This is a genomic window from Virgibacillus senegalensis (genome assembly GCF_000821245.2).
Lineage (GTDB): Bacteria > Bacillota > Bacilli > Bacillales > Amphibacillaceae > Sediminibacillus > Sediminibacillus senegalensis.
Window position 1 is genome coordinate 445,736 of record NZ_LN611424.1, and the last position, 57,671, is coordinate 503,406.

54 protein-coding genes (2 of these 54 running past the window's edge) are annotated in these 57,671 nt (G+C 45.8%); 51 read left to right on the plus strand and 3 right to left on the minus strand.

Features of this window, described 5'->3' with window-relative positions:
- On the plus strand, window positions 1-93 hold the 3' end of the coding sequence (locus BN1067_RS06365; RefSeq protein WP_053218056.1) for a YwhD family protein. 426 nt of this gene lie to the left of the window's left edge; 93 of the gene's 519 nt are visible here — the last part of the coding sequence; its start codon lies beyond the left edge, outside the window; its stop codon occupies window positions 91-93.
- A 181-nt stretch (window positions 94-274) separates the two neighbouring features.
- Here the strand turns inward: BN1067_RS06365 and BN1067_RS06370 are convergent, their stop codons facing one another.
- Window positions 275-2,362 carry a transglycosylase domain-containing protein gene (locus BN1067_RS06370; RefSeq protein ID WP_053218057.1) on the minus strand — a complete coding sequence of 696 codons (2,088 nt, stop codon included), beginning with the start codon at window positions 2,360-2,362 and terminating at the stop codon, window positions 275-277.
- 455 nt (window positions 2,363-2,817) lie between these two features.
- Between BN1067_RS06370 and speE the strand changes: the two genes are divergently transcribed.
- The 5 genes from speE to argS all read left to right on the plus strand — a co-directional run bounded on the left by speE (window position 2,818) and on the right by argS (window position 8,252).
- Window positions 2,818-3,645 (plus strand): polyamine aminopropyltransferase, encoded by an 828-nt coding sequence (gene speE, locus BN1067_RS06375; protein WP_053218058.1) that lies wholly within the window; start codon window positions 2,818-2,820, stop codon window positions 3,643-3,645.
- Between the two features lie 13 nt (window positions 3,646-3,658).
- A complete protein-coding gene (gene speB, locus BN1067_RS06380; RefSeq protein ID WP_053218059.1) occupies window positions 3,659-4,534 on the plus strand; it encodes an agmatinase in 876 nt (291 codons plus the stop codon).
- A gap of 138 nt (window positions 4,535-4,672) precedes the next feature.
- A complete protein-coding gene (locus BN1067_RS06385; RefSeq protein ID WP_053218060.1) occupies window positions 4,673-5,746 on the plus strand; it encodes an AimR family lysis-lysogeny pheromone receptor in 1,074 nt (357 codons plus the stop codon).
- A gap of 226 nt (window positions 5,747-5,972) precedes the next feature.
- Window positions 5,973-6,407: a DUF1934 domain-containing protein gene (locus BN1067_RS06390; RefSeq protein ID WP_053218061.1), complete on the plus strand. Its 435-nt coding sequence runs from the start codon at window positions 5,973-5,975 to the stop codon at window positions 6,405-6,407.
- Between the two features lie 174 nt (window positions 6,408-6,581).
- A complete protein-coding gene (argS, locus tag BN1067_RS06395) occupies window positions 6,582-8,252 on the plus strand; it encodes an arginine--tRNA ligase (RefSeq protein WP_053218062.1) in 1,671 nt (556 codons plus the stop codon).
- Between the two features lie 304 nt (window positions 8,253-8,556).
- On the opposite strand, the gene BN1067_RS06400 is transcribed toward argS, so the two are convergent.
- The gene (locus BN1067_RS06400) at window positions 8,557-8,838 is read right to left on the minus strand and encodes a YrhK family protein (protein WP_053218063.1); all 282 of its coding nucleotides are present in this window, start codon (window positions 8,836-8,838) and stop codon (window positions 8,557-8,559) included.
- Window positions 8,839-9,023: 185 nt separating this feature from the next.
- Between BN1067_RS06400 and BN1067_RS06405 the strand changes: the two genes are divergently transcribed.
- A complete protein-coding gene (locus tag BN1067_RS06405; RefSeq protein WP_053218064.1) occupies window positions 9,024-9,425 on the plus strand; it encodes a KGG domain-containing protein in 402 nt (133 codons plus the stop codon).
- Between the two features lie 197 nt (window positions 9,426-9,622).
- Here BN1067_RS06405 and BN1067_RS06410 read toward each other — a convergent pair whose 3' ends face one another.
- Window positions 9,623-9,802, minus strand: coding sequence for a XapX domain-containing protein (locus BN1067_RS06410; RefSeq protein WP_053218065.1), 180 nt, complete (start codon window positions 9,800-9,802; stop codon window positions 9,623-9,625).
- Window positions 9,803-10,071: 269 nt separating this feature from the next.
- On the opposite strand from BN1067_RS06410, the gene BN1067_RS06415 reads away from it, so the two are divergent.
- The 44 genes from BN1067_RS06415 to murA form a co-directional block, all read left to right on the plus strand.
- A complete protein-coding gene (locus BN1067_RS06415) occupies window positions 10,072-12,210 on the plus strand; it encodes a (Fe-S)-binding protein (protein WP_053218066.1) in 2,139 nt (712 codons plus the stop codon).
- Window positions 12,211-12,379: 169 nt separating this feature from the next.
- Window positions 12,380-13,561 carry an acetyl-CoA C-acetyltransferase gene (locus BN1067_RS06420; protein ID WP_053218067.1) on the plus strand — a complete coding sequence of 394 codons (1,182 nt, stop codon included), beginning with the start codon at window positions 12,380-12,382 and terminating at the stop codon, window positions 13,559-13,561.
- Window positions 13,562-13,602: 41 nt separating this feature from the next.
- Window positions 13,603-14,457: a 3-hydroxybutyryl-CoA dehydrogenase gene (locus BN1067_RS06425; protein WP_053218120.1), complete on the plus strand. Its 855-nt coding sequence runs from the start codon at window positions 13,603-13,605 to the stop codon at window positions 14,455-14,457.
- A gap of 25 nt (window positions 14,458-14,482) precedes the next feature.
- Entirely contained in the window at window positions 14,483-15,625 is a 1,143-nt protein-coding gene (locus tag BN1067_RS06430) for an acyl-CoA dehydrogenase (RefSeq protein ID WP_053218068.1), read from the plus strand.
- Window positions 15,626-15,650: 25 nt separating this feature from the next.
- The gene (locus tag BN1067_RS06435) at window positions 15,651-16,793 is read left to right on the plus strand and encodes an acyl-CoA dehydrogenase (RefSeq protein ID WP_053218069.1); all 1,143 of its coding nucleotides are present in this window, start codon (window positions 15,651-15,653) and stop codon (window positions 16,791-16,793) included.
- A gap of 111 nt (window positions 16,794-16,904) precedes the next feature.
- Window positions 16,905-17,858, plus strand: coding sequence for a methylmalonyl Co-A mutase-associated GTPase MeaB (gene meaB, locus BN1067_RS06440; RefSeq protein ID WP_053218070.1), 954 nt, complete (start codon window positions 16,905-16,907; stop codon window positions 17,856-17,858).
- Entirely contained in the window at window positions 17,845-18,510 is a 666-nt protein-coding gene (locus BN1067_RS06445) for a TetR/AcrR family transcriptional regulator (protein WP_053218071.1), read from the plus strand. The genes meaB and BN1067_RS06445 overlap by 14 nt, the downstream gene beginning before the upstream one ends.
- Window positions 18,511-21,750: a fused isobutyryl-CoA mutase/GTPase IcmF gene (gene icmF / locus BN1067_RS06450; RefSeq protein ID WP_053218072.1), complete on the plus strand. Its 3,240-nt coding sequence runs from the start codon at window positions 18,511-18,513 to the stop codon at window positions 21,748-21,750. It abuts the gene before it with no gap.
- Window positions 21,751-22,191: 441 nt separating this feature from the next.
- The gene (gene rpoE / locus BN1067_RS06455) at window positions 22,192-22,818 is read left to right on the plus strand and encodes a DNA-directed RNA polymerase subunit delta (RefSeq protein WP_053218073.1); all 627 of its coding nucleotides are present in this window, start codon (window positions 22,192-22,194) and stop codon (window positions 22,816-22,818) included.
- Window positions 22,819-23,270: 452 nt separating this feature from the next.
- A complete protein-coding gene (locus BN1067_RS06460; protein WP_053218074.1) occupies window positions 23,271-24,881 on the plus strand; it encodes a CTP synthase in 1,611 nt (536 codons plus the stop codon).
- A gap of 327 nt (window positions 24,882-25,208) precedes the next feature.
- Complete coding sequence (locus BN1067_RS06465; protein WP_053218121.1) at window positions 25,209-25,583, plus strand: response regulator; 375 nt, start codon at window positions 25,209-25,211, stop codon at window positions 25,581-25,583.
- Between the two features lie 162 nt (window positions 25,584-25,745).
- Entirely contained in the window at window positions 25,746-26,609 is an 864-nt protein-coding gene (fba, locus tag BN1067_RS06470; protein WP_053218075.1) for a class II fructose-1,6-bisphosphate aldolase, read from the plus strand.
- A 226-nt stretch (window positions 26,610-26,835) separates the two neighbouring features.
- Window positions 26,836-27,477, plus strand: a complete 642-nt coding sequence (gene fsa / locus BN1067_RS06475; RefSeq protein ID WP_053218076.1) for a fructose-6-phosphate aldolase — start codon at window positions 26,836-26,838, stop codon at window positions 27,475-27,477.
- 178 nt (window positions 27,478-27,655) lie between these two features.
- Window positions 27,656-28,942, plus strand: a complete 1,287-nt coding sequence (locus BN1067_RS06480; protein WP_053218077.1) for a UDP-N-acetylglucosamine 1-carboxyvinyltransferase — start codon at window positions 27,656-27,658, stop codon at window positions 28,940-28,942.
- A gap of 907 nt (window positions 28,943-29,849) precedes the next feature.
- On the plus strand, window positions 29,850-31,136 hold the full coding sequence (rho, locus tag BN1067_RS06485; RefSeq protein ID WP_053218078.1) for a transcription termination factor Rho: 1,287 nt from the start codon (window positions 29,850-29,852) through the stop codon (window positions 31,134-31,136).
- A 273-nt stretch (window positions 31,137-31,409) separates the two neighbouring features.
- Window positions 31,410-31,655: a type B 50S ribosomal protein L31 gene (locus BN1067_RS06490; protein ID WP_053218079.1), complete on the plus strand. Its 246-nt coding sequence runs from the start codon at window positions 31,410-31,412 to the stop codon at window positions 31,653-31,655.
- 242 nt (window positions 31,656-31,897) lie between these two features.
- The gene (locus BN1067_RS06495) at window positions 31,898-32,518 is read left to right on the plus strand and encodes a thymidine kinase (protein WP_053218080.1); all 621 of its coding nucleotides are present in this window, start codon (window positions 31,898-31,900) and stop codon (window positions 32,516-32,518) included.
- A gap of 312 nt (window positions 32,519-32,830) precedes the next feature.
- Entirely contained in the window at window positions 32,831-33,235 is a 405-nt protein-coding gene (locus tag BN1067_RS06500; protein WP_053218081.1) for a hypothetical protein, read from the plus strand.
- 249 nt (window positions 33,236-33,484) lie between these two features.
- Window positions 33,485-34,555: a peptide chain release factor 1 gene (gene prfA / locus BN1067_RS06505; protein WP_053218122.1), complete on the plus strand. Its 1,071-nt coding sequence runs from the start codon at window positions 33,485-33,487 to the stop codon at window positions 34,553-34,555.
- A gap of 1 nt (window position 34,556) precedes the next feature.
- Window positions 34,557-35,444, plus strand: coding sequence for a peptide chain release factor N(5)-glutamine methyltransferase (gene prmC / locus BN1067_RS06510; protein ID WP_053218082.1), 888 nt, complete (start codon window positions 34,557-34,559; stop codon window positions 35,442-35,444).
- Window positions 35,445-35,516: 72 nt separating this feature from the next.
- Window positions 35,517-36,125 (plus strand): stage II sporulation protein R, encoded by a 609-nt coding sequence (gene spoIIR, locus BN1067_RS06515; protein ID WP_053218123.1) that lies wholly within the window; start codon window positions 35,517-35,519, stop codon window positions 36,123-36,125.
- Window positions 36,126-36,225: 100 nt separating this feature from the next.
- Window positions 36,226-36,663: a hypothetical protein gene (locus tag BN1067_RS06520; RefSeq protein WP_053218083.1), complete on the plus strand. Its 438-nt coding sequence runs from the start codon at window positions 36,226-36,228 to the stop codon at window positions 36,661-36,663.
- A gap of 407 nt (window positions 36,664-37,070) precedes the next feature.
- Window positions 37,071-38,135 carry an L-threonylcarbamoyladenylate synthase gene (locus BN1067_RS06525; RefSeq protein ID WP_053218084.1) on the plus strand — a complete coding sequence of 355 codons (1,065 nt, stop codon included), beginning with the start codon at window positions 37,071-37,073 and terminating at the stop codon, window positions 38,133-38,135.
- 360 nt (window positions 38,136-38,495) lie between these two features.
- Window positions 38,496-39,050, plus strand: coding sequence for a manganese efflux pump MntP (locus tag BN1067_RS06530; protein WP_053218085.1), 555 nt, complete (start codon window positions 38,496-38,498; stop codon window positions 39,048-39,050).
- 350 nt (window positions 39,051-39,400) lie between these two features.
- Window positions 39,401-40,009, plus strand: coding sequence for a low molecular weight protein arginine phosphatase (locus tag BN1067_RS06535; protein ID WP_053218086.1), 609 nt, complete (start codon window positions 39,401-39,403; stop codon window positions 40,007-40,009).
- Window positions 40,010-40,426: 417 nt separating this feature from the next.
- Window positions 40,427-40,876, plus strand: a complete 450-nt coding sequence (rpiB, locus tag BN1067_RS06540) for a ribose 5-phosphate isomerase B (RefSeq protein WP_053218087.1) — start codon at window positions 40,427-40,429, stop codon at window positions 40,874-40,876.
- A gap of 68 nt (window positions 40,877-40,944) precedes the next feature.
- Window positions 40,945-41,511, plus strand: a complete 567-nt coding sequence (locus tag BN1067_RS06545) for a TIGR01440 family protein (RefSeq protein WP_053218088.1) — start codon at window positions 40,945-40,947, stop codon at window positions 41,509-41,511.
- A 205-nt stretch (window positions 41,512-41,716) separates the two neighbouring features.
- The gene (locus tag BN1067_RS06550) at window positions 41,717-42,952 is read left to right on the plus strand and encodes a serine hydroxymethyltransferase (RefSeq protein WP_053218089.1); all 1,236 of its coding nucleotides are present in this window, start codon (window positions 41,717-41,719) and stop codon (window positions 42,950-42,952) included.
- 227 nt (window positions 42,953-43,179) lie between these two features.
- Window positions 43,180-43,422, plus strand: coding sequence for a hypothetical protein (locus BN1067_RS06555; protein WP_053218090.1), 243 nt, complete (start codon window positions 43,180-43,182; stop codon window positions 43,420-43,422).
- A 209-nt stretch (window positions 43,423-43,631) separates the two neighbouring features.
- Entirely contained in the window at window positions 43,632-44,261 is a 630-nt protein-coding gene (gene upp, locus BN1067_RS06560) for a uracil phosphoribosyltransferase (protein WP_053218091.1), read from the plus strand.
- Window positions 44,262-44,286: 25 nt separating this feature from the next.
- Complete coding sequence (gene wecB / locus BN1067_RS06565) at window positions 44,287-45,432, plus strand: non-hydrolyzing UDP-N-acetylglucosamine 2-epimerase (RefSeq protein WP_053218092.1); 1,146 nt, start codon at window positions 44,287-44,289, stop codon at window positions 45,430-45,432.
- Window positions 45,433-45,660: 228 nt separating this feature from the next.
- On the plus strand, window positions 45,661-47,847 hold the full coding sequence (locus BN1067_RS06570; protein ID WP_053218093.1) for a S8 family serine peptidase: 2,187 nt from the start codon (window positions 45,661-45,663) through the stop codon (window positions 47,845-47,847).
- An 808-nt stretch (window positions 47,848-48,655) separates the two neighbouring features.
- Entirely contained in the window at window positions 48,656-49,024 is a 369-nt protein-coding gene (locus BN1067_RS06575; protein WP_053218094.1) for an ATP synthase subunit I, read from the plus strand.
- 24 nt (window positions 49,025-49,048) lie between these two features.
- Window positions 49,049-49,774 (plus strand): F0F1 ATP synthase subunit A, encoded by a 726-nt coding sequence (gene atpB, locus BN1067_RS06580; protein WP_053218095.1) that lies wholly within the window; start codon window positions 49,049-49,051, stop codon window positions 49,772-49,774.
- 168 nt (window positions 49,775-49,942) lie between these two features.
- The gene (gene atpE / locus BN1067_RS06585) at window positions 49,943-50,149 is read left to right on the plus strand and encodes a F0F1 ATP synthase subunit C (RefSeq protein ID WP_026570770.1); all 207 of its coding nucleotides are present in this window, start codon (window positions 49,943-49,945) and stop codon (window positions 50,147-50,149) included.
- Between the two features lie 193 nt (window positions 50,150-50,342).
- Window positions 50,343-50,807, plus strand: a complete 465-nt coding sequence (atpF, locus tag BN1067_RS06590) for a F0F1 ATP synthase subunit B (RefSeq protein ID WP_407701364.1) — start codon at window positions 50,343-50,345, stop codon at window positions 50,805-50,807.
- Window positions 50,804-51,346 carry a F0F1 ATP synthase subunit delta gene (locus BN1067_RS06595; RefSeq protein WP_053218097.1) on the plus strand — a complete coding sequence of 181 codons (543 nt, stop codon included), beginning with the start codon at window positions 50,804-50,806 and terminating at the stop codon, window positions 51,344-51,346. The genes atpF and BN1067_RS06595 overlap by 4 nt, the downstream gene beginning before the upstream one ends.
- Window positions 51,347-51,368: 22 nt before the next feature.
- On the plus strand, window positions 51,369-52,877 hold the full coding sequence (gene atpA, locus BN1067_RS06600; RefSeq protein WP_053218098.1) for a F0F1 ATP synthase subunit alpha: 1,509 nt from the start codon (window positions 51,369-51,371) through the stop codon (window positions 52,875-52,877).
- Between the two features lie 86 nt (window positions 52,878-52,963).
- Window positions 52,964-53,824: an ATP synthase F1 subunit gamma gene (gene atpG / locus BN1067_RS06605; protein WP_053218099.1), complete on the plus strand. Its 861-nt coding sequence runs from the start codon at window positions 52,964-52,966 to the stop codon at window positions 53,822-53,824.
- A 30-nt stretch (window positions 53,825-53,854) separates the two neighbouring features.
- On the plus strand, window positions 53,855-55,267 hold the full coding sequence (atpD, locus tag BN1067_RS06610; protein ID WP_053218100.1) for a F0F1 ATP synthase subunit beta: 1,413 nt from the start codon (window positions 53,855-53,857) through the stop codon (window positions 55,265-55,267).
- A 114-nt stretch (window positions 55,268-55,381) separates the two neighbouring features.
- Window positions 55,382-55,783 carry a F0F1 ATP synthase subunit epsilon gene (locus tag BN1067_RS06615; protein WP_053218101.1) on the plus strand — a complete coding sequence of 134 codons (402 nt, stop codon included), beginning with the start codon at window positions 55,382-55,384 and terminating at the stop codon, window positions 55,781-55,783.
- Window positions 55,784-56,362: 579 nt separating this feature from the next.
- Complete coding sequence (locus BN1067_RS06620) at window positions 56,363-56,596, plus strand: DUF1146 family protein (RefSeq protein ID WP_053218102.1); 234 nt, start codon at window positions 56,363-56,365, stop codon at window positions 56,594-56,596.
- Between the two features lie 131 nt (window positions 56,597-56,727).
- The gene (locus tag BN1067_RS06625; RefSeq protein ID WP_053218103.1) at window positions 56,728-57,441 is read left to right on the plus strand and encodes a YwmB family TATA-box binding protein; all 714 of its coding nucleotides are present in this window, start codon (window positions 56,728-56,730) and stop codon (window positions 57,439-57,441) included.
- A 33-nt stretch (window positions 57,442-57,474) separates the two neighbouring features.
- Window positions 57,475-57,671, plus strand: the 5' end (the start) of a protein-coding gene (gene murA / locus BN1067_RS06630) for a UDP-N-acetylglucosamine 1-carboxyvinyltransferase (RefSeq protein ID WP_053218104.1). Its footprint extends 1,117 nt past the window's final position; the window shows 197 of its 1,314 coding nt (coding positions 1-197); the start codon lies at window positions 57,475-57,477; the stop codon falls past the right edge of the window.

Below are 57,671 nucleotides of genomic sequence, written 5' to 3' on the forward strand. Positions count from 1 at the left end.
TCAAAAAAACTTCTGGGCGATTTTCTTCGCGAATTCAACAAAGAAATGTGGGAAAACTCCTCGGAGGAATTAAAGCAAGCACTACCGGAATGAGACAATCCTGAGAATGAGAAATTGAACATTTTGTGACTGAATTGTGAATAATGATTGAATATCTTGAGGTTTTGCGAATAAGTTTGTAAAATATGTATCACATGGTAAAACTGTGTACTAGGACAAAGAAAAAGGCCGGAATTCGTTCCGGCCTTTTTCTTATGCATAAGAAGACTGTCTTTTACCTTCCAGACAGCCATTTAAACCAACGCTTCCAGCCGCTCTCCTGCTCACCATCCTCTCTTTCAGACTGCTCATCCTTTTCTAACTCTTTTTCCGTATCAAGGTGAAGGGAACAGTAACTGGTTGGCTCGCTTCCTTCGGAAAAATACATTAAGCGATGCTGTTTGCAATAAGGTGTAGCCAGTTCCCCAGAGACAGGGTCAACATAAGCGCCGACCACGCCGTCCGGAACCCGGAAAGTATGAAAAGGAAGGCCGGCATGGGCTTTTTCCATAAATCCGGCCCAAATATCTTTGGCTGCCTGGAGGTCATCTGTATTTTCCACTGGTTTGTTTTCGTCGAAGCCTGTCCACACACTTGTGACAAGATTAGGACTGAATCCAACCATCCAATTATCCGTCTTGGTTGTCCCTGACTTGCCCGCATATGGCCTGGTCAGTTCGTCGGCGATGGATGCGCCGGTTACCCGCATATAGCCGTTAAGTGATTCATCGAACATGCCTGTCATTAAATCGGTTAGGATGAAGGTACTGACAGGGTTAAGCACGGTAGGTGGTTCTTTTTTCTCACGCTCATAAAGAATCTTGCCATGCTGGTCTGCCACTTTTTGGATGGTGAACGGGTCAACTTGTTTTCCGCCGTTGGCAAGCATGCTGTAGGCAGCTGCCATTTCATTGACAGTTACCGCTCCCGTCCCGAGTGCTAAAGATGGTACGGCATCAAAATCTTCTTTGATACCGAATTTCTTTGTTGTTTTCACCAGTTCAGCAGGGCCTAAGAATAGATTTGTTTTTACTGCGTAGATATTATCCGATAAAGCCAATGCCTGTGCCAATGTAATCGGCTCATTGGCATAGTAGCCATTGTAGTTGCTAGGCTGATAGACAGTACCGTCCTCTAGCTCGAAAGCCGTCGGTTTACTGAGCAGGGAAGTTGCAGCAGTATAACCGTTTTCCAGGGCTGCGTAATACAAAAAAGGTTTAAATGAGGAGCCAGGCATCCGCTTTGCCTGTGTGACACGGTTATATTGACTTTCTGCATAATCACGGCCACCTACCATTGCTGTAATTGCGCCGTCTCGCGGATCATGTGCGACAGCTCCGACTTGCAGATCAGAGGAACTGCTGATCGCCCCTTTGACCGTATCTTCTAATTGTTGTTGCTGTTCAAGGTTGAGAGTAGTGTAGACTTGATAGCCGCCTGATCGGATCGCTTCCGTGTCTATATCGAGTATGTCCTGCAACTCTGACAGTACGGAATCCAGGAAATAGGGTGCCGTTTTGTTCTTCGCCACATCTGTTTGTTCGGTCAATAGTATGTCTTTACGGGTTGCAAGGAACTTTTCCTCCTCCGAAATATGCCCGGCCCGCTCCAAAGCAGCCAGAATTCGTTCTTGGCGAGCTTTTGCATGATCTAAATGCTGATATGGAGAATAATAGGATGGCCCCTTCGGAATTCCTGTCAGTAATGCAGCTTCTGCTAAATCGAGCTGTTTAGCGGATTTATCGAAAAAATACCTGCTGGCTGCTTCGACTCCATAAACCCCGTGCCCATAATAAATGGTGTTGAGATATCCTTCGAGAATTTCCTTCTTTCCGTAGAACATTTCCAGGCGGATGGCATAAAAAGCTTCCTTCGCCTTCCGAATCCAGGTTTTCTCATGGGATAAATAAAGATTTCGCGCCAACTGCTGGGTAATCGTGCTTGCCCCTTGTACTTTCGACATTGCTTTTATATCGTTCCAGGCCGCTGAGAGGATCCGCTTGATATCCAGTCCGTGGTGGGAGTAAAACCGTTTATCTTCTATCGCCAAAGCAGATTGTATCAGCATGGGAGACATATCCTCCAGACCGACCCAATATCTGTTTTCCGGACCATGTTCTTCCCCGATGACCTTTTCATCCGCACTATAATAGATGGTATTCCCGCCTTTGCTCATAGGCGGTGGACCGAGGATTAGAGCAGCTGCATACAGAATCGTGACGGCCGCTATGGTGGCAGTCGTCATTAGTAGGAGGGAGATAATTCCCCTGCGCAGCAGTTTGTTTTCAATTTTGGCTATTTGTTTTTTTATAAAAGAAATCATGGCATCCACCTGATTTTATGAATATGTAGACAAGGAGAAAATAAGTAACCTTACCAGTATAGGTTGGAAAACGAAGAAATAAACCTGCCAAAAGAGTTGATTTTTCCTTGTGCTTAAGTATAAGATTTTTAATATTGTTGAGTTTATGGTGTGAAGTCCTGTTGTGTCGATTTTACATAGATAACGTAAGGGCCGTGTGCCAACTCATCAAATACTGAACTTGCGTTTCAAGCAGTCTATTCAGGTAAATAACAGTAGTAATACTTGTTGATATCAACGTTAACGGAAGGAAAGCAAAATGGACAAAGCCCTTCCGGAGTTTTTGGATGCTATCTGCATGAGGCAAAAAACAGGATAGACGGCCGGACAGCTTAAGGATAAGCACGGACGCTTGTGAAAGGGAAAAGATTTAATCAAGAAACTTAAGAAACTCTTCTAAGAAAAGGAGAATGAACATGGAATTATGGTACACGGAAAAACAAACAAAAGATTTTGGGATTACTGCAAAAATCAAGCAATCTTTACATTCTGAGCAAACGGAATTTCAAAAGCTGGACATGCTGGAAACAGAAGAGTGGGGGAATATGCTCGTACTGGACGGTATGGTAATGACCACACAGAAGGATGAGTTTGTCTATCACGAGATGGTTGCCCATGTTCCGTTATTCACCCATCCTAATCCGAAACATGTTTTGGTTGTCGGAGGAGGAGATGGCGGGGTAATCCGCGAAGTACTAAAACATAAGCAGGTAGAATCTGCAACGCTTGTGGAAATAGATGGCAAAGTAATTGAATACTCCAAGCAATATTTGCCTGAAATAGCCGGTGAATTGGATGATCCCCGTGTCGAAGTGAAGGTTGCGGATGGATTTATGCATATCGCTGAAAGCGAGAAGGCATATGATGTCATTATGGTCGATTCCACAGAACCTGTAGGACCGGCAGTAAACTTGTTTACAAAGGGCTTTTATGACGGGATTGCCAAAGCGCTGAAGGATGATGGTATCTTTGTTGCTCAGACCGACAATCCATGGTTTAAAGCAGACTTGATCAAACAGGTTTATCAAGATGTAAAAGAAATTTTTCCTGTCACACGAATTTATACAGCAAACATTCCGACGTATCCTAGCGGGCTTTGGACCTTCACCATCGGCAGCAAAATACATGATCCGCTTAAAGCAAAGGATGAACGCTTTACGGACATAGAGACGAAATACTATACCAAAGAACTCCATTTTGCCTCATTTGCCCTGCCGAAATTTGTTAAGGATTTAACCGAGTAAGGAGGTGGATCTGATGCGATTTGATGAAGCTTATTCAGGTAAAGTATTTATCATGTCACGGCCGGATGTAGAAGAAGCCGAGGCGATTATTTACGGCATGCCGATGGATTGGACCGTCAGTTTCCGTCCGGGCTCACGCTTCGGTCCAAACCGGATACGGGAAGCCTCTCTAGGCTTGGAAGAATACAGTCCGTACATGGACAAGCATTTGGAGGAAGTGAATTTTTTTGATGCTGGAGACATACCGCTGCCATTCGGAAACCCGCAGCGCAGCCTTGATATGATTTACGATTATGCCCAAAAGGTGCTGGAAAAAGAAAAATTCCCCTTAGGATTAGGCGGAGAACATCTGGTATCCTGGCCGATCATTCAGGCGGTCTATGAAAAGCATACAGACATTGCAGTCCTCCACATCGATGCCCATGCGGATTTGCGCGAGGAATACGAAGGAGAGCCACTGTCCCACTCGACCCCGATCAGGAAGACATGTGAGTTGATAGGACCGGAAAATGTTTACTCATTCGGTATCCGCTCTGGCATGCGGGAAGAATTTCAGTATGCTGAAACTAGCGGCATGCACATGTCCAAATTTTCGGTCGCAGAACCGTTAAAACGTGTACTGCCAAAGCTTGCCGGGAGAAAAGTGTATGTCACCATCGATATTGACGTTCTTGACCCTGCATTTGCTCCGGGAACAGGCACAGCAGAAGCGGGCGGTATTTCCTCCAAAGAGCTTTTGGAGGCGATTCAATTAATTGCCAAGGCCGATTTAGAAGTGGTCGGTGCCGATCTTGTCGAAGTTGCTCCGGTTTATGATCCGACCGAACAGACTGCTATCGCGGCTAGCAAATTTATTAGAGAAATATTGTTAGGCTGGGTTCAAAAATAACGTCCAGGTTTAAGATAGGAACGATTCGACAACGTTCTGTTTGAAAATTCTAAGAACTAGAGGATAAATAGTAGAATATATGGTATAATCAAGGTAGATTGCCACTATATGTAGGTTTAGGGGTGGAAAGGGGTAACTATGAAAAACATTGAAGAAAAAAAGATGAAGCCTGTTGGAACTGATGCCGGTTCAATCCGGGCAAGAAATCAGTTTTTTTTAAAGGAAGGGGAGCTTTCCCTTTTTCATGTTTTTCAATCATTCTCTGTTTCTGATGACATCAACACAGCGATCGATGTAACCCGCAGCTATTGTTTAAAGGCGAGGGCAAGTGTCAATCAGCGAGTCGGCATGGAATTTTTATATGCCTATGGCTTCCTGGATGATCTTGATTGCCTCATCGAAAAAAACCTGGCATCCAAGAACCCGAAAAATCGTCAATGGGGACAGTTGTACAAGCTTATCAATCTTCGCAGAAAAAGAAAGCTAAAGACGGATGAGTATTTGGAACGATTGAATACATTAGAGGCAGATAGTGTCGAACTCGAATGCTTGCATATGTTTTTGCGTGTGTACGCTCATTTTGAACGAAAAGAATATGGTAAACTGAGCAGTTATTTGGACGGCTTGCTGCTAAACATCCATGAGATAAAGGATCCGCTGCTGCGCGAATTGTTTTCCGTAAGGCTTGATGAAATGCTCCTTACCTTCCATTGGAAACGTAATGAAATGATCATTGCCCGGAAGCATGGTTTTCGTATTTTGCAAACCACCCACTGCCCGAGGAAAAAGGTGGACATTCACAATACCATGGCTCTTGGATATTTGTTTGACAGCTATCATCAGGCCATGCAACATGCTATAGAGGCGAAGCGTCTGGCAAATATGATTGAAGATTTAACGGCAATCCAGGGAATCAACAATTATACCATTCCTTTTATTGCCGCTTTCCACGGAAGAACGGAGGGTATTACCACACCGGTTGAATCCGAAGCGGCTCATCTTGCGCTTGCCCGTGGTGATGTGACGACTTGTGTAAACATCTTGAGCAACTTCACCAGTTTGACCCCTTTCCAGCAGTACTACTTAGGAAAAGCTACCCGCGATGTCGAAATGCTGGAAATCTCTTACCGGCGCTTTGTAAAGGAACGAAGTGACCACTTCTTTGCCAAACTGCCGTTGTTGGAAATGAATAAACTGAATGCTGTACATTGACGCTGCCAAATGGCAGCGTTTTTTATCGAGGAAAAAATTTCCTGCAACGATCAGGTGAAGTAAGACTGTGGCGCTAGCTTGATAGGACACGCTAGCCGACTGGAGCAAATTGTTAATTGAGCTTGACTATCCATCTACCAAGGGGCTTGAGTTTTTCCTGATTCATTCTTATAATTAGTTATTTAGGAACGTCTATCGAAAAACCCGCTTAAGGGGGTGTCTAAAAGTGACATCAGGCAAAACAGCAGTAGATATCAAGTTAACGACCGAAATTTTTGATTTAGGTCAAAAAGATGTAACCGTTGTGGAAGAAACGGGCAGTTATATACAAAAAGGGGATACCGCTGTCCTAACCTTTACCGAGCATCAGGAACAGGGGGAGGATGTCCAGGCTCTGATCACCATTCATCCGGAAAAAGTCAGTGTGAAGCGGACAGGCGCCGTAAGAATGCATCAAGTGTTTCGAAAAAAACAGACGACCGAAAATGTTTATCGACATGAATTCGGCACCATGCATATGGAAACACATACTGACCAAATTATTTTTAAACAATTAAAAGAGCAGAAAAACGGTGAATTGTTTATTAGTTATACGACGAAGATGAATGGAGAAGGGAAACGCAGACACCGGTTGACCTTAGGGTTCCAACACGCACAGTGACTAATCCAGGATACTGGAGAGCACATGCTGCCACGGTCAACGTATCGGCAAAATACCCAGGAAAAGTCCGATGGACAGATCCGAAGGAACATATACATTGCAGAGGATAAAGGTCAGGCTCGGCTGCTTTTGAGAGCGGGTGCCTGTCTTATCCAATTAGGAGGAGGCGTCTCGATGAATATTATGCAGCAAACAGAAGAAAAGCTTAAAGAAGAAATCGGCCGGGCGGTTGTAGAGGCAGGTCTGGCGGCACCGGAGGAAGTACCGGCCGTTGTCCTGGAGCAGCCGAAGGACAAAAATCATGGCGATTATGCAACCAATATTGCCATGCAGCTGGCTAGGATCGCCAAAATGGCCCCAAGGCAAATCGCCGAGAAAATCATTGATCAGTTTGACCATACCAAGGCTTCCATCAAGCAAATGGAAATAGCCGGTCCCGGATTCATCAACTTTTTTATGGACAATCAATATTTGACGGAGCTTGTACCTTCGATTTTGGATGCAGGCGAAGGCTATGGAAATTCGAAGATCGGCGCAGGACAGAAAATCCAGATTGAGTTTGTGTCGGCCAATCCGACAGGCGACCTGCATCTTGGTCATGCCCGGGGTGCGGCAGTTGGTGACTCACTGGCAAACCTTTTGGAAAAAGCCGGTTACGAAGTGGAAAGGGAATATTACATTAATGATGCCGGCAACCAGATTAATAACTTGGCTATCTCGGTCGAAGCTCGTTATATGCAGGCGCTGGGCAAACAGTGGGACATGCCGGAAGATGGCTATCACGGAAAAGACATTATCGAATTGGGCCGGCAGCTTGCAGAGGACTACGGCGACAAATGGAGCGATGCACCTGCTGAAGAACGACTTCAGTTTTTCCGTGAGTACGGACTTAAATATGAGCTGCAAAAATTGGAAGGTGACTTGTCCCAATTCCGTGTCCCGTTTGATAACTGGTTTTCCGAAACGTCCCTGTATCAAGATGGTCAAATCGACCATGCGTTGAATGCGTTGAACGATAAAGGGCATACCTATGAACAAGACGGTGCCACCTGGTTCCGTACCACCGATTTCGGGGACGACAAGGACCGTGTACTTATTAAACAAGATGGCAGTTATACGTATCTGACTCCGGATATTGCCTATCATAAAAATAAACTGGACCGTGGCTTTGATACATTGATCAATATTTGGGGGGCAGATCATCATGGCTATATCCCTCGTATGAAGGCTGCAATCCAGGCGCTTGGTTATGAAAAAGGCAAGCTCGAAGTAGAGATCATTCAAATGGTCAACCTGTTCCAAAATGGAGAACGGGTCAAGATGAGTAAACGTACAGGTAAAGCAGTGACATTGAGAGAGCTGATGGAAGAAGTGGGCATTGACGCGATGCGGTATTTCTTCGTTATGCGTTCCAGTGACTCGCACCTGGATTTTGACATGGATTTGGCCCGCTCTGAGTCCAACGAAAACCCGGTATTTTACGTGCAGTATGCCCATGCCCGGATTTGTACAATGCTCAAACAGGCAGAAGAGAAAGGCTTTACAGTCAGCAAAGATATCGATGCTTCCTTGCTGGCATCGGAAAAAGAGGAAGAGCTGCTGAAGCGACTGGGTGAATTCACTTCTGCCATTGAAGAGGCAGCAGTAAAGCGAACACCACATCGCGTGACACAATACATCTTTGATTTAGCTTCGACGCTGCACAGCTTTTACAATGCGGAGAAGGTGCTGGACACGGAAAATCCAGAGCGGACCAAAGCACGCCTGGCATTGATGGAAGCAGTCCGCATTACGATCGCAAACGGTCTTGCCTTGATTGGTGTAACTGCTCCTGAACGGATGTAACGAGTGAACCTAACATTCTCTATAACACAAAAGAAGGGAATATCTCAATAGCCCTCTATTAACAGGAAAAACCACGAAGAAATTAATTTCTTCGTGGTTTTTTTGTTGTGAGCAGTTTTTATTATGGAGAATGGAGCAGGACAGATGGATTCGTGATTCAAGGATACGATGATAAATAACATAGAAATGTGGAAATAGATGCAAAGGAGCAACGATGGAAATATATTGTGTAAACGATAGGGAAAAGACAAAAATCTATTGGAAAAATGTTAAAAAGACTGGCGTGCATGTCACAGCCAGTCTTTTAGGAATCGTCCTGGTGATGGGGAGGAGTACGTTTTAAGTAAAAGGCATGGATGATTTTTAACAACGGCCGGATCAGCAGTTGTGCACTTCCCAGTATGAACAAGACAGTCCCGATCGTTTGTGTTTCCTTCCAAAGAAAGAAAATACTCCCGATAAAGAACCAAAGCCCCAATGCGATATCATTTGTCAGAGAAATCAACCGGTACTTTTTGTTAAAGAACAATTGGAACTTGCCCAACTGAATGTCTATATAGTTGTCCTCATCCTTAATCTTAGGCATGTTGTTTCACCCCTCTTTATACGAATAATTATCTTTACCCTTAAAACATTAGGATTAAAAACATGTAGATATTTTTATACTTCTAAATAAAAATTCCGCTAAAGAGGTTTAATAGCCTATCTACTCGTGGAACTAGTAGTAATGTAAGAGATAATAATTAAATTTCAGGAAAGGAGTTTTACAGAATGGCTAAGAATGATAACAACAATAGAAAGATGTCAGTAGAGGAAGCAGGTAAAAAAGGCGGACAAACTACTTCCCAAAACCATGACCGTGAATTCTATGAAGAAATTGGTCAAAAAGGCGGCGAAACTACTTCGCAAAATCATGACCGTGAATTCTATGAAGAAATTGGTCAAAAAGGTGGAGAAACTACTTCCAAAACACATGATCGTGAATTCTATGAAGAAATAGGCCAAAAAGGCGGCGAAACTACTTCGCAAAATCACGATCAAGAATTCTATGAAGAGATTGGTCAAAAAGGCGGTAATACAACTTCGAAAAACCATGACCAGGAATTCTATGAAGAAATTGGTCAAAAAGGCGGCGAACGCCGTAGCCAACAGCGAAATAACAACAATTCTTAATAGGCGGTTAAGGATTTAACTTTCGCGTAAAGGAGAGGAAGAAATACGTTTCTTCCTCTCTTTTTGTGTGCAATAAACTGGCTCTCGGTAACAATGATAATTTGTAGAGGAAGCTTTGTTAAATATTTCTCATTGAAGGAGCGACCGGTTTCCAGCCATTCGAATAAATAATAGGAAGTTAATCTCCATATCCAAACCTAAGTAAACAGCTTATGAACCCACGGCTCGACATATTGAAAAAATTTAAAACCACAATAGATTCCGACGATCCCTATAATTCCTGCAAGAGCCGGTGGAGCGGGGATAGGCAGCTTTCCCCATGCGAATATGAATCCGACAACAAAGCCGGTTAACAGCGATAAAATAATTTCTTTCATTTCAAAGGACTCCTTTTTGTTTTCTCTCTTTCTTGGTTATTGTTAGTTTTCAACGGGAGGATGGAAGTATGTATGTTGGTCCATCTTCTTTTCATGCTTAAATGTAAAAAAATTCTTACAATCTTGTTGACTGAATGTTCATTCATAATATAAAGTAGAGGTATAACCATTTTGTACAGAGGGGGATTCAGCACCTGTTTAAACAAAATAGTACGATCCGCAACAATGGTTGCAACAAGGGACAATAACTACAAGGTGGGGGGATGGCAATGGACGGTCTATTGCTGCTTAATTGGATTTTATTTCTAGCTGTTACCGGTTATGGCATATACTTATTCGTTCGTGTAGTCAGAACAAGGATCGCTTACATCAAAATGGGGAAAAAATTTGAATTCGATGGAGAAATCAAAGAGCGGTTGAACCGTGTCTGGGTCAATGTCTTTGGCCAGAAAAAACTTTTAAAGGATAAAAAATCAGGCGCAATCCATGTAATGATGTTTTACGGGTTCCTTCTCGTCCAATTCGGGGCCATCGATTTCATTGTCAAAGGGCTGGCTCCAGGTTCACATCTACCCTTTGGGGTGCTTTATCCAGGGTTTACTTTTTTTCAAGAACTTGTCACCCTGATGATTCTCGTTGCCGTTGTTTGGGCTTTTTACAGGCGTTATATCGAAAAACTTGTTCGTTTGAAACGCGGTTTTAAGGCAGGTTTGGTGCTTTTGTTTATCGGCACGCTCATGCTGTCCGTACTGCTAGGCAACGGGATGGGCATGATTTGGCACGGCCATGACGCGACCTGGACAGAGCCGATTGCATCCATTATTGCAAGCGCTTTCTCGTGGTTTTCTCCATCTGCTGCCGCTGCCGTATTTTTTGTTGCATGGTGGATCCATCTATTGGCATTGCTAAGCTTTCTCGTTTACGTGCCGCAGTCGAAGCATGCTCACCTGCTGGCTGCTCCGGCCAATGTGTTTTTGAGCAGGCAGACACCTCCAGGGAAGCTGAAAAAGCTGGACTTCGAAGTAGATGAGGAGATGGATGAGGAAGAAGTATCCTTCGGTGTCAGCAAAATAGAAGATTTCAATCAGCTTCAGCTGATTGACTTGTATGCCTGTGTGGAATGCGGCCGCTGTACCAATGTCTGTCCAGCGACAGGGACAGGTAAGATGCTCTCTCCGATGGATTTAATTGTAAAACTTCGCGACCACCTGACAGAAAAAGGCGCTGCTGTGACCGGCCAATCGCCATGGGTTCCAAGTTATGCGTTTGCCAATACGCAAGGCAATCAGCTTGCCCAGATGGCGAGAAACGCTGGAGGTGCTAAAAACGAAGTTGCTGCAGGCTTGGAGTCTGTCAGCAATACAAGCCTGATTGGCGATGTGATTACGGAAGAGGAGCTTTGGGCTTGTACTACATGCAGGAACTGTGAGGATCAGTGTCCGGTCATGAATGAACATGTTGATAAGATTATCGATTTGCGTCGGTACCTTGTTTTGACAGAGGGCAGGATGGACCAGGATGCACAGCGAGCGATGATGAATATTGAACGCCAGGGGAATCCTTGGGGACTGTCGAAAAAAGAACGTGATAATTGGCGTGACCTTGAGCCGGATGTATCGATCCCGACAGTCAAAGAGATGAAAAAAGCCGGTGAAGAATTTGAATATCTATTTTGGGTTAGTTCCATGGGCTCTTACGACAATCGCAGCCAAAAAATTGCCATGGCATTTGCCAAGCTGATGAATGAAGCCGGCGTTAAATTTGCAATTTTAGGAAACAAAGAGGCAAACTCCGGTGATACAGCCAGACGTATAGGCAATGAGTTTCTCTTCCAGGAGCTTGCCGAGAAAAATATCAAAGAATTTCAAAAGCATAACGTGCAAAAAATCGTCACCATCGACCCGCATGCGTACAACATCTTTAAAAATGAATATCCTGATTTCGGTTTCGAAGCGGAGGTCTACCATCATACGCAATTGCTATATGATCTCTTGAATGAAGGAAGATTGAAGCCGAGCAGAGAAATAAATGAAACGTTGACGTATCATGACTCCTGTTACTTAGGCAGATACAACGGCGTTTATGATCCGCCGCGTGAAATATTGAATAGGATACCCGGCTTGAAGCTGGTCGAAATGGATCGGAATCGGGAGAACGGAATGTGCTGTGGAGCAGGAGGCGGTCTCATGTGGACAGAGGATAAGACGGGCAACCGGATAAACGTAGCCAGAACGGAACAGGCGCTCCGTGTCAATCCGACGATGATTTCGAGCGCATGCCCATTTTGTTTGACGATGTTGAGCGATGGGACCAAAGCCAAGGAAGTCGACGAAGACATTAGTACGATGGATGTAGCAGAGATATTGGCAATCTCGGTTTTTGAAAAGAAAGAGGAGAAAACGGCATAAACGGCGAAGCGTGTTACTATATATAACTCGTGTGAAAAAGACTTTAATCTGTTATGCAAATAGGTACAGGAACTGCTCTGGTCGGACAGTTCCTTGCCTTTTGCCGTGATGGTGAGCGAACGTTCAATCATAATTATGTAAGCGTTAACAAATAAAAGGAGGAATGAATGTGACGAAATCGGTGATTGTGGCGGGAGCAAGAACTCCCTTTGGCAAACTAGGAGGAGCGTTGAGCCCACTGACAGCTGCGCAATTAGGAGGAAGAGCAATAGCGGCAGCCCTCGAGCAAGTCGGTCTTCCGGCAGAAAAGATAGATGAGGTGATCATGGGTACGGTGCTGCAAGGTGGGCAGGGACAGCTTCCTTCCAGGCAAGCTGCGAGAGAGGCAGGAATACCTTGGGAAGTCAAAACAGAGACGATTAATAAAGTATGTGCCTCCGGGATGCGAAGTGTGACGCTTGCCGATCAGTTAATCCAGCTCGGGGAAGAAGAGATCATCGTAGCCGGCGGCATGGAGAGCATGAGCAACGCTCCGTATTTTCTGCCAAACGCAAGGAATGGCTACCGAATGGGAGACCAACAAGTAAAGGACATGATGATTCATGATGGACTTACTTGCTCATTTACCGGTGTTCATATGGGGAGCTACGGCAACAAGACAGCCGAGGAGTTTGGCATCACCAGGGAGGAACAAGACAAATGGGCGCTGCGCAGCCAACAACGGGCTGTCAAAGCAATCGAAGCAGGGATTTTCTCGGATGAAATTGTACCAGTGGAAGTGCCGCGGCGTAAGGGGACTCCCCTGACTGTGGATCAGGACGAAGCCCCAAGAAAAGATACCACATTGGAAACGCTGGCTTCTTTACGTCCGGCTTTTGATAAGGATGGGACCATTACCGCGGGAAATGCACCGGGAGTGAACGATGGTGCATGCGCCATGGTGCTAATGTCGGAAGAAAGGGCTGAAGCAGAAGGACTGGAGCCTTTAGCTCATGTACTTGCCCATCAGGAAATTGCTGTCGAGGCGGAAAACTTTCCGCAGACACCTGGACTCGTGATCAATGCCCTATTAGAGAAGACGGGTAAGACGTTGAACGATATTGACTTGTTTGAAGTGAACGAGGCTTTTGCCGCCGTTTCGCTGGCCAGCAGCGCGATTGCTAATCTGGATTTGGAAAAAGTGAACATCCATGGCGGTGCGGTAGCTTTAGGCCATCCAATCGGAGCAAGTGGCGCCAGAATCATTTGGACACTCATTCATTCGCTAAGACGACAGGGCGGCGGGCTCGGGATTGCTGCTATTTGCAGTGGCGGCGGGCAGGGAGATGCCGTACTGCTCGAAGTCCGATAATGGCAAAACAAGATGAGATCCATTCGAGAGGAGAAAATGTCATGCAACTAAACAAAATAATGGTCGTCGGTGCAGGTCAGATGGGAGCAGGTATTGCCCAAGTATGTGCGACTGCCGGTCTTCATGTGCTGCTCTATGATGTTTCGGAAGCTTCTTTGAAAAAAGGGATTGCCGGCATCCAAAAGCGGCTGCAGCGGGCTCTGGAAAAAGGAAAACTTACTGGAGAAGCCCGTCAGGCTGCGGTCAACCGGCTTGCCTCCAGTACCACCTTAGAAGATGCCCAATCATGCGATTTGGTGATTGAGGCGGCAGTGGAAAACATGGAGATCAAAATGGATATCTTCCGTCAATTGGATGAATATGCACCTGGCCACGCCATATTAGCATCCAATACATCATCGTTACCAATCACGGAAATTGCCGCTGCTACCAAACGTCCTAATCAGGTGATCGGCATGCATTTTATGAATCCCGTCCCGGTGATGAAACTAGTCGAAGTCATTCGCGGACTGCAGACGAGCAATGAAACGTTTGAGACGGTCAAGCAGCTGGCGGTCAGGCTGGAGAAGACTCCGGTGGAAGTCAATGATTATCCCGGATTTGCCGCCAACCGTATTTTAATGCCGATGATCAATGAAGCAATTTACGCGGTTTATGAAGGGGTTTCTTCCCCGGAAGACATCGATACCGTCATGAAGCTGGGAATGAATCATCCGATGGGACCGCTGCAATTGGCTGATTTCATCGGCCTTGATACGTGCCTCTATATCATGGAAGTGTTACACGAAGGATTCGGTGACAGTAAATATCGCCCATGTCCGCTACTGCGTAAGTATGTGAAGGCAGGGTGGCTCGGCAAGAAAACCGGTCAGGGATTTTATAGCTACCAGGGATAATCAAAATGGGGAGGAGGCGTGGAGGATGGATGTCGCTTTTACCAACGAACAGCAAATGATGCGAAAAATGGTTCGGGATTTCGCCGAAAAGGAAGTCGCTCCGGAGATACCCAGGATGGAAGCAGATGATCGTTTTCCGCTTGAAATTGTCCGGAGGATGGGAGAACTCGGGCTCATGGGTATTCCGATTCCGGAAGAATTCGGAGGCAGTGGGATGGATTACACCTCCTATATCATCGCCCTTCATGAATTATCGAAAGTGAGTGCGACAGTAGGGGTCATTTTGTCGGTACATACCTCAGTCGGTACAAATCCGGTTTTGTATTTTGGCAACGATGCGCAGAAGCAAAAGTATTTACCAAAACTGGCAAGCGGACAGTTTTTGGGGGCATTTGCCCTTACTGAACCTGGGGCCGGGTCTGACGCCTCCAATTTAAAGATGACAGCAAAGCCTGCAGGGGATGGCTACCTGTTGCACGGGACGAAAATGTTTATCACCAACGGAGGCTATGCTGATACGTATATCGTTTTTGCCCGTACCAGCCAGGAAGGAGGCTATAAAGGGGTAAGTGCTTTTATCGTAGAAAAGGATACCCCCGGCCTGAGTGTCGGGAAAACGGAAAAAAAGATGGGGCTCCACGGCTCCAGCACCGTACAGCTTCATTTTGAAAATTGCTATTTGCCCAAAGAACAACTCCTTGGAAATGAAGGAGACGGTTTTAAGATCGCCATGGCCAATTTAAATGCCGGGCGAATAGGAATCGCCGCGCAATCACTTGGGATTGCCGATGCAGCCTTAGCCTATTCAATCGCTTATGCAAAGCAGCGGGAACAATTTGGTACACCGATCGCCAATCAACAAGGTATTTCGTTTAAGCTGGCAAATATGGCAACGGACGTGGAAGCAGCTAAATTGTTGACGTACCAGGCAGCTTCCTTGCGAACACAAGGAAAACCATGCGGCAAAGAGGCTTCCATGGCGAAGCTTTTTGCATCCAAAACGGCAGTCAAGGCAGCGATCGAATCCGTTCAAATATTCGGTGGCTACGGGTACACGAAAGATTATCCTGTCGAACGCCTTTTCCGAGATGCCAAGATTTGCGAAATATATGAAGGTACCAGTGAAATTCAACACATTGTAATCAGCAAGCACTTGCTGCGTGATTGATCAGTTTGAAAAAGGGGGAGCATTAATGGATTTTCAATTAACCGATGAACAAGAAATGTTAAGAAAAATGGTGCGTGATTTCGCCAAAAATGAGGTGGAACCGTCAGCAGCCGAACGAGACGAACAAGAAAGGTTTGACCGGGAGATTTTTGACAAAATGGCCGAGCTGGGCCTTACGGGTATTCCATGGCCGGAAAAATACGGTGGAATCGGTGCAGATTTTGTCAGTTATGTCATCGCGGTGGAGGAGCTGTCCCGTGTCTGCGCCTCGACGGGTGTAACGCTGTCAGCCCACATCTCGCTGGCTAGCTGGCCGTTATACAAATACGGATCAGAAAATCAGAAACAGACCTATCTTGCGGAATTGGCGAGAGGAGAAAAGCTTGGCGCGTATGCATTGTCCGAACCCGGTGCCGGGAGTGATGTGGCTTCGATGAAGACGACTGCGCGACTGGATGGGGACAGCTATTTGTTAAATGGCAACAAGGTTTGGATCACCAATGGGGGTGTAGCCGATACGTACATCGTTTTTGCCAAAACCGATCCGGATGCCAAACATCGCGGCATCAGTGCTTTTATCGTTGAAAAAGGAACTCCCGGTTTTTCTTTCGGCAAAAAGGAAAAAAAGCTTGGGATTCGCTCCTCGCCGACTACCGAATTGATTTTTGAAAATTGTCGTGTCCCTAAAGAAAATCTTCTTGGGGCTGAAGGACAAGGATTCAAGATAGCGATGACTACTCTGGATGGCGGTCGTAACGGAATCGCGGCCCAGGCACTTGGAATTGCACAAGGAGCACTAGATGCGTCTGTAGGTTATGCCAAAGAGAGGGAGCAGTTCGGCAAACCGATTGCTCAAAATCAGGGGATATCGTTCAAACTTGCCGATATGGCGACGGAAATCGAAGCAGCCCGCTTATTGACTTACCAGGCAGCATGGTTGGAGTCGAACGGGCTACCATACGGTAAGGCATCTGCCATGTCCAAATTGTTTGCCGGCGATGCTGCGATGCGGATCACTACAGAGGCAGTCCAGGTTTATGGCGGCTATGGTTATACGAAGGACTATCCGGTCGAGCGGTATATGAGGGACGCCAAGATCACCCAGATTTATGAAGGAACCAATGAAATCCAGCGTTTGGTGATAGGCCGCATGCTGACGAAGGAATAAACGGAAAGGAAGGAGTTTCTGAAGAGACATTGCGATCCGTATTGTTCCTGGATGGCAGGCGAATTGCAAGTAGTGTAAAAAAATTGGAGTAACTGGAAAGGGATCGATTCGATGCACGAGTTGGCGGAGAACATTGCAAAACAGGATATCAGAGCCTTGGCCAAGGCGATTACGATGGTGGAAAACGATCATCCGGAAAAGCTGTCATTGCTACAGGATATCTTTTCCCTGCGTAACAACGCGCATTTTATAGGGATCACGGGGGCGCCTGGAGCGGGAAAAAGCTCTCTGGTCAATCGGCTGATCCACCATGTCAGAAGCCAGGGATGGACCATTGCCGTTATTGCAGTTGATCCGACCAGCCCGTTTAGCGGAGGAGCATTGCTCGGGGATCGAATACGAATGAACCAGCATTTTACCGATCCAGGGGTCTTTATCCGCAGCATGGCAACCAGGGGCAGCTTGGGCGGGCTGGCGAGGGCGACGAAGGATACGCTTCGGATTTGTGATGCGTTTGGATTTGATATCGTACTTGTCGAGACAGTCGGGGTAGGGCAGTCTGAACTGGATATCATGAAAGTGGCCGACACGACCGCTCTTGTTTTGACTCCGAATAGTGGAGATGTACTGCAGGTTTTCAAAGCGGGGATCATGGAAATCGCTGATTTATTCGTCATCAATAAGGCGGATTTACCAGGTGTAGAAAAGCTGAGAATCTTATTGCGTGATTTTATCATGATGACAAATAAAGAACGCTTTGTGCCTCCTATTATTACCACGGTATCGACCGAGAACAAGGGTATCGACGATTTGTGGAAGCAAATGGAAAATCATAAAACGTATCTGGCGGAAACAAATCAGGGGAAAGAACAGCGGATCCGCAAACTGGAACTAGAGGTCAAGGAGCTTATCCGTGAAGAAATATGGCGTGATGTCGATACCTATTTGACAGATTCGCCGGTCTTTCTTGAGCAGGTAGATAAGCCGGATGCCGACCCATATCAGCTTGCCCGGAACTGGTACAAAGATTGGAAGCAGGAGGTGATGGAAAATGGACGGAAGTAAAGTCACTTCTACGATCAAAGATGAACAACTGATTGAACGAAGAAGAAACCAGATGATTAAGGGCGCGGTCAGCTTGTTTAAAGAAAAGGGATTCCATCGGACAACGACAAGGGAGATTGCCAAGGCTTCGGGATTCAGTATTGGTACCCTTTACGAATATATCCGTACCAAGGAAGATGTACTGTTTTTGGTTTGTGATTCGATTTACGAAAAGGTCAAGCTGCGTATGGAAGCTGCCTTTGTGAAAGAAAGTGCCAGCCTGGGTCATTTAGTGCAGGCTGTCCGTGCCTATTTTTTGCTGATGGATGAGATGCAGGATGAAGTGGTCATCATGTACCAGGAATTGAAATCGCTTTCTAAAGAAGCGCAGGAATATGTGATTCAGAAGGAAAAAGCGATGGTGGCCATGCTGGAGCAGCTTCTCCAGGACAGCACTCCATACAAGCTGAAACAGAGAGACGTATCGCTGATCGCCAATAACATTTTTATTCAAGGGCAAATGTGGGGATTCCGTCGTTGGATGTTGCAGAAGGAGTTTACTATTGCCTCCTACACAGAGCGTCAGGTTGCTTTCTTATTGGCGGGGCTTGGACTGGAGGACGATTTAAGTCGCTTACGCTTTTCTAATAATTTGGAAGGGGAGGATTTATAGATGGAAAAGGTTGAAGTATATCAGCCGGTTCATCCGGTCAGGTTTGTGACCTCTTCAAGCTTGTTTGATGGACATGACGCATCCATTAATATCATGCGCAGGATTTTACAGGCAAGCGGTGCGGAAGTCATTCACCTTGGTCATAACCGGTCTGTCGAAGAAATCGTCAATGCTGCCATCCAGGAGGATGTTCAAGGGATAGCGATCTCCTCTTATCAGGGCGGACATGTGGAATATTTTAAGTATATGGTCGATTTACTGAAAGAAAAGGGTGCCGGACACATTCGGGTGTATGGAGGAGGCGGGGGTGTGATCATCCCGCGGGAAATAAAAGAACTGCATGATTACGGGGTCGCGCGGATTTTTTCTCCAGAAGACGGGCGTACCTTCGGTTTACAGGGAATGATCAACCAAATGCTGGAGGAATGTGATTTTATTCCGCCGGTTAATCTGGCGGATGAAGTTGAAAAGCTTTCAGCAGATAACCATAAGGCGCTGGCAAAGCTGATCAGTGTCGTGGAAAACAACCCTCCATCGGAGCAGGCTGCTGCAATAGAAGCCGTCCGCAGCAGCGGGAAAACAAAAACCATCCCGGTACTAGGTATAACTGGAACAGGAGGAGCGGGAAAAAGTTCCCTGACAGATGAATTGATCAGACGTTTCCTAAACGAAATTCCCGATAAAAGGGTGGCAGTTTTTTCGATTGATCCGACCAAAAAGAAAACAGGCGGAGCGCTTTTAGGTGACCGTATCCGGATGAACGCCATTTTTTCCGACCGCGTGTTCATGCGCTCATTAGCGACGCGTAATTCCAGCAGTGAATTGTCCCGATCGATTACAGATGTGATAGAAATTGCCAAGGCGGCAGGAATAGACTTGATCATCGTGGAAACAAGCGGCATTGGACAGGGAAATGCTGCAATCACCGACGTTTGTGACCTGTCGATGTATGTCATGACGGCAGAATTCGGTGCACCCTCTCAATTAGAAAAGATCGATATGATTGATTATGCTGATTTCCTGGTTATCAACAAGTTTGAACAAAAGGGCTCGGAAGATGCACTTAATCAGGTCCGGAAGCAGTATGAACGGAGCCGGATGCTTTTCCATCAGGATAAGGAGACCTTTCCGGTATTCGGTACGATTGCCAGTCAATTTAATGATGCTGGTACGAATACATTGTTTGCGGCGCTTGTCGAAAAATTGAATGAGGAATTCGGTTGGGAAATTACGACATCATTCTCCAAAGGGAATAACATCGAAAAACAGAATGTCATCATACCTAATGACCGCCGACACTATTTGCGGGACATTGCTTCCATCGTCAAAAATTATCATAAAAAGGCAGAGGAACAAGCCACTGTCGCCAGGAAAATGGAACATCTGCAAGCGGTGGTCGAACTTGTCGAAAACGAGGAAATGAAAAAGCCGCTTATCGAGCAGTTCAAGCAACAGGAGTCATTGCTTGATGGCAGCAGCAAGCAGCTGCTGGACAGCTGGGACGATACAAAACAGCGTTATCAGGAAGATGAAATGACTTTCCGTGTCCGGGGAAAAGACGTGACCATGGAAATCAGTACCGAAAGTCTGTCCGGGCTGCGAATTCCTAAAGTTGCTTTTCCGAGCTTTACCAATTGGGGAGATCGTTTGATTTGGTTGTTAAAGGAAAATGTCCCGGGAGCTTTTCCATTTACTTCCGGTGTCTTCCCGTTTAAACGGAAAGGTGAGGATCCGAAGCGGCAGTTCGCCGGGGAAGGCACACCTGAGCGAACCAACCGCAGGTTCCATTACTTGTCCAAAGATGATGAGGCGAAACGGCTTAGTACGGCGTTTGACTCTGTAACCTTGTATGGTGAAAACCCTGATCGACGTCCCGATATTTACGGTAAGGTCGGTGAAAGTGGAGTAAGTGTTTGTACGCTGGACGATATGAAAAAATTATACGACGGTTTTGACTTGATTGACCCGAAAACCTCGGTGTCCATGACGATAAACGGTCCTGCTCCGATTATCCTGGCCATGTTTTTCAATACAGCCATTGATCAGCAGCTTGAAAAGTTCACTAGCGAAAACGGGCGCGAGCCAACAAGCTCGGAAGCAGAGGAAATCAGGGCTAGGACGCTTGCAACGGTCCGGGGTACAGTACAGGCTGATATTCTCAAGGAAGATCAAGGGCAAAACACCTGTATTTTTTCCACCGAATTCGCTTTAAGGATGATGGGCGATATTCAGCAATATTTCATCGACCACCAGGTGCGTAACTACTATTCTGTTTCGATTTCCGGCTATCATATTGCCGAAGCGGGAGCGAACCCAATCACCCAGCTGGCTTTCACCCTGGCGAATGGCTTCACGTATGTGGAGTACTATTTGAGCAGGGGAATGGATATCGATAAATTTGCACCGAACCTGTCGTTCTTTTTCTCCAACGGTCTCGATCCGGAATATACGGTCATCGGCCGCGTTGCCAGGAGAATCTGGGCCATCGTGATGCGGGATAAATATGGAGCTGGAGAACGAAGCCAAAAACTGAAGTACCACATCCAAACTTCCGGTCGTTCCCTCCATGCGCAGGAAATTGATTTTAACGATATCCGAACGACCCTGCAGGCTTTGATCGCTATACAGGATAACTGTAATTCGCTGCATACCAATTCTTATGACGAAGCGATCACCACGCCTACAGAATCCTCTGTCCGCAGGGCGATGGCAATCCAAATGATCGTAAACAAAGAGTTCGGGTTGACCAAAAACGAAAATTCTTTGCAAGGCTCTTTTATCATCGATCAGCTTACTGATTTGGTAGAAGAAGCGGTTTTACAGGAGTTTGAACGGATCAATGATCGCGGCGGTGTCCTTGGTGCAATGGAAAGGCAGTACCAGCGTGGGAAAATCCAGGAGGAATCCTTGTACTATGAAGCGAAAAAGCATTCCGGAGAACTGCCGATCATCGGTGTCAACACGTATTTAAATCCGAATCCGCCTGCTGCTGATCAGATGGACAGCATGGAGCTCGCCCGGGCTTCTGAGGAGGAAAAGCAGCATCAAATCAAAGAGTTGGAACGGTTCCATCAGGAGCATCAACAGGAAGCGCAAGCGGCTCTCGGTCGATTGAAGCAAACCGCAGCTTCAGGGGGGAATATTTTTGCTGAATTGATGGAAACGGTCAAAGTAGCCAGCCTGGGGCAAATTACAAGCGCCCTATATCAAGTTGGCGGCCAATATCGACGCAATATGTAGCAGAATCATTTTCAAGCGTAACCGCATTGGAAAGGATGCCTTCGTTTCGTTGGGGCATCCTTTTCGCGAACAAGCAGGTAATGAACCTTGAAGATCAATTGATTTTTTTTGGTTTTTCGGGTTTATTTCCTGCTGAAAATGTAAAAAGTAATTGGATATGAAAGGTAATGGAACTCTCTCGCCCACACCTTAAGCAGGACAGGATATACTATGCTTCGAGGTCTGCGGTTGGATAGATAGGCTATTATTGCAATTTGATTTTTATAACCATATAATGTATGAGAGGATTTATTATCAGCATGGCTTGCTGGCAATTTGCAGGCGGCCAAACCTGAAGATCGACCGAACTGAATGATCGAATATCTACCAGAAACAGGAAACAGCTCCGGCTGAGTACCTGTCTGGAAGTTTAATAAACTGACGTAAAGGGAGTGCTTGACCGTGAGCTTGACAAATTACAGCCACGAGGAGATTGCGGATTTATCGATGATCGAACTGGCAAGTGTCATTTTAGCCGAGGAGAAAAAGGCAAAGGATTTTAGAGAAGTATATGATCGTATTACCGAACTGAAAGGATTCACAGCCGCACAAAAGGATGAATATATCGCCCAGTTTTATACGGACTTGAACACGGACGGTCGTTTTTTGACAATTGGGTCAAACCTTTGGGGACTGAAAGAATGGTATCCAGTCGAGCAGATCGAAGAAGAAATCACGGAAGTGCCGAAAAAGAAAAAGAAAAAAGCAAAAGCCAAAACAAGTAAACGGAAAAAAGAAGATATTTACGTGGAAGAGGAAGTCGATGAAGATCTTGATGAATTGGAAGAGGATCTTGATTTCGATGACATCGATACCACGGATGAATTCGTCGATGAAAGTGACGATGATTTCGACGATGAAGAGGATACAGATGATACAGATGATACAAATGCGGATAACGATGATGATTACGATGGTGACTTCCGCAGTGGTAACCTCGATGATGAAGACCAGAAGGTTGTTGAAGAAGACGTCTCTTACATTGGCGATGAAGATGACGACGATGCGAACGATGACAATTACAATTAAGTGAAACGGCGCTTGACTTTCTATAGGCAAGTTAGTAAAATTTTATTTGGGCTCTTTAAATTATTGTACGTTAATAAAAGCGTTCCCCTGAACAGGGGAGCGCTTTTGCTATTTTATAAGAAATTTTCATCGCTCGCATACAAGTGTCTGACCGAACGCGTTTATTTTGGACAACTTGCTTGAGAAGGGAACCCTGCGTTCATAAGGAAAGCTCTTTTCGCGGGCATGGTCACAGCGTCCAGCGGAAAGCGTAGTAGAGCGCGCTCAGCACGCTTTAGTTGGAGTGCCATGACGGCGATCTTTTAGAAAACAGCCTTCATAAAAAACAGCTGTTTGGAAAAGTCTAACCGATAAGCAAATACTTGCTATTGGCAGACGGCTGTTATATGATGATTATTTTTAACAGGACTGGAAGCAATCATGAATCATGAACATAGAAAGAGGGATGTAGGGTGACAAAGTATATTTTTGTAACAGGAGGAGTTGTCTCCTCGCTTGGTAAAGGCATTACAGCAGCTTCATTGGGACGCCTGCTGAAAAATCGGGGATTGAATGTAACCATTCAGAAATTTGATCCATACATCAATGTGGATCCGGGAACGATGAGCCCGTATCAGCATGGGGAAGTATTCGTCACAGAAGACGGAGCGGAAACAGATCTTGACTTGGGACACTACGAGCGTTTCATCGACATTAATCTAAATCAGTACAGCAATGTAACCACCGGTAAAATATATTCAACGGTCATCAAAAAAGAACGGAGGGGCGATTATCTTGGTGGAACGGTCCAGGTAATCCCTCACATTACCAATGAAATCAAAGACAAAGTATTCCGTGCCGGACAACAGACCAATGCCGATGTGGTTATTACCGAAATCGGCGGGACAGTCGGCGATATAGAATCGCTTCCTTTCCTGGAAGCAATCAGGCAGATTAAGAGTGATATTGGAAAAGACAATGTCATGTATCTGCATTGTACGCTTGTCCCATACTTGAAAGCGGCTGGTGAAATGAAGACAAAGCCGACACAACACAGTGTGAAAGAATTGCGTTCGCTTGGAATTCAGCCGGATGTCATCGTCCTTCGTACGGAAATGGAAATCAGCCAGGACATGAAGGACAAGATCGCGTTGTTCTGCGATATTGATCCAAAAGCAGTGGTGGAAGCGGGAGATGCCGATACCCTTTACCATGTACCGATTTCCCTGCAGGCTCAACAGCTGGATCAATTGACTTGTGACCACTTTGGGCTTGATTGCGAACCTGCCGACATGACGGAGTGGAATGAACTCGTCCGTAAAGTCACCAGTCTTACCAAGCAAGTAACAATTGGTTTGGTCGGAAAATACGTCGAACTTCCGGATGCTTACATTTCAGTTGTGGAAGCGTTGAAGCATGCCGGTTACCATTACGACTCGGATATTAATATCCGCTGGATCAATTCTGAACATGTAACTGCTGACAACGTGGCAACAAAACTTGATGGCGTTGATGGGATTCTAGTCCCGGGCGGTTTTGGTGACAGAGGGATTGAAGGAAAGATCGATGCCATCCGCTATGCACGTGAAAACAAGGTTCCGTTTTTGGGAATTTGCCTGGGTATGCAGCTGGCAACTGTCGAATTCGCACGTAATGTACTCGGTTTGGAAGGAGCGCATTCGGCGGAAATCAATCCGGATACACCGCACCCGATCATCGATCTCCTTCCTGAACAGAAGGATGTATCCGATTTGGGGGGTACCTTACGACTGGGCGTTTATCCTTGCCGTTTGAAGCCAGGTACCAGAACCCGTGCAGCATATGGAGAGGAAGATGTCGTTTATGAACGCCACCGTCATCGCTTTGAGTTCAACAACACCTACCGGGAACAAATGGAGGCGGAAGGATTTGTTTTCTCCGGGACAAGTCCTGACGGTCGGTTAATTGAGACGATTGAATTGGCAGACCACCCTTGGTTTGTCGCTTCCCAGTTCCACCCGGAATTCAAGTCAAGGCCGAATCGCCCGCAGCAGCTGTTTGACGGTTTTATCGGAGCATCTGCAGCATTCAGGGATAATCAATAAGTACTAGTTGAAAAAAGCGCAGCCGTTGAGTCCAGATCAAAGCGGCGCGCTTTTTTGTGCCCTTTGAAAAGATGAATCAAATACATAATTCTTCAAATTCAGCAGGAAATTGTACCTTAATATCGAACAAATAATAGACCTGGCAACTTTACATTTTGGCATCCGTATGAAAATATGGGCTATAGGTAAAAAGTATCATCCGAATCAGAGGTGATGAATAGCGAAAGAAAGCTCCAGGGACAAGTCCTGAGGAAAAGCAGTAGGGGGATCGGGAAAGAGAAAGAAAGATGCTTACATAGTCTCGAATCGGGAAGGGTTGAAAAACAAATGAAAAAAACCGTAATGATTGTTGATGACCAGCCAGGAATTCGCTTATTGCTGGAAGAAATTTTGAAAATGGAAGGGTATGACATCAAGACAGCTGAAAATGGCAAAGAGGCGCTTGATAAAATCATAGATGATCCGCCTGATTTGTTGCTGCTCGATTATAAGCTGCCGATCATGGATGCAAGCGCTCTTCTCCACCAGTTGGAAGATAAAGGGATAAAAGTGCCAGCGATATTGATGAGCGGATTAGCAGAACAAATTGAAGGGAAAAAGAAAGAGTTTACGATGGTGGAAGAAATTTTCGCAAAACCATTCAATATCGATGATGCCAGAGAGAGGGTCAACAGAATATTGGCAGAAAATAACGGAAACTGATTACATAATAATCTGAAAAAAACAGGGAAAGCGGTATCTTTTGACTGTTTTGTTGCACCTCTTGGTGGTAGTTGGTATTCTTATACTGTACCCAATCAAAAATACTTATTGACTGGATATTGCATACTAAGCACGACAACATACCCTAAGGAGGAAAACAGCATGCCGTTAGTTTCAATGAAAGAAATGCTTGAAGAAGCTAAACAGAATAACTATGGTGTCGGCCAATTCAATCTGAACAACCTTGAATATGCCCAAGCCGTTCTTCAAGCAGCAGAGGAAGAAAAATCCCCAGTGATTCTCGGTGTTTCTGAAGGCGCCGCAAAATATATGGGTGGTTTCAAAGTGGTTGTATCGATGGTTAAAGCATTGATGGAGGAATATGGTACAACGGTGCCAGTAGCAATTCACTTAGACCACGGCTCGAGCTTTGAAAAATGTGTCCAGGCCATTCATGCCGGATTCACTTCGGTAATGATTGACGGTTCTCATTTCCCGCTTGAGGAAAACATTGCATTGACCAAGAAAGTAGTGGAGGTTGCCCACATCAACGGGGTTTCAGTAGAAGCTGAGCTTGGCCGAATCGGTGGCCAGGAAGACGATCTGATTGTTGATGATGCAGAAGCAGCTTATGCGATCCCTGCTGAATGTGAACGACTAGTCAATGAGACTGGCGTTGACTGCTTTGCACCTGCACTTGGTTCTGTACACGGACCGTATAAAGGCGAGCCGAACCTAGGCTTCGACCGCATGGAAGAAGTATTCAATCTGGTAAACGTGCCATTGGTATTGCACGGTGGAACAGGTATTCCAACAAAAGATATCAAACGTGCACTTTCACTTGGAACTTCCAAAATCAACGTGAACACAGAAAACCAAATCGCTCAGGCACAAAAAGTACGTGAAGTACTAGCTGAACAGCCTGAACAATACGACCCTCGTAAATATTTGGGGCCTGGCCGCGAAGCGATTAAGCAAACTGTCATTGGCAAAATGCGCGAATTCGGTTCTTCCAACCGTGCATAATGCCGCTTGAAAGTGGTGAAAAAGGGGAACTGTCTATATGGACAGTTTCCTTTTCATACCATTCTACTCTACATCCAACATTCCTACATACCAATTATCTTACCTAACACCATTACTCACATGAATTACACCCTAGACTATCCTTGCGTTGCAAAAGGCAGTCGGGCCGTATAGTTGGTGCGCCTGCTTTTCATTTCTTGATAAGATTTGGAGAGGAGCTGATAGTATGAAGTTTTTCATTGATACTGCGAATATTGAGGATATCAGACAGGCTCATGCACTGGGAATCCTGTCTGGAGTAACTACCAACCCCAGTTTGGTTGCCAAAGAAGGGGTGTCCTTTCATCAGCGGTTGAAGGACATTACCGATGAAGTCTCTGGCTCTGTCAGTGCAGAAGTAGTTTCCGAGGATGCAGAAGGCATGATTGAAGAAGGAAAGGAACTTGCTGCCATTGCCCCTAATATTACGGTAAAAATACCAATGACACTGGAAGGGCTCAAGGCGGTTAAAGCATTGGATGACTTGAATATCAAGACCAATGTTACCCTTATATTCAATGCCAATCAGGCTTTGCTGGCTGCCCGTGCCGGGGCAAGTTACGTTTCTCCGTTCCTTGGACGATTGGATGATATCGGCCATAATGGGATGGAACTGATCGCCCAGATTGCAGAAATTTTTGACCGGCATGGAATTGACACGGAAATCATTGCCGCTTCTATCCGCCATCCGCTTCATGTGACCGAGGCTGCTTTACACGGGGCCCATATAGCTACTGTTCCGTTCCAGGTCTTGACCAAGCTGGTTCAGCATCCACTGACTGACCAGGGAATTGAAAAATTTTTAGCCGATTGGAAGAAGCAAAATTAGTATTGTTTGGCAAAAATTGTGTAGAATATGGTTGACCAACTAGAATGCTGCAGGTTGTTCGGATTGCTCCATTTTGGAATTATAAAAGCGAAAGCCGAGTACCCGAAGTGCAAAGGATAGTGGACAGCCGCTGTCTGAACCACTGTTTCGAACAATCTCAGGGAGTGAGGAGTTCCAAATGCAAAAAATACTTGTAGAAGGTGGCAGACCTTTAAACGGCAAAGTGAGAATCAGCGGAGCGAAAAACAGTGCGGTTGCGTTGCTGCCGGCAGCAATTCTCGCAGAATCAAAGGTTATCATCGAGGGCCTGCCGAAAATATCTGACGTAGACGTTTTGGGAGATTTACTGGAGGAAATTGGCGGTACTGTTTCCTGGAAGGGGCAGACGATTCATATTGATCCAAGCAACATGATCAACATGCCTCTGCCGAGTGGAAAAGTGAAAAAACTGCGTGCTTCCTATTATTTCATGGGAGCGATGCTGGGCCGGTTTAAAGAAGCGGTGATAGGATTGCCGGGTGGCTGCCATCTAGGACCCCGGCCGATTGATCAGCACATTAAAGGATTTGAAGCACTTGGGGCAAAAGTCACCAATGAACAAGGTGCGATTTACCTGCGTGCGGATGAATTGCGCGGTGCGCGGATATATCTCGATGTAGTAAGTGTCGGGGCGACGATTAATATTATGCTTGCTGCAGTAAAAGCAAAGGGCAGAACGGTTATCGAAAATGCTGCCAAGGAACCGGAAATTATCGATGTAGCCACCCTGCTTACCAGTATGGGGGCGAAAATTAAAGGAGCCGGGACGGATGTCATCCGGATTGAAGGCTGTGATACACTGACGGGATGCATGCACACCATCATACCAGATCGGATCGAAGCCGGTACTTATACGATCATGGCAGCAGCCCAGGGAGAAAAAGTTTTGATCGACAATGTCATCCCGCAGCACCTTGAATCGTTGCTGGCCAAATTGCGGGAAATGGGTGTTTCCATTAAAGAAGGGGATGAACAGCTGCTCATCCAGCCAGGTCAAAACTTGAAAAGTGTAGATATTAAGACCCTGGTCCATCCCGGATTTCCGACCGATTTACAACAGCCGTTCACTTCTTTGCTGACCAAAGCAAAAGGAACAGGTGTTGTAACCGATACGATATACCAGGCTAGATTGAAACATATCGATGAGCTGCGCAGAATGAATGCATTGATCAAAGTAGAAGGCGGATCAGCGATTGTTTCCGGTCCAGTCCAGCTGGAAGGCGCAAAGGTGAAGGCGAGCGACCTTCGTGCAGGGGCGGCTTTGATTGCAGCTGGCCTGATGGCTGACGGTATCACAGAAATAACCGGTCTGGAACACATTGACCGGGGCTATGAACAAATTACCGAAAAGCTTTCCAACCTTGGAGCGAAAATTTGGCGTGAAGAAATGACTGCTGAGGAAGTCGAACAGTTTCAGAATTCCTGATTGCATGGATTCTCGGTGGAACTAGAAAAAGGCAGGAGCAGTCCCTTGCTTCTTTCGGCGGGACATGTTTTTGCCTTCTGTTCCTTATCTAAGTTTTTCCCCACGGAATGGAATCAGTGATGAAACATTCCCATCTGCATCCTGTGTTCCCCTTGAGGCTTGTGTGTATCCTCTATGTAGCAAAGAGCCTGGTTCTGGGCTACATTTTAGTGAGGTGTTAGTGCCCTTCGTTATTTCCCGCATTAATAGAACTTAACAGGGTTAGGAATTGACAGAAACGTTCAGCTATCTGCCTCGCCTGAAAACAGCCGATCGGTGTCTATCCATTACATTTGTTTTATTGTAAAGGAATGAACTGTATGTGTGACATACGATGGCTGGGTGGGATATAGGGGCCGGGATGGCTAGTCAATAAATTTTTGTTGAATAATCAAGAAAGAAACGGTACTATGGAAGAAGTTTAATAAGTGTTTAGTTAGGTTATAATGATTGATGTAAACTTATGAAAACTTCTATTCTAGTTTTATGCTTTCCTTCAACTTCTTCTTGGATTGGCTTTTATGCTATCAGAGCGATTTGTTGCACGGTTGATAGTGTAAGGAAACGGAGGCTTTCGTCATTCCGGCTTGGCAGCAAGCCAAGTTTTTTATTGTTGAAAAGAAAAGCCTTTAGTAAACAAACCAACGGCTTTCCTACAAGGTTTTCCTCCATCAGCTAAATCTATCAAAGCTATCCAACGAGGCTCCAACCAGGAAGTGCATTACTACCCAATTCATTTATTACGATGGAAAATAACCCCTTTTGCATGCTGTGTCTAATCAGTGTGCTGAAATCGTATGCACAAAGGTAGCTATCGGTAGGGTTATTCTCGAAAAAATACCAAAAATTTAATAGGTGTGGTGATTTTGTGGCTGAATTGACCATTTCTCATTTAGAATCGTTAACATTGAAAGAATTATATGAAAAAGCGAAAGAATATAAAGTATCCTATTACGCAAAGCTTACCAAGCGCGAACTCGTTTTTTCCATTTTGAAGGCCCAGGCCGAAAAAGACGGCTTTTTGTTCATGGATGGAATTTTGGAAATCATTCCTTCTGAAGGTTTCGGTTTTCTGCGTCCGATCAATTATTCGCCAAGTTCAGAAGATATTTATATTTCCGCATCACAAATCAGGCGTTTTGACCTTCGAAATGGGGATAAAGTGTCTGGTAAAGTGCGTCCTCCAAAAGAAAATGAACGATATTACGGCTTGCTCCATGTCGACGCCGTAAACGGTCAAAACCCGGAAACTGCCAAGGAACGCGTCCATTTTCCTGCATTGACGCCATTGTACCCAAATCGTTTAATGCGTTTAGAGACCGAAACAAGAAAGCTGTCCACAAGGATTATCGATTTGATGACACCGGTTGGCTTCGGACAGCGCGGATTGATCGTCGCCCCTCCAAAAGCGGGGAAAACCATGCTGTTGAAACAGATAGCCAATAGCATTTCCAAGAATCATCCAAACGCAAAACTGATTATCCTGCTGGTCGATGAGCGTCCGGAAGAGGTAACCGATATCGAGCGTTCTGTCCATCCGGATGTCGACGTTGTCAGCTCCACTTTTGACGAGGTTCCGGAAAACCATATTAAGGTATCCGAGCTTGTGCTGGAGCGTGCCATGCGTCTTGTCGAGCACAAAAAAGATGTCATTGTACTAATGGACAGCATTACAAGGCTAGCCCGTGCATACAACCTGGTCATTCCGCCAAGCGGTCGTACGTTGTCCGGTGGTATCGACCCGGCAGCCTTCCATCGTCCGAAGCGATTCTTCGGAGCGGCACGGAATATCGAAGAGGGTGGAAGCTTTACAATCCTGGCTACTGCTCTGGTCGATACTGGTTCTCGGATGGATGACGTCATTTATGAAGAATTCAAAGGAACCGGAAACATGGAACTCCATTTGGATCGCAGTCTTGCCGAGCGCCGTATCTATCCGGCAATCGATATTTTGCGTTCCGGGACAAGAAAAGAAGAATTGCTTGTCTCGAAAGATCATCTGGATAAAATCTGGGCGATCCGTAAAACGATGCAGGACTCCAACGACTTTGTCGAGCGCTTCTTACGCCGGATGAGATCGTCGAAAAACAATGAAGAGTTCTTCCAGTCCATGGAGGAAGATATGAAGCGGAAAGGGACAGCCAGAAGGGCATAACCAGTTCACTGGTAAATGACGGAAGCATTTCTGGCTGAGAGTAGCGTTGCCCCGGCAGCCTCGCAAGATAGGGGGCTTGCACGGACGTACGTTTTTTCAAACTGCTGCTTGCAATGGCAATTTTACACTGTTATAATCATTTTATGTGAGCTTAGAATAGATTGCTGTCCTAAAGGACAGATATTCTGATGCCTCTTTCCGGATCGCATTCGGATTGCGGGCTTACAATAACTCTGTTTCCAAAGGATTCAGGGCAAAAGGAGTGGAAAGAACATGAAAGAACAAATTCATCCGGAATACAGAAAAGTAGTATTTCTTGATACTAGCTCTGACTACAAATTCCTAAGCGGCTCTACAAAGTCTTCTGATGAAACAATCGAATGGGAAGACGGTAACACTTACCCGTTGATTCGCGTGGAAATCAGCTCAGCTTCTCACCCGTTCTACACTGGTAAGCAAAAAGCGGACAAAGCTGGCGGACGTGTCGATCGATTCAAGAAAAAATATAACCTTGGTTAATGCTCAGAGATCTTTCTCTGGTGAAAAAACCAAAGATATTGATGAAAAACAGGCAAATCGTCTAACTTTTTGCCTGTTTTTTTACTTTGTAAAGTGAAGTGGTTCTTTAGATGCGAAATTTGTGGAATTAAAACGAAAACGAACGTTTTTTAATAGATGAACAAGGCAATAACTATGTAAATAAGGCATAACTGCGGCGGAGAGTTAATGGTCTTCGTAAACTTGAAGGGAGTGTCCCGTGGATGTATGTAATGAAACAAAGTGGATGGGTAGAGCTGATTTGCGGCAGCATGTTTTCGGGTAAGTCAGAGGAATTGATTCGAAGGGTACGACGAGCTACATACGGAAATTTATCTGTCCGGGTATTTAAACCTGCCATTGACAGTCGTTATTCCGAGGAATCGGTCGTGTCGCACAATGGAACGACCATTTTGGCACGTCCAGTCGAGAGAGCAGCCGACATTCCTGCCTATATCGATGCCGAGGTAGATGTGATTGGAATTGACGAGGTACAGTTTTTCGACGAAGAGATTGTAGGCATTGTCGATGAATTGGCGGATCATGGCCACCGGGTTATTGTGGCTGGTCTTGATACTGATTTCAGGGGCGAACCGTTCGGGCCAGTCCCGAAACTGATGGCGTTGAGCGAGTCGGTGACAAAGCTTAATGCGATTTGTCCAGTTTGCGGGTCTCCGGCCAGCAGAACACAGCGTTTGATCAACGACAAACCTGCTTCGTATGATGATCCAATCATTTTAGTAGGAGCTTCTGAATCTTATGAGCCTCGTTGCCGCCACCATCACGAAGTTCCGAATCGTCCCAGGCAAGCGCTAAACCTCAATGCGATTCCGACATCGAAGTAATGACTTTTGACGGGATGCCTTATCGGTATCCTGTTTTTTGTTGTGCTTAGAAGCATACGTGCTGACGTACTGCCTGCGTATCTATCGTTTCTGTGGTAATTATCAGTGGAATGATGAGTAGAGGAAATACCCGAAGGCTCAAGCGGGAGAACAGGTTCAATGAGATTCTGCGGAAAACGCCGAGTTATCTTTGATTTTATAAGAATCGGATTAAAGCCGTGTCTGGGTTCTTTGTTGGTGGTAGTCGATTGGCCAGGAGCATAAATATCCTGCGGCAGAAGCATGCTAAGAGAAAAAGCATGGAGGTTACATATGTACAAAGTGCTGACAGCCGTCTTCTGTTTTGCGTTACTGAGCGCTTGTGGAAATAGGAACACTTTACAAGAACAAGGAAGTGTCCCGCAGGGTGGGGACGAAGTGGAGACTACGGAAGAAGGTTATATCCAATTACGAGGCACACAGCCGCGAATTTTCGACGAATATGGCGACCGTGAGCTCATGGAAGACACGAGCAGATCTTCAATCATACGGGCAGCTGAATCGGTCGGCGATGTTACGGTGGAAAATCTCGAAATAATGGATGAAGAGATCAGAATCGATGCTGTATTGCAGGGAGACTTTAATTCTGGAGAGAGAATGGCAAAAGTCAACCAAATTCGGCGATCGGTCGATAATCAGGTGAACGGTGGATATTATGTGCGTGTGTTTGTTCGCTGAGTGAATAGGGAAGGCGCGGGTTCCAGGATGGGAATCCGCGTATTTTTCTTTTTAAGGGTACTAGAAGTATTTAAACTGAAGGCAGGCGAGGTAACTAGCGTTTTTGCGATAAATTGCATAGCAGGAAATCCAGGCAGTCAGGTGATTCTGCCATGTTACATAAAATTCGTCTGTTACTGCCAAGCTTTTTTTGACGGGGTTTTTCTCCTGTACTATAATTAGAATGTTAAGGAGAAAGAGGTGGATGAAGTGTTAGACAGACTGCAATCCTTGGAAGACCGTTATGATAAATTGAATGAATTGCTCAGTGACCCTGAAGTAATCAGTGATACAAAAAAATTACGTGAATATTCAAAAGAACAAGCCGGCCTGGAGGATGTCATCCAGGCATACCGTGAATATAAAGATGTGACCATCCAGCTGGATGATGCCAAAGCCATGCTGGAGGATGAAAAGGACGCTGAGATGCAGGATATGGTCAAGTCGGAAATCAACGAGTTGTCCAAGCGGAAGGAAGAGCTGGAAGAAGAGCTGCGCATCTTGCTTCTTCCTAAGGACCCTAATGATGACAAAAACGTTATCATGGAAATTCGCGGTGCTGCCGGCGGCGACGAGGCTGCTTTGTTTGCAGGAGATCTGTATCGTATGTATTCCCGGTTTGCTGAATCGGAAGGCTGGAAAATTGATGTCATGGAAGCCAACACGACAGGTGTCGGTGGCTACAAGGAAATCATTTTCATGATCAATGGGGAAGGGGCTTATTCCAAGCTGAAGTTTGAAAATGGCGCCCACCGCGTGCAGCGTGTTCCGGAAACGGAGTCAGGCGGCAGGATTCATACATCTACCGCGACCGTAGTCGTTATGCCGGAAGCGGAAGAAGTGGAAGTTGACGTTCATGATAAGGACATCCGTGTCGATACGTTTGCATCCAGCGGGCCCGGCGGACAGAGTGTTAACACAACGATGTCTGCGGTACGTCTGACGCATATGCCGACAGGAATTGTTGTATCGATTCAGGACGAGAAATCGCAGATCAAAAACAAGGAAAAAGCCATGAAAGTCTTGCGGGCTAGAATTTATGATAAATTCCAACAGGAAGCACAAGCAGAATATGACGAAACAAGAAAGTCTGCAGTTGGATCAGGAGACCGTTCGGAACGGATCCGCACCTACAATTTCCCGCAAAACCGGGTGACAGATCATCGCATCGGTTTGACTATCCAAAAGCTGGATCAGATTTTGGAAGGAAAAGTCGGCGAAATCATCGATGCTTTGCTGATGGAAGAGCAAGCCAAAAAATTGGAACAGATCGGTGAATGATATGACAGCACAACGACGTACAATTAATGAAGCCCTACGCTGGGCTTCTCTTTTTTTAGAGCAGCATCGCCGGGAGCCTCGTGTTGCAGAAATTTTGCTTCAACACCATACAGGATTAGAGCGGTCGGGGTTTTTAGCCGCTCAGCGTGAAGTATTGGAAAAGGAAACCGATGAACGGTTTAAGGCCGACATCGAAGCACATGCTGCCACAGGTATCCCTGTCCAGCATTTAACCGGGAAGGAGTCTTTCTACGGAAGGGATTTTATGGTGGATCCACACGTTTTGATTCCTCGCCCGGAAACCGAAGAGTTGGTCCTCGGCGTCATGGAATATGCAGAAAAACTGGGAACAAACCAGCCGCTTCGAGTGGTAGATGCAGGAACGGGAAGTGGAATCATCGCCATCACCTTAAAGCTGGAAAAGCCGACATGGCAAGTAGCTGCCACAGATATTTCTGCAGAAGCTTTACAGGTGGCTCGGCAAAACGCAGACAGGTTAGGAGCCAATGTCACTTTTAGGCAGGGAGATTTTTTACAGCCCATCCTGGAAGAGCGGCAGGCTGTGGACATCATTGTTTCCAATCCTCCTTACATTGCCCGTGCGGAAGCGGCGTTTCTCGATGATACGGTCAAAAATTTCGACCCGTCATTGGCATTGTTTGCTGATGGAGATGGCTTGGCTGCCTACAGGCAAATAGTCGAACAGGCTGGTTCTATTTTATCCGATCGGGGACTGCTTGCTTTTGAAATCGGCCATCAGCAGGGAGACCAGGTTGCCTGCCTGATACGGAGCAAATTTCCCGGATCCTTAGTCGAAGTACGAAAAGATATCAACGGCAAGAACCGCATGGTATTCGCCCAGGTTACCGGCGGAATAGAGCAAAAATAATAGATTGTTAGTTTAAAAGCTTCCTCCCCTGCCCATACTGGAGCTATACAGTTAGTGAAAGGGGCAGGAACAGTGCGCAATTATTTTATCTATTTGATTATATTTTTAGCATTACTAGGTATTTTTCCTACAAAGGGTCTTGGGGAACTGGGACAAACGGATGCTTCCGGCTATCAAGTTATCCCGGACGAAGCAATCCGACTAAGGATTTTGGCGAATAGTGACAGTGACAAGGATCAAGACTTAAAACATTTGATCCGCGATCGGGTCAATGCGGATATCACGGAATGGGTCGGCGATATAGCAGATATAGGAGAAGCAAGGAAAGTGATTCAAAACAAGCTTCCGGAAATCGAATCAACCGTTCAGCAGGTTTTGGAGGAAGAAGGAGCGGAGCAAACCTATCAAGTAGAGTATGGAAAAAAGGTGAAGTTTCCGGATAAAGTATATGGTTCATATATTTACCCGGCTGGTGAATACGAAGCCATCCTGATCACGCTCGGAGCTGGTAAGGGCGCTAACTGGTGGTGTGTTTTGTTTCCACCTCTATGCTTTCTCGATTTTTCAAATGGCTCTACTGTTGCAGAAGAGCAAGAACCTGAAGAAGATGTGGACGAAACGGAACAAAAGGAAGAAAAAGAAGTAAAAGTGAAGTTTTTCTTATTAGAATGGTTCACATAAATCTATCATATCACTCCTCTATCATTCATAGACTAGAGCAAACAGCGGTTCCGCAAGAAGGAGAGCCGGCTAGGAAAATCGGAATATAGGGAGTGGCTAGATGAAACTGATTCAAACAAACCGGTTGGATGACCAGGTACTGCAGCGTTTTTTTGGTGGATCGTGGGACATTTTTCGAGGAAAACAAAAGTTGAAGGAGAATGGTTTCTTGTTAGAAGTCCAGGGGGAGTGCAAAGCGTTTTTTTCGTTGCTTCCTGTGGAAGGACAGACCTTTTGGCTAAAAAGCCTTTATATTAAAGAAGGAGTCCCTTCCTCTTTTCCTTGGACGGTTTTGGAGGCATCGATGACACTAGCTGCAGAAAGAGAGGCAGACTGTATTTATATATTCAGCCATCAGTCTGCCCTGGATACTTTGCTTGAACTAGTACAGTTTGAACGCGCTGATTTTCCTTCATTTGCTGAAGGGCATGAGCTGCCAAAAGGACAATGGTGGAAGCGTAGGTTGGGGAAAGAAGTTACTCGGGCGGAGGGGCGTTGAAGCCTTCTGTCGTTCTTCCGTTGAGTTGGGGATAAATCGGAGAATTATGCACAATCGCTGTGCTATAACAGAGGTTATTCACAATTGTTGATAGAAACTGTTGATAAATTGTGGAGATTGGTGGATAACTAGAAAAATAGGCCATTCGTTTGAGTTGTTTCTTCGTGTATGCTTTGTTAATAGGTAAAATATCCCTGTTTTATCGATAGAAAATCAAATTTGCAATCCCTTTACAGCCATACTCCGGCAGGGATTGTATTGTTTTTTGCCGCGATTGGGAAAGTTATGCACAACAACTTGCGGAATTGCCAGAAAAATTTCATAATGTGGATAAGTTGTTGATAAAGAATCGGGCAGCGAATAATACGGTTAAACAAACGTTTGATTAATTAAAGGAGTTAGTAATCGTGACGGATACAAAGGTATGGAAAATAGACCAAATTACTAGCGAGACAGAGCGATCTATCAAGGAAGCGGCGGCATTGCTGGTGCAAAACCAGGTCGTTGCTTTTCCGACAGAAACAGTATATGGATTAGGAGCTAATGCTAAAGAAGCAGACGCCGTGGCTCGAATATTTGAGGCGAAGGGACGCCCGGCTGACAATCCATTAATCGTCCATTTAGCGGAGCGGAATCAAATCGATGCGTATGTTGCCGAAGTACCGGAAATGGCTAAAAAACTGTTAGCAGCCTTTACTCCTGGTCCGTTGACAGTAATTTTGAAAAGCAATGGTACGATTGCTGAAAATGTAACAGCTGGATTGTCTTCGGTAGGCGTGCGAATTCCTGATCATCCGGTAGCTCAAGCGCTTCTTCGTGCTTGTCGGCTACCCTTGGCTGCGCCAAGTGCCAATAAGTCAGGACGGCCGAGTCCAACTACAGCGGCACATGTCTACGAGGATTTGCAAGGCAGGATTGCCGGACTGCTGGATGGAGGGCCGACTGGGGTTGGGGTTGAATCAACCGTGGTAGATTGTACCGGAGAAGTTCCGATTATTTTGCGTCCTGGCGGCGTGACCAGAGAGCAGCTGGAAGAAGTGGTTGGAAGTGTCATGGTCGATCCGGCACTGGCCGTTCAGGGAGAAGAACTTCCAGAGAACAAGGCAGTGGAGAAACCACGGGCGCCGGGGATGAAATATACCCACTATGCACCGGAAGCTCCGATGTGGCTGGTCAACGGCGACCAGGCTTTTATGCAGGCACAGATAGATACCTTGCAACAAGCCGGAAACAAAGTCGGGGTAATTGCCAGTGAAGAACTGGCAGATCAATTGGAAATAGGCGCAATAAATAGATGTGGATCAAGGGATAATTTGCATGAGGTGGCGGCTCACTTGTACGATGCCCTGCGCTCGTTCAAAAAATCGGATGTAGATATCATCCTGTGCGAAACCTTCCCGGAAACAGGTGTCGGCCAGGCAATCATGAACCGCCTCCATAAAGCGGCAACCAAAAAAATCAACCAGTTCTAAAAAACAGAAAGACCGGGGACAGTCCCTTACACCCCAGGAGGGCATTCCACCACGGCGTGAGGGGACAGTCCCCGAAATCGGTTCACTCTGCGCGTTTTACTCGTAAAACCCCGTCATCAAAAGGTTTGACCCTTGAAGGGACAGTCCCCTGACCAAGGTCAGCAGGGAAAAACAGCGCTTTTGGGGTCAGTCCCCAGAACCGTTTCCAGCGGTCTTTATGGTTCGTTTGGGGACTGTCCCCTCTGTGGTGTCCCCTCTGTGGTGTCCCCTCTGTGGTCCACCCCCGAATCCAGTTCCTGGTTATATAACTTGTCTCCTTGGCATATAGTGAAATAGCATGTCCGGAGAGGGGTTGGCAGGATGGGTGGGGTGAATATTGGCGAGTATATTTCATTGATTTTTATGGCTGCGGCTTTGGGGATGGATGCATTCTCTGTTGGTCTGGGGATGGGGATGCAGGCACTGAGGCTGAAGCGCATTTTTATTGTTGGTGTGTCAGTCGGCTTGTTTCATATGCTGATGCCGTTTCTGGGAATTGCATTAGGCAGATTCATTTCTACTAAAATCGAGGGATTTGCGATTTTGGGAAGCGGACTGCTGTTATTTGCGCTCGGTGTGCAAATGCTGTTAGCTTCTTTTAACCGGGATGATAAAAAATTGATCAGGCCGATTGGTTTGGGACTTATCTTATTTTCAATAAGCGTCAGTCTGGATAGTTTTTCCGTGGGGTTGAGCCTGGGAATGTCCGGAGTCCGTACGGTTCTGGCCATTGTCCTGTTTGGATGGTTCAGTGCCGTTCTGACATGGTCGGGCTTACTGCTTGGCAGGAAAGCAAGAGGATTGATCGGCGTTTACAGTGAATTGCTGGGTGGAAGCATCTTGTGTGCCTTCGGATTGAGAATTATTTTTGGCTAGCGGAACGAAGCGGGCTGTCTGTCGATAAAATGGCAGGCAGTTTTTTATTTCTATTTATGAAAATCACGTCCCCTGTGAAGCTGCAGGTGGAAATGGCTATTTGTAGTGGTGGCTGTAATAAGCCCCGGAGCACGAAATCATCGGAATCGTGGAAAACATGGCCTCTTTTGACAATTCCTGTAGGTTTTTTGTCAATCCATCCAAAATGGCGTTTTATGCACAGGAAGTTTTTCATAAGGATTGGCGTGCTAAATGATATAATGGAGCCATATAAAGTATGAAATTATTAGTGAAAAGGAAAGGACGGCTGTCGGAAGCGCCTGGTCCTTAAAATTTGGAGGGTAAATATAATGAAGATATTGTTTGTTTGTACGGGGAATACTTGCAGAAGTCCGATGGCAGAAGCTTTGCTTCGGGACAAGCTACCCGGCTCTGAGGTTCAGTCTGCTGGGATTTTTGCCGGACCTGGACAGCAGGCATCCAGAAGCACGCTGGAGGTATTGGGAAAAAAGAACCTCCATCTCGATCACAAGTCACAACCAGTTACCGTTCAACTGTTAAACTGGGCGGACTTGGTATTGACGATGACATCCCAGCACAAACAATCCCTTGCCATGCAATATCCATCGTTCAGTGAAAAACTATATACCTTGAAGGAGTACGTTCTGGAAGGGGATGAGGATACATGGAACCAGCTTAAAAAAGCTTATGCCGATCTGGAGGAAAAACGGGCAAAGTTTATGAAAGAGAAGGGAAAAACCATGGATCCGCACAAACTTGATGCAGAGCTCCATCACCATTTAAGACAAGAAATTATGCAAATACAGCAGTTGGAAGCGAATCTGCCGGACTTCGACATTTCCGACCCTTTTGGCGGGAATTTGGACACCTATCAAGAAACTTTGCAGGAAATCGAAAAGTATGTTGAACTGCTCGCCAAAAAGATAGACAATAGATAAAGAAGCGTAAATATGGTGCTGTAACGGGAAGCCGGATTGCGGAAATCCGGCTGCTCCCCTTGCCGAATCAAGTGATGCCTCTATTCCTTTGGCTCAGCAGTCAAGGATAAAGCCAGCCAATCCCGGAAAAATTCACAGGACTTGATCGCCAAGCTTAGTGAAAGTAAAACCTCATACATAACCTTGTATCAGGAATTCAATCATTGGCTGAGGAACAGGAAAATTCCTTGGAAAACGTGACCGGGCTTGAAAAACGCCCGGGAAGGAAGAAAAAGTGAGAAATCTTGCTGCATCTTAGGAAATCAAGTTCAAGTATTGAAAAAAGAATTCTATCAGTTCAAAATAAAAGAAGAAGAAGTTGTCCCTCTCGAGCAACCGGAACAATTGAATACTAAATTGGAAAAGGGAGCGTAAAAGATGAAAGTGATTTTAGCCTCTGATCACGGGGGAGTAAGTCTGCGTAAGGAAATCGGCTCACTTCTAGAAGAAATGCAAATAGAATACGAAGATATCGGCTGCGACTGCGAAGGCTCTGTCGATTACCCGGATTATGGGATCCCTGCTGCTGAACGGGTTGCCAGCGGGGAATTCGACAAAGGTATCCTCATTTGCGGCACTGGAATCGGCATGTCCATCTCGGCTAATAAAGTAAAGGGCATCCGTGCAGCGCTTGTTCACGATGTGTTCAGTGCCAAGGCAACAAGGGAACACAATGATTCGAATATGATTGCAATGGGAGAGCGGGTGATCGGCCCCGGACTGGCAAGGGAAATCGTCAAAACCTGGCTGGGGACAGATTTTCAGGCGGGACGTCATGCTGACAGAATTGGAAAAATCAGTGGATATGAAACAAATGGAGAGCTTTAAGTTAATAGGATACTAAAACAGCAGGGACATACCCTGACTGCTTATTCAGACAGGAGGCTTGAAGCGAGATGTTGGAGCAGTTGAAACAGGAAATGGGTGCTATAGTTGACGAGTGGCTGGCCTCTGGTTATTTGCGCAGCGGACAGTTATTTGTGGTCGGCTGTTCCACGAGCGAGGTTGCCGGAGAGCGGATTGGCACCGCCGGGAGTGAAGAGGTGGCCGCGGTCATATTTAAAGAGCTTCAGCGGCTGCAGCAGGGCTCCGGTGTGCAGTTGGCCATTCAATGCTGCGAGCATTTGAATCGTTCCCTTGTCATGGAACAGTCCACACTTATTCAGCGTGGCTACCAGCAAGTGACGGCGGTACCCGTCCCTAAAGCGGGAGGATCCATGGCAGCTTATGCATACAAGCGAATGGAACAGCCCGTACTTGCCGAAACGGTTTCTGCCGATGCAGGCCTCGATATCGGAGAAACGATGATAGGCATGCATTTACGCAGGGTAGCGGTTCCCTTGCGATTCAAGCAAAGAACTGCCGGCAATGCAAGGGTGAATATGGCGCGGACCCGACCGAAATTAATCGGCGGAGAGCGGGCAGTTTATCCGCAAGATGATTCAGGTGTATTCTGCGACTGATTAATGTTACTATTTGATAGATTGTAGTGATCGGCTGGCGGTCGGATTGACATGGCAAACGGATCAGTGCATTTCAGCATTTGCTGAAGAGGGTAAGGACAGAAGGGGTTTTTTAGCTTTCCTGATGCCTGATTGGTTCAGCATTCTGGCCCTGGCTTTTATTCAATATTCAACAAATTTTTATAAATCAAGGGGGAATACGGCAATGGAACATGTGAAGCAAAATGACCAAGAGCTTTTTCAGGCAATTGAAAAGGAAAGAAATAGGCAGAACGACAAGATTGAATTAATTGCATCCGAAAACTTTGTTTCCGAAGCAGTGATGGAAGCACAAGGATCTGTTCTGACCAATAAATATGCGGAAGGATACCCGGGCCGTCGCTATTATGGCGGTTGTGAATATGTCGACGTGGCAGAAAACCTGGCAAGGGACCGCGCCAAGCAGCTATTTGGTGCCGACCATGTGAATGTTCAGCCCCATTCCGGAGCACAGGCCAATATGGCGGTTTACTTCTCCGTTTTGGAAATCGGAGACACGGTACTGGGAATGAATCTTAGCCATGGCGGACACCTCACACACGGCAGCCCTGTCAATTTCAGCGGGAAGCTTTATAACTTCGAAGAATACGGTGTGGACAAAGAAACAGAACAGATTGATTACGAAAGTGTCCTGGCTCAAGCGAAAGAATTACAGCCGAAATTAATCGTGGCAGGTGCAAGTGCTTATTCCAGAACGATCGATTTTAAGAAGTTCCGTGAAATTGCGGATGAAGTAGGCGCTTATTTAATGGTCGATATGGCGCACATTGCGGGACTAGTTGCTACCGGACTTCACCCTAATCCTGTTCCGTATGCTGATTTTGTAACTACAACCACCCATAAAACCTTGCGCGGTCCACGCGGAGGCATGATTCTTTGCAAGGAAGAATACGCCAAAAAAATCGATAAATCCGTATTCCCGGGAATGCAAGGCGGTCCATTGATGCATGTTATTGCGGCAAAAGCGATGGCATTCAAAGAAGCGCTACAGGATGATTTCAAAACGTATTCTCAGCAGATTATCGATAACGCCAAGAGGCTGGGTGAAGCATTGGTAAAGGAAGGAATCCGCATTGTTTCCGGAGGTACGGACAATCATTTGTTGTTATTGGATGTCCGCGGACTGGAATTGACCGGAAAAGTTGCAGAGGAAGCACTGGATAACGTTGGATTGACGACTAATAAGAATACCATTCCTTTCGATCCGGAAAGTCCGTTTGTGACTTCTGGAATCCGGATTGGTACAGCTGCTGTGACAACCCGCGGCTTCGGGCTAGAAGAAATGGATGAACTAGCTTCCATCATTGCTTTCACGCTGAAGCATCATGACGATGAAGCGAAACTACAAGAAGCCAAGGATCGAGTAAAAGCATTGACTGGAAAGTTTCCGTTATATCAATAATGTTAGCGAGCACCCCCTGCCCGGCGGCAAGGGGGTTTGCTGTATTACTGCTTACCGGCATTTCCCTTGCCCATACCGGTAAAAGTTAAAAAAAATCATTCTTCATGGAGCTCTTCTCGAATGGGATTGTAACAACGTACTTATCGTTCTACTGCCCAATAATCTCTTGAGAAAATTACTTTTAGAAAGGGACGATTTTGGGTATACCCGTTTTAGGAGGGTTCCGCATGAATAACAAAAACATTGTATCGATAGGTGGAGTAATCGAAACAGCTGAAGGATACAATTTACACATTAAAGGGTATGACGCTGAACAAAATCGGGAATTTAATGACTTGTTTTCGTATGACGGATTTTTGGTACGCGGACGTCATATTGATCCAAGACAGGATCCGCTGTCAGCTGACTGCAGACTTGAAATCAAACGGAAAATATTAGAAGTTGTTCATGAAAAAGATGCGCAACAATAAGGAAACCATCACCCCTTTTATGGTGATGGTTTTTGCTTAGCATCGGGAAGGATGAAGGTTGAAACATACTCTGCAGGTCTGAATTCCATTGGCGGGTTTTGTTAAGAATTCGGAAAAACTTCGACACTGTTTGACATGTTCCCTTGAAAGCAGGCTTTTTTTTCAGTACAATTTTAAGGATGTAAAAATACAAAAGGAGTGATCGGAACGTGGGAAATGTTTATGTACTGGATCATCCATTGATTCAACACAAATTAACTTACATACGTAAGAAGAGCACAGGGACAAAGGAATTTCGCGAGTTGGTAGATGAAGTTGCCGGGTTGATGGCATTTGAAATCACTCGAGATCTGCCTGTAGAAGAAATTACGATTGATACTCCTGTAACCAAGGCAAAGGCAAAAACATTGAGCGGAAAGAAAATTGGCCTTGTTCCAATCCTGCGTGCTGGACTGGGAATGGTTGACGGGATTCTACGTTTGATTCCCGCAGCAAAAGTCGGTCACGTCGGACTTTATCGGGATCCGGAAACATTAAAGCCAGTAGAATATTATATCAAGCTGCCATCCGATATTGAAGAGCGTGAACTGATTGTCATCGATCCGATGCTAGCCACCGGTGGTTCCGCTAACGATGCGATTCACTCCTTGAAAAAGCGCGGTGCAAAGAATATCAAATTGATGTGCTTGATTGCTGCTCCAGAAGGTGTGGAAGTCATCAAAAACGAACACCCTGACGTCGATGTTTATTTGGCTTCATTGGATGAAAAGTTAGATGAAAAAGGCTACATTGTCCCAGGACTCGGGGATGCCGGCGATCGTTTGTTTGGAACAAAATAAAACGCAAAAGGTAAGGGGGACGACCATGAGGAAACCGATCAAGGTAATGACGATTTTCGGAACCCGGCCGGAAGCGATTAAAATGGCGCCGTTAGTTCTGGAACTGAACAAACGTCCTGAACAATTCGAAACCATTGTCACAGTGACAGCCCAGCATAGGGAGATGCTTGACCAGGTTCTTGATATTTTCGGTATTACTCCGGATTTCGATTTGAACATCATGAAATCAAGACAGACGCTTGCTCAAATTACTACCAGAGCGCTTGAAGGACTGGATGATGTGATCAAGCAGGCCAACCCTGATATTGTCTTAGTCCATGGCGATACGACCACAACTTTCGCAGCTTCTTTGGCAGCTTATTATAATCAAACGGCTGTGGGTCATGTGGAGGCAGGTCTGCGGACGTGGAATAAATACTCCCCATATCCGGAGGAAATCAACAGGCAGCTGACAGGTGTCATGGCTGACTTGCATTTTTCTCCGACAGATCAGGCGAAACAAAACCTGTTGGACGAAAACAAACCGACAGATAAGGTTTTCGTCACTGGTAATACAGCGATCGATGCGTTGAAAACGACGGTAGCAGCTGATTATACGAGCCCGACACTTGATGAGCTTGATGGTAAAAGGTTAGTCCTGTTGACTGCACATCGGAGGGAAAACCTGGGGAACAATATGCAGCAAATGTTTCGGGCAATAAAGCGACTTGTCGAAGAGCATGATGACATTCAGGTCGTTTACCCGGTTCATTTAAATCCGGTTGTCCGGGAAACTGCTGTAGAGATTCTCGGTAATGACGAACGGGTGAAGCTGATTGAACCTCTCGGAGTAGTTGATTTTCATAATTTTGCGGCTAATGCTCACTTGATTTTGACCGATTCCGGTGGTGTTCAGGAAGAAGCCCCTTCTTTGGGTGTTCCAGTACTTGTCCTGCGTGATACCACAGAGCGCCCGGAAGGTATCGATGCAGGTACGTTGAAGCTCGCAGGAACGGACGAGGATAACATCTTCCGCCTGGCTAATGAACTGTTATCAGACGAAAATGCCCATGCGGCAATGGCTAAAGCTTCGAATCCGTATGGAGACGGACAGGCTTCAGCCAGAATAGCGGAAGCAATCCGTTATTATTTTGGCCAGACAAACGAACGGCCAGCTTCTTTCCGAGTTTAAACATGGGGTTCATAATGTGAAGGAACCTAGAAGAAAACATCAGTATCGATTCGATGATGCTGATGTTTTTTTGTTTTTTATCCGTCAGCGGGAAATGCCAATAAATAGAGCGTGAACAGCTGGCAGATACGATTCTGGAGCAGCTGCCCGTCTGTTTCGGAGCAAAGTTCTTTATGCATGATTCTCCCGTTACCAACCCATACTATCGGGAAAAGAGGAGGGTTAGTCATGGTTAAACATTTCACATATTTGCTCATCCTCAGTATATTCCTCACATTCATCTCCTCTTCTAAACCCTTGGCGGCAACAGAAGAAGCCGAGTCCCTAATCGTCGAGGTGGAAGGCGACCCACATCAATACAAGGAATACATAGAAAAATATCATCCATTTATCGAAGTGCTGCAAGTGTACGATACCCTTTTTACAGGCTTGGCTGTTCGTGGAAAAACACACCAGCTGCAAAAAGTCGAGACCGAAAAATTCGTCCGAAAAAGCTATCCGGTGCAAACCTATCAAGTCACTGCGGAAAGTAGTGTCGATTTTTTAAAAAAAGGTTCTTTCTTTGATTCGGAAGCAGGCAGCAAGTATACCGGAAAAGGCATAAAGATAGGAGTGATCGATACAGGCATCGATTATACACATCCTGACCTGGCTGCAAGCTATAAAGGCGGATTTGATGTTGTCGACTTGGATGATGACCCGATGGAAACAAAAGAGGAACAAGGAATGCCGACGCTGCATGGCAGCCATGTGGCAGGTATTATTGCCGCGAATGGTCAAATGTCTGGAGTAGCACCGGATGCGGAACTATATGGATATCGTGCCCTTGGACCGGGCGGCATGGGGACCTCTGTCCAGGTGATAGCCGCATTGGAAAGAGCCGTGAAGGACGGAATGGATGTAATTAATATGTCGCTTGGCAGCTCGGTGAACGGGCCGGACTGGCCGACAAGTGCTGCGGTGAATCGCGCTATTGAAAAAGGCGTATCGGTCGTCGTGGCAAATGGAAACGAAGGGCCTGAGAACTGGACAGTGGGATCGCCTGCCACTGCAGACAAAGCTATTTCGGTCGGTGCATCCACTCCGCCTATGACCTCCCCCTCCCTTTATGACCAGCTCCATGATAAGAAAATCGATTTGGGATTATTAATGGGGTCAGTCCCCTGGGAACTGGATAAGAAATATCCAATTGTGCACAGACGCATGGAGAGTGGGGATATTGAGGATGCCAGGGGAAGCATCGTGCTCACCGAGCGGGGGACAGTCCCTTTCGCCGAAAAGGCTCGTGCTGCGGAAAAAGCAGGGGCTGAAGCAGTTGTGATTTATAACAATGAAAAAGGAAGCTTTCAAGGCTCGATTGATGATGGAAGGGAACCAATCCACATTCCGGTGGCGGCCGTTTCCAAAGCGGATGGACAGTGGCTCCTCCGCAATGCAGCCTCACGGGAATCCTGGCTGGAAACAAATTATGAAAAACAGCAGGATTTGATGGCGGCCTTCAGTTCGAGGGGGCCAGTTACGGTTAACTGGGAAATCAAACCGGAAATCGTAGCGCCCGGTGCGGCAATTAAGAGTACGGTGCCAGGGGGTTACCAGGAACTTCAAGGAACGAGTATGGCTGCCCCTCATGTCGCTGGTGGCCTTGCTTTAGTAAAACAGGCCCATCCTGATTGGAGTCCTGAACAACTGAAAGGAGCGCTGTTGACGACAGCTTTGCCTGTTAGCGATGAGAGGGGCAACCGGTACGAGCCAATTGAACAGGGCATGGGTCGAATGAGGATCGATGCTGCAATTAATACGGATATCCTGTTATACAATCCCCTGCTGTCATACGGTAAAATCACCGATCGGAAGCAAACAGCCACCTATGATTTAGAAGTGGAAAACATCTCCGATAAGCCGCAGGAATTCCGATTCGATCTTCCTAAGCAACAACGTGGCTTAAGGTGGGAACTGCCAGCCCCTGTAAAAGTCGGACCAGGAGAAAAGAAAATAATCCCGATCAAATTAACCGTAACCAGTTCACTGCTTGAGGACGGAATCCATCAAGGATGGCTGAAGCTACACCGGGAAAAAGAAACCTATTCATTACCATATTTGTTTCTTATAAAGGAAGCAGCATATCCGAAGGCGATGGGGATAGAATTTGCTTTAAAAGCATTTTCCGATGATCAATACCAGTACCGCATGTATCTTCCGGAAGGAGCCGAAGAATTGACCATCGATTTATATAACCCGGCAACGCTCCGGTTTGACCGGACTATATTGGAATTGAAGGATCAGCCCTCCGGATTGGTGGAAGGGGTAATGGATAAACGGAAAATCGGAAAACAAGGCCAATACCTTGCCAACATTATCATCCGAACCGACAAAGACCACCAATACAATTATCCAACCACCCTCCAAATCGAATAAATGGAAAACACCAGAACAATACCGGGGACAGTCCCCCGAGCGGTCATCAGCCATCTCCCACCCGGGGTGGGGGACTGTCCCCGAAACAGCAGAAATACACACCTTGAATGATAAGAAGCCCGCTATAATAAGCTTTTTATCTTTCAAGGTGTGTCCCTAATCTTGCCATAAACCAGCCAAGCTGCCGTTTTGGGGTCAGTCCCCAACTACAGTCCAACTAAGGGATTTTATGCTACATGGGGACTGTCCCCAACATCCCGCAAAGTGCTCCTGAGGACCGCCCCGTTAATCCCGGTCCAACTAGTTGGCTTTCGAAACTTTCGGGTTGCTAATGAATTGTCACAGATTTGTCGCTTTTTCGCCTGTTTTCTTTCTTATATAATAGAGGGGAGTGTACAGTTAAGAAGTTTTTTCGTGGAAGGTTTTCCAAATTCTACTTTCTCTTTGAAACCGATTGACATTGTACTACCCCTATTGTATGCTAATCAAGTGTGGAATGGTAAGGGTTTCATAAGCTTGGTATCAAGACAAGCTTTTTCCTTGTTTTAAACACATACAGCTTGTAAGATTAGTAACAAATCCTGCCAAAGTCTGGTGGGAGGAAAAAGGTTTTGCTGTTATCGACAAAATTTTTTTGCACTTTAATCGGTTGCTATGCTCAGCTTGCTGAGTAGAAGGGCAAAACCAAGCTGATTTCCACAAGTTCCGACAATTGTTCAATAGGTTGAATTGGCCTTGAATGGAGCCGGTACATAAAGAAGTATCCATTTCTCTTATCTTAAGCTACACCATTACGGGGGAACGAAGCATGCAACAATACGAATATATGATAACCCGTCAGCGCAAATGGATGCTTTACCTTCTCGCGCTATTGGTACTTGGGTCGGCTTTCACTCCGTATCCACGTATCTTCCTCGGACTTCTCCTTGGAACAGTGATAGGCTTTCACAACCTATGGCTTATGCAAAGAAAGATCCAGCAGCTCGGCAAATCCGCAGCTGAACAACGTTCTACCAAAGGTATTGGCACCTTTTCCCGATTGGCAGCAGCCGCAGCGGCTGTGCTTATCGCCCTTCAGTTTGAAGAATATTTCCATCTTATTAGTGTGTTAATTGGATTAATGACAGTTTACCTTGTCATTATGATAGATTTTGCAATATTTAGACTCAAAGACTAGCGCTGGGAAGAGAGGTGAAGAAATTTGGATCATGAAAAACCCTTACTCGAGGACGTATTTGGAATCGCATGGCTTGATTTTAATATGTCCAACGTTTTGATGATCGCGATCGCATCCGCCCTTGTTTTCATCCTGGGGGTCGCTGCATCAAGAAAACTGCAAATGAAGCCAACTGGTCTGCAAAATTTCATGGAGTGGGTTATTGATTTCGTGAAAGGTATTGTTGGAGATACCATGGACTGGAAGACAGGAAAGACATTTTTGCCGTTAGGCCTAACACTAATCACTTACATTTTTGTCAGTAACCTTCTAGGTGTAGCTTTCATGGCAGTTGATTCAGAACACCATTTATGGTGGAAGTCTCCAACATCGGATGCTGGCATTACACTGACATTGTCTACCATGGTAATCGTGCTTACACACTACTATGGAATCAAGATGAGAGGTGTAAAAGAATACGGAAAAGATTATTTCCGTCCTTTGCCGTTCTTATTCCCGATTAAACTGCTTGAAGAATTTTCAAATACGTTGACACTTGGTCTCCGTCTTTTCGGTAACATTTATGCAGGGGAAATCTTGCTTGGATTACTGGCGGGACTCACCGCTTCTGGTGCATTAGGATTTTTTGGCGGAGCAATTCCGATGCTGGCTTGGCAAGGATTCAGTTTATTTATCGGAGCCATCCAGGCGTTTATTTTCACTATGTTGACAATGGTCTACATGTCTCACAAAGTGAGCTCGGACCATTAAAAATTATATAAAGGGTATTCCCGCTGCTTCACTTTTTAAAACAGGCAGAGAGGTGCCCGCCTCAGTTTTTATAATCAGGAACTTTGTCCACCCGGACGGCTGCTTATGAATTACTGAAAAATCAAGGAATTAACTAAATTCATATATTTTTAGAGGAGGATTTTTATTATGGGAGCTTTAGCAGCTGCAATCGCAGTAGGACTAGCCGCACTAGGCGCAGGTATTGGTAACGGTTTGATTGTAAGTCGTACAGTAGAAGGGATCGCTCGTCAGCCAGAATTGCGCAGCGCCCTGCAGACAACCATGTTCATTGGTGTAGGTCTAGTTGAGGCAATGCCGATCATCGCGGTAGTAATCGCGCTTATCGTCATGTAACAAAACATTGAGATAAAACTTAAATACATTGGCGAAGTTCATTCAGTTGAACTTTCGCCTTTCCTTTACGTTTGAAGATACTTGAAACGAGTGACGAATAAACCGGTTACCGACGATGAAAGGAGTGAATGCTGTGCAATACACAGGTTGGCTGATCATTAACGCTGGGCCGGGCGGTCTCCTAGTTGGGGACATGATAACCCAGTTGTTTTTCTTTATTGTATTATTGCTCCTCTTGCGGAAGTTCGCATGGGGCCCGTTGATGAATGTCATGAAGCAAAGGGAAGACCATATAGCAAGTGAAATCGAAACGGCAGAAAAGAACCGAGCCGAAGCAGAGCGCGCGTCACGCGAAGCTGCTGAGGAACTGAAAAACACCCGTCAGGAAGCGCAGGCTATTATCGAAGATGCCAAAAAAGCCGGGCAAAAGCAGGAACAGCAAATCATCGAGGCGGCTCGCGAAACGGCGGAACGCATCAAAATTTCTGCTCAGGAAGACATCGAGCAGGAAAAAGAAAAAGCGATCAAAGCCTTGCAGGATCAAGTTGCTACCTTGTCCGTGCAAATCGCCAGTAAGGTAATTGAAAAAGAAATCAATGCCCAGGACCAAGAGGAATTGATCAATGAATATCTCAAAGAGGTAGGAGAAGAGCGATGAGTGAAGCAATAGTTGCCAAACGATATGCAGATGCTCTTTTTCAACTGGCGGAAGAAAAAGCTGCCGTCGATCAACTCGAACAACAGTTTTACATTTTGCAAGAAGTGTTTGAAAACAATAAAGAATTACTACCTTTCCTGAAGCATCCAAGAGTTAATAATGATAAAAAGAAACAGCTCATCCGTGAGACGTTTCACGACTTTTCTTCCGATGTGGTCAATACTCTTTCACTGCTCGTTGACCGCCACCGTGAAGAACTCATTCCATCCATAATTAGTCACTTTATCGAATTAGTACATGATGCGAAAGGGATAGCGGAAGCAAGCGTTTATTCTGTTCGTGAACTGACCGAACCGGAAAAAGAACAGCTTTCTCAAGTTTTTGCCAGAAAACTTGGTAAGACCGAGTTGAAGATCACCAATATCGTCGATCCGTCGATTCTCGGCGGCATCAGACTGAAGATTGGCAACACGATCTATGATGGAACGATCAGTGGCAAACTCGAACGAATCGAACGGAATATCGTATCCGCGAAATAATTGATGATAGGGGTGAAATGGCATGAGCATTAAAGCTGAAGAAATCAGTGCGCTGATCAAACAGCAAATTGAGAATTATCAATCTGATATAGAAGTCAACGATGTAGGGACAGTAATTGAAATCGGGGACGGGATTGCCCGTGCTCATGGTCTTGATGATGTAATGGCTGGTGAACTTGTCGAGTTCTCCAACGGTGTCATGGGAATGGCGCAAAACCTGGAAGAAAGCAATGTGGGTATCGTCATTTTGGGGCCATATCAAGAAATCCGCGAGGGAGACGAAGTTCGTCGAACCGGACGTATCATGCAGGTTCCTGTAGGGGATGAACTGCTAGGACGCGTCGTCAACCCGTTAGGCCAGCCGGTTGACGGGAAAGGACCAATCGAAACCGGCAAGACTCGCCCGATTGAATCTCCGGCACCAGGCGTCATGGATCGTAAATCCGTTCATGAACCACTTCAAACCGGTATCAAAGCAATCGACGCATTGGTACCGATTGGTCGCGGACAGCGTGAGCTAATCATCGGAGACCGTCAAACGGGTAAAACAACCGTTGCAATTGATGCGATCCTGAACCAGAAAGATCAAGACATGATTTGTATTTATGTAGCAATCGGCCAAAAGGATTCAACCGTACGTGGTACAGTCGAAACACTTCGCCGTTATGGTGCATTGGATTATACGATCGTCGTGTCTGCAGGGGCATCAGAACCAGCACCACTTCTATACCTGGCTCCATATGCAGGTGTTACCATGGGTGAGGAATTCATGTACAACGGCAAGCATGTTCTCGTCGTTTATGACGACTTATCAAAACAGGCGGCTGCATACCGTGAACTCTCTCTCTTGCTTCGTCGTCCGCCAGGCCGTGAAGCATTCCCTGGGGATGTTTTCTACTTGCACTCCCGTCTGTTGGAACGTGCCGCCAAGCTTAGTGACGATAAAGGCGCCGGCTCTTTGACCGCACTGCCTTTCGTTGAAACGCAAGCCGGGGATATTTCGGCATATATTCCGACAAACGTTATCTCTATTACTGACGGCCAAATTTTCTTGCAATCGGATTTGTTCTTCTCCGGTGTGCGTCCGGCGATCAACCCGGGTCTGTCTGTATCCCGAGTCGGTGGTTCTGCACAGATCAAAGCGATGAAAAAAGTAGCCGGTACGTTGCGCCTTGACTTAGCGTCTTACCGTGAGCTTGAATCTTTTGCACAATTTGGCTCTGATTTGGATAAAGCGACTCAGGCAAAACTGAATCGTGGTGCACGTACAGTTGAAGTGTTGAAGCAGGGCTTGCATAAGCCGTTGAAAGTAGAGAACCAGGTTATGATCATTTACGCTTTGACCCAAGGATATCTCGATGATATTCCGGTTGAAGATATTACACGCTTTGAAGATGAATTCCATGAATGGCTGCGCAGCAACAAAGCTGAACTGCTGAAGACAATCCGCGAAACAGGAAAACTTGCGGAAACAGAAGACATGAATAATGCTGTCGAAGAATTCAAAAAGAGCTTCGTAATATCTGCATAACCTTAGGGTACAGAAGGCAAGAGGACGCCCGGAACGAGCGAATTCTATTCGGGCGTGAACCTTGGAAGAAAGGGTGGTGAGACAGCGTGGCTTCACTTAGAGATATCCAAAACCGGATTAACTCGACAAAGAAAACGAAGCAAATCACCAACGCGATGCAAATGGTATCTGCTTCGAAACTGAATAAAGCAGAGCAAAACGCAAAATCATTTGTTCCATATAGCGAAAAAATCCAGGAAGTGGTCGCCAGTATTGCAAATGGCGGCGATGTTGCCAGCCATCCAATGCTGCAGGCGCGGGAAGTGAAAAAAACTGCTTATTTTGTCATTACGTCGGATCGTGGTCTGGCGGGGGCATACAATAGCAGCATCCTGCGGGCGGTCTATCGTGATATCCAGCAAAGGCATCAATCGAAAGATGAGTATGTGGTGATAGCCGTCGGTCGTGTAGGAAGAGATTTCTTTGCGAAACGGAATATGCCGATTGCCAGGGAAATCACTGGCTTGGCTGATCAGCCGAACTTTGCAGATATAAAGGATTTAACTTCAGAGACTGTACAAATGTACATTGACGAAGAAATAGACGAATTGAACATTTATTATAATCATTATGTAAGTGCGATTTCGCAAGAGGTATCCACAACCAAACTGCTTCCTTTGACGAACATCAATCCGGAAGGCAAGCAGCTTAGCAGCTATGAGTATGAGCCTAATCAGGAAGAGATCCTTGAGGTTCTGCTTCCGCAATATGCGGAAAGTGTGCTTTACGGTGCCTTGCTGGACGGAAAAGCAAGTGAACATGCTGCTCGTATGACGGCGATGCAAAGTGCTACAGACAATGCCAATGATCTTATCGATGAACTTTCGTTGTCTTACAACCGGGCACGCCAGGCAGCAATCACACAGGAAATTACAGAAATCGTTGGTGGAGCAGCGGCACAGGAATAGCTCCATTATAGTAAGTTAGGAGGGAAATCGATGAGCAAAGGACGCGTTACCCAAATCATGGGACCTGTCGTGGACGTAAAATTCGAAAGCGGACAGCTTCCAGAAATCTATAACGCATTACGCGTGCAATATGCCTCACAAGAGGAAAATGAATCCGGCAGAGAACTCATTTTAGAAGTAGCTCTGCATCTGGGCGATGATAGTGTTCGTACGATTGCTATGTCATCGACAGAGGGGGTTCAACGCGGTACAGAAGTAATAGATACAGGTGCACCGATTTCGGTACCTGTAGGCGACGTCACCCTCGGCCGGGTTTTCAACGTCCTGGGTGGAAACATTGACTTAGATGAACCATTGGCTGAAGACGTACGACGCGACCCGATCCACCGTCAGTCGCCTAAATTTGAAAACCTTGCGACTGAAACGGAGATCCTGGAAACAGGCATTAAGGTTGTTGACTTACTTGCTCCATATATTAAAGGTGGTAAAATCGGTTTGTTCGGTGGTGCGGGTGTTGGTAAAACCGTACTGATTCAGGAACTGATTAACAACATCGCCCAAGAGCACGGCGGTATTTCTGTATTCGCTGGTGTAGGGGAACGAACTCGTGAAGGAAACGACTTGTATTTTGAAATGAAAGATTCAGGTGTTATCAGCAAGACAGCAATGGTTTTCGGCCAGATGAACGAGCCGCCGGGAGCACGTATGCGCGTTGCTCTTACTGGTTTGACCATGGCGGAATACTTCCGTGACGAGCAAGGACAGGATGTATTGCTGTTTATCGATAATATCTTCCGGTTTACCCAGGCAGGTTCCGAAGTATCAGCATTGCTCGGCCGTATGCCTTCTGCGGTTGGTTATCAGCCGACGCTGGCAACAGAGATGGGTCAGCTGCAAGAGCGGATTACTTCCACGGATAAAGGATCGGTTACATCGATTCAGGCTATTTACGTGCCTGCCGATGACTATACTGACCCGGCTCCGGCAACGACGTTTGCCCACTTGGATGCGACGACCAACCTCGACCGGAAATTATCTGAGCAAGGTATCTATCCTGCCGTGGATCCATTGGCTTCCACTTCCCGTGCCCTAGACCCGGAAGTAGTCGGTCAAGAACACTATGAAGTGGCACGTGAGGTTCAACGCACGTTACAGCGTTACAAAGAATTACAGGATATCATCGCTATCCTTGGTATGGATGAACTGACGGACGAGGACAAGCTAACGGTTGCCCGTGCCCGCCGCATTCAATTCTTCCTATCGCAAAACTTCCACGTAGCCGAACAGTTTACTGGCCAAAAAGGTTCCTATGTACCTGTCCAGGAAACAGTAAAAGGCTTCCGGGAAATTTTGGACGGCAAACATGATGATGTACCGGAAGATGCATTCCGTTTGGTTGGCCGTATCGAGGAAGTAGTAGAGAAAGCCCAACAAATGGCATAAATCATAAGGCCGGTTGAGGCTGGATGAAGCGCATAGCAGCTTTCCCGGCCTTCCGGCATTTTTAAAGAAACGGCTGTCGAATTTAGCCATATTCCAGCCTGAGGAGGGGTTTCATTGAAAACACTAATGGTGAGTGTTGTCACTCCTGATGGCCCTGTAATGGAAGATGCTTTTGAAATGGTTAGTTTGAAGGCGGAAAACGGTGAACTCGGTATTTTGCATGGACACATTCCATTGGTTGCTCCGTTATCGATCGGTGCTGTCCGATTAAAAGGACAGGACGAAACAAAAAAGCTGGCGGTAAATGGCGGATTTGTCGAGGTGCGTCCTGACAAGGTGACCATTTTGGCACAATCAGCAGAAAAACCGTCCGATATTGATGTGGAACGTGCACGCAAAGCAAAAGAACGGGCCGAAAGACGCCTGCAGACTAAGCAGGACAATATCGACTTCAAAAGGGCTGAAAATGCGCTTAGACGTGCAATCAATCGTCTGGACGTAGTGGAAAACCGATAATCACATAAGAACGAACCATCAAAGACTTTAATTGCTATTTTGGCATTAAAGTCTTTTTTGCTTGTTAAGAAGCCCAAGTGGCTTCTTAAACCATCCTCCTGCCAATAAGGCGGAAGACTTTTTTCAACAAAACTGTCCTAGCACAGCATATGTTCAAGCATAATACGTGCTTTCACCATTTGATGGAAGGGCGGGATTTCCTTCTGAAAAAGCATGGCAGAGGACACCTCTTCCCATTCTCCACTGTCTTTCTCCAATTTAAAACAAAAATGCCAGTTTGCTGTCTTATCAACCAAAAGTTACTACTCGCTTAGGGGAATAAATACTCCTGTGTCGATATTCCCCGGGAAATATCACATACAGAGAGTGTTCCGTCGATAAAAGTACCGCTAATTTCCCATTATCCACGACGAATAGTCCTTATTCCGGAGTTATTTCATTTTCATGTTTAGGTAATTTGAAATAAAGGTATTACACTATCAGAACCAAACAATCACCCGTTGACATTTCTTTTTGTCCGTGGCAATGTTTTACTAGTAAACAAGCGAAACACGAACAAAAAGAAAAGGTGTGATCCAAATGATGCAATCACTTGGCCAAGAAGCGCTTATCAGCATGATTTCTCACTTGGTTTTTATCATTATTACTTGGAGAGTATTGCAAGGCATAAATCTCGATCCTCTCCTTAAAAAAGGACGCGTATTTGAAGGGACGATACTATTGATTTTCGTCACCATTGCAATCGGTACTACTGTCAGCAGGTTCTTTTTGGACTTCTTGCAATGGTCCCAGCAGCTGATTTTCTTGTTTTGATGTGAGCTTCACCTAAATGTGAACCTGGATGTCAAATCGTGACGATAAAAGAACCGTATTTTTTTTACTCTCCCGTCAATACTTATGAAAGAGTCCAAGCACTCATTCATAAGCTGAGGGAGAGAATATAAATGAAAATCCGGTTCATGCTCGTCATCTTATTAGGTATTATCGTTTTATTGCAATCATACGTTCATGCATCCACTCAAACGGAGCCAATCGAGCAATTGATCCAGTTGGCGGAACAAGAACAAATTCCGTTGGAAAAGTGGCAGGTTGTCATGAAAGATGAGCTCGACAGGAACCGCGCCTCTAAGATTGCTAAAAACCTAGCAAACTATTTCCCTGCGTCCTATATTAATAGAGAGGAAACGAGTCAGGCAGTAAAATGGGTTGCCAGCAACCTCCATAAACAAACACAGCTATCCGAAACCTTTATCATGATTGTCCCTAAAAAGGAGCATGGTAAGGTCCAAATAAGTTACGCTCTCGCGGGTGAAAATTGGAGTGAACAGACGAGGTCTATTTACTTGGCCAAAACGATGGATGTGACTAAAGTATTATTTACTCCTGATGTAAAAAAATTTGCTTGTCTGTCTATGCTTTCTAATGATAAAATGAATAAGGTTTATTTTTTTGAAAAATTTGTAGAAAAATTGAATGTTCAAGCACTAGATAGCATACAGGAAAAAGATTTCACCGTTCTGTCGGGTTATACACCTTACTGGGAACAAACCATACCCGGCAAGGACAGCCTAATGAATATACAGCTGGCTGCTCGCGAAGATGCGGGCGGCAATACTACCATGACCATAGGAACACCTATCATAATTACTGAATATTAATATAGTGAAATTGGACGCAGAGGAGAATGAGCAGTGGAAAAAATCATCGTCCGTGGTGGGAGGCAGCTTAATGGTACCGTTAAAGTAGAAGGTGCCAAGAATGCCGTACTGCCTGTCATCGCAGCAAGTATAATTGCAAGTGAAGGAAAAAGCACGATTCACGAAGTTCCCGCACTAGCAGATGTAACTACCATTAAAGAAGTCCTAAGCAATATGAATGCAGATATCAG

Coding starts and splice junctions, on each gene's coding strand:
- atpF (WP_407701364.1), top strand. CDS start 50,343: ATGATAACCCAGTTGTTTTTCTTTATTGTATTATTGCTCCTCTTGCGG.
- BN1067_RS06495 (WP_053218080.1), top strand. CDS start 31,898: ATGTATGTAATGAAACAAAGTGGATGGGTAGAGCTGATTTGCGGCAGC.
- BN1067_RS06415 (WP_053218066.1), top strand. CDS start 10,072: ATGGACGGTCTATTGCTGCTTAATTGGATTTTATTTCTAGCTGTTACC.
- wecB (WP_053218092.1), top strand. CDS start 44,287: ATGAGGAAACCGATCAAGGTAATGACGATTTTCGGAACCCGGCCGGAA.
- BN1067_RS06370 (WP_053218057.1), bottom strand. CDS start 2,362: ATGATTTCTTTTATAAAAAAACAAATAGCCAAAATTGAAAACAAACTG.
- fba (WP_053218075.1), top strand. CDS start 25,746: ATGCCGTTAGTTTCAATGAAAGAAATGCTTGAAGAAGCTAAACAGAAT.
- prmC (WP_053218082.1), top strand. CDS start 34,557: ATGACAGCACAACGACGTACAATTAATGAAGCCCTACGCTGGGCTTCT.
- argS (WP_053218062.1), top strand. CDS start 6,582: ATGAATATTATGCAGCAAACAGAAGAAAAGCTTAAAGAAGAAATCGGC.
- BN1067_RS06500 (WP_053218081.1), top strand. CDS start 32,831: ATGTACAAAGTGCTGACAGCCGTCTTCTGTTTTGCGTTACTGAGCGCT.
- BN1067_RS06425 (WP_053218120.1), top strand. CDS start 13,603: ATGCAACTAAACAAAATAATGGTCGTCGGTGCAGGTCAGATGGGAGCA.
- BN1067_RS06480 (WP_053218077.1), top strand. CDS start 27,656: ATGCAAAAAATACTTGTAGAAGGTGGCAGACCTTTAAACGGCAAAGTG.
- meaB (WP_053218070.1), top strand. CDS start 16,905: ATGCACGAGTTGGCGGAGAACATTGCAAAACAGGATATCAGAGCCTTG.
- BN1067_RS06400 (WP_053218063.1), bottom strand. CDS start 8,838: ATGCCTAAGATTAAGGATGAGGACAACTATATAGACATTCAGTTGGGC.
- speB (WP_053218059.1), top strand. CDS start 3,659: ATGCGATTTGATGAAGCTTATTCAGGTAAAGTATTTATCATGTCACGG.
- BN1067_RS06545 (WP_053218088.1), top strand. CDS start 40,945: ATGTTGGAGCAGTTGAAACAGGAAATGGGTGCTATAGTTGACGAGTGG.
- atpD (WP_053218100.1), top strand. CDS start 53,855: ATGAGCAAAGGACGCGTTACCCAAATCATGGGACCTGTCGTGGACGTA.
- BN1067_RS06625 (WP_053218103.1), top strand. CDS start 56,728: ATGAAAATCCGGTTCATGCTCGTCATCTTATTAGGTATTATCGTTTTA.
- BN1067_RS06555 (WP_053218090.1), top strand. CDS start 43,180: ATGAATAACAAAAACATTGTATCGATAGGTGGAGTAATCGAAACAGCT.
- rpiB (WP_053218087.1), top strand. CDS start 40,427: ATGAAAGTGATTTTAGCCTCTGATCACGGGGGAGTAAGTCTGCGTAAG.
- icmF (WP_053218072.1), top strand. CDS start 18,511: ATGGAAAAGGTTGAAGTATATCAGCCGGTTCATCCGGTCAGGTTTGTG.
- BN1067_RS06620 (WP_053218102.1), top strand. CDS start 56,363: ATGATGCAATCACTTGGCCAAGAAGCGCTTATCAGCATGATTTCTCAC.
- BN1067_RS06570 (WP_053218093.1), top strand. CDS start 45,661: ATGGTTAAACATTTCACATATTTGCTCATCCTCAGTATATTCCTCACA.
- BN1067_RS06435 (WP_053218069.1), top strand. CDS start 15,651: ATGGATTTTCAATTAACCGATGAACAAGAAATGTTAAGAAAAATGGTG.
- BN1067_RS06410 (WP_053218065.1), bottom strand. CDS start 9,802: ATGAAAGAAATTATTTTATCGCTGTTAACCGGCTTTGTTGTCGGATTC.
- atpA (WP_053218098.1), top strand. CDS start 51,369: ATGAGCATTAAAGCTGAAGAAATCAGTGCGCTGATCAAACAGCAAATT.
- atpE (WP_026570770.1), top strand. CDS start 49,943: ATGGGAGCTTTAGCAGCTGCAATCGCAGTAGGACTAGCCGCACTAGGC.
- fsa (WP_053218076.1), top strand. CDS start 26,836: ATGAAGTTTTTCATTGATACTGCGAATATTGAGGATATCAGACAGGCT.
- BN1067_RS06490 (WP_053218079.1), top strand. CDS start 31,410: ATGAAAGAACAAATTCATCCGGAATACAGAAAAGTAGTATTTCTTGAT.
- BN1067_RS06445 (WP_053218071.1), top strand. CDS start 17,845: ATGGACGGAAGTAAAGTCACTTCTACGATCAAAGATGAACAACTGATT.
- BN1067_RS06465 (WP_053218121.1), top strand. CDS start 25,209: ATGAAAAAAACCGTAATGATTGTTGATGACCAGCCAGGAATTCGCTTA.
- BN1067_RS06430 (WP_053218068.1), top strand. CDS start 14,483: ATGGATGTCGCTTTTACCAACGAACAGCAAATGATGCGAAAAATGGTT.
- BN1067_RS06535 (WP_053218086.1), top strand. CDS start 39,401: ATGAAGATATTGTTTGTTTGTACGGGGAATACTTGCAGAAGTCCGATG.
- BN1067_RS06405 (WP_053218064.1), top strand. CDS start 9,024: ATGGCTAAGAATGATAACAACAATAGAAAGATGTCAGTAGAGGAAGCA.
- BN1067_RS06530 (WP_053218085.1), top strand. CDS start 38,496: ATGGGTGGGGTGAATATTGGCGAGTATATTTCATTGATTTTTATGGCT.
- BN1067_RS06385 (WP_053218060.1), top strand. CDS start 4,673: ATGAAAAACATTGAAGAAAAAAAGATGAAGCCTGTTGGAACTGATGCC.
- BN1067_RS06575 (WP_053218094.1), top strand. CDS start 48,656: ATGCAACAATACGAATATATGATAACCCGTCAGCGCAAATGGATGCTT.
- speE (WP_053218058.1), top strand. CDS start 2,818: ATGGAATTATGGTACACGGAAAAACAAACAAAAGATTTTGGGATTACT.
- BN1067_RS06550 (WP_053218089.1), top strand. CDS start 41,717: ATGGAACATGTGAAGCAAAATGACCAAGAGCTTTTTCAGGCAATTGAA.
- BN1067_RS06520 (WP_053218083.1), top strand. CDS start 36,226: ATGAAACTGATTCAAACAAACCGGTTGGATGACCAGGTACTGCAGCGT.
- BN1067_RS06595 (WP_053218097.1), top strand. CDS start 50,804: ATGAGTGAAGCAATAGTTGCCAAACGATATGCAGATGCTCTTTTTCAA.